At 70.4% G+C, this 57,671-nt stretch carries 44 protein-coding genes and 2 tRNA genes (1 of these 46 running past the window's edge); 22 read left to right on the top strand and 24 right to left on the bottom strand.

The window, feature by feature from the left end; genetic code table 11:
• A partial coding sequence (locus tag ABZ915_RS21260; RefSeq protein ID WP_361805135.1) for a transcriptional regulator occupies nucleotides 1–1,064 on the top strand: 1,064 nt, incomplete at its 5' end.
• Between the two features lie 161 nt (nucleotides 1,065–1,225).
• Here the strand turns inward: ABZ915_RS21260 and ABZ915_RS21265 are convergent.
• The 8 genes from ABZ915_RS21265 to galU all read right to left on the bottom strand — a co-directional run bounded on the left by ABZ915_RS21265 (nucleotide 1,226) and on the right by galU (nucleotide 7,137).
• Complete coding sequence (locus ABZ915_RS21265; protein WP_361806323.1) at nucleotides 1,226–1,390, bottom strand: hypothetical protein; 165 nt, start codon at nucleotides 1,388–1,390, stop codon at nucleotides 1,226–1,228.
• Nucleotides 1,391–1,653: 263 nt separating this feature from the next.
• A tRNA-Ala gene (locus ABZ915_RS21270) sits at nucleotides 1,654–1,727 on the bottom strand.
• Between the two features lie 93 nt (nucleotides 1,728–1,820).
• On the bottom strand, nucleotides 1,821–3,080 hold the full coding sequence (gene glpR / locus ABZ915_RS21275) for a gephyrin-like molybdotransferase receptor GlpR (RefSeq protein WP_361805138.1): 1,260 nt from the start codon (nucleotides 3,078–3,080) through the stop codon (nucleotides 1,821–1,823).
• 158 nt (nucleotides 3,081–3,238) lie between these two features.
• Nucleotides 3,239–3,841 carry a GNAT family protein gene (locus ABZ915_RS21280; RefSeq protein WP_361805141.1) on the bottom strand — a complete coding sequence of 201 codons (603 nt, stop codon included), beginning with the start codon at nucleotides 3,839–3,841 and terminating at the stop codon, nucleotides 3,239–3,241.
• 20 nt (nucleotides 3,842–3,861) lie between these two features.
• Nucleotides 3,862–4,368, bottom strand: coding sequence for a MogA/MoaB family molybdenum cofactor biosynthesis protein (locus tag ABZ915_RS21285; protein WP_361805144.1), 507 nt, complete (start codon nucleotides 4,366–4,368; stop codon nucleotides 3,862–3,864).
• On the bottom strand, nucleotides 4,365–4,844 hold the full coding sequence (moaC, locus tag ABZ915_RS21290; protein ID WP_361805147.1) for a cyclic pyranopterin monophosphate synthase MoaC: 480 nt from the start codon (nucleotides 4,842–4,844) through the stop codon (nucleotides 4,365–4,367). The genes ABZ915_RS21285 and moaC overlap by 4 nt, the downstream gene beginning before the upstream one ends.
• A gap of 62 nt (nucleotides 4,845–4,906) precedes the next feature.
• Nucleotides 4,907–6,229: a gephyrin-like molybdotransferase Glp gene (glp, locus tag ABZ915_RS21295; RefSeq protein ID WP_361805150.1), complete on the bottom strand. Its 1,323-nt coding sequence runs from the start codon at nucleotides 6,227–6,229 to the stop codon at nucleotides 4,907–4,909.
• Nucleotides 6,226–7,137, bottom strand: coding sequence for a UTP--glucose-1-phosphate uridylyltransferase GalU (galU, locus tag ABZ915_RS21300; protein WP_361805153.1), 912 nt, complete (start codon nucleotides 7,135–7,137; stop codon nucleotides 6,226–6,228). Before galU ends, glp begins: the two co-directional genes overlap by 4 nt.
• Nucleotides 7,138–7,270: 133 nt before the next feature.
• On the opposite strand from galU, the gene ABZ915_RS21305 reads away from it, so the two are divergent.
• Nucleotides 7,271–7,867 carry a 5-formyltetrahydrofolate cyclo-ligase gene (locus ABZ915_RS21305; protein WP_361805156.1) on the top strand — a complete coding sequence of 199 codons (597 nt, stop codon included), beginning with the start codon at nucleotides 7,271–7,273 and terminating at the stop codon, nucleotides 7,865–7,867.
• Between the two features lie 66 nt (nucleotides 7,868–7,933).
• On the opposite strand, the gene ABZ915_RS21310 is transcribed toward ABZ915_RS21305, so the two are convergent.
• Nucleotides 7,934–10,732: a penicillin acylase family protein gene (locus ABZ915_RS21310; RefSeq protein WP_361805159.1), complete on the bottom strand. Its 2,799-nt coding sequence runs from the start codon at nucleotides 10,730–10,732 to the stop codon at nucleotides 7,934–7,936.
• Between the two features lie 184 nt (nucleotides 10,733–10,916).
• On the opposite strand from ABZ915_RS21310, the gene ABZ915_RS21315 reads away from it, so the two are divergent.
• From ABZ915_RS21315 to mscL, 6 genes are all read left to right on the top strand, one after another.
• The gene (locus ABZ915_RS21315; protein ID WP_361805162.1) at nucleotides 10,917–12,476 is read left to right on the top strand and encodes a potassium/proton antiporter; all 1,560 of its coding nucleotides are present in this window, start codon (nucleotides 10,917–10,919) and stop codon (nucleotides 12,474–12,476) included.
• 237 nt (nucleotides 12,477–12,713) lie between these two features.
• A complete protein-coding gene (locus ABZ915_RS21320) occupies nucleotides 12,714–13,982 on the top strand; it encodes an MFS transporter (protein ID WP_361805165.1) in 1,269 nt (422 codons plus the stop codon).
• Between the two features lie 67 nt (nucleotides 13,983–14,049).
• Nucleotides 14,050–14,373 carry an FmdB family zinc ribbon protein gene (locus ABZ915_RS21325; protein ID WP_361805168.1) on the top strand — a complete coding sequence of 108 codons (324 nt, stop codon included), beginning with the start codon at nucleotides 14,050–14,052 and terminating at the stop codon, nucleotides 14,371–14,373.
• Nucleotides 14,374–14,449: 76 nt separating this feature from the next.
• Nucleotides 14,450–15,283: an S-methyl-5'-thioadenosine phosphorylase gene (locus tag ABZ915_RS21330; RefSeq protein WP_361805171.1), complete on the top strand. Its 834-nt coding sequence runs from the start codon at nucleotides 14,450–14,452 to the stop codon at nucleotides 15,281–15,283.
• Nucleotides 15,284–15,614: 331 nt separating this feature from the next.
• Entirely contained in the window at nucleotides 15,615–16,097 is a 483-nt protein-coding gene (locus ABZ915_RS21335; RefSeq protein WP_361805173.1) for a hypothetical protein, read from the top strand.
• A gap of 102 nt (nucleotides 16,098–16,199) precedes the next feature.
• Nucleotides 16,200–16,658, top strand: coding sequence for a large conductance mechanosensitive channel protein MscL (gene mscL / locus ABZ915_RS21340; protein WP_361805176.1), 459 nt, complete (start codon nucleotides 16,200–16,202; stop codon nucleotides 16,656–16,658).
• A 33-nt stretch (nucleotides 16,659–16,691) separates the two neighbouring features.
• Here the strand turns inward: mscL and ABZ915_RS21345 are convergent, their stop codons facing one another.
• A complete protein-coding gene (locus tag ABZ915_RS21345; protein WP_361805179.1) occupies nucleotides 16,692–16,868 on the bottom strand; it encodes a hypothetical protein in 177 nt (58 codons plus the stop codon).
• A gap of 53 nt (nucleotides 16,869–16,921) precedes the next feature.
• Here ABZ915_RS21345 and ABZ915_RS21350 point away from each other — a divergent pair, with 53 nt between their 5' ends.
• The 3 genes from ABZ915_RS21350 to ABZ915_RS21360 all read left to right on the top strand — a co-directional run bounded on the left by ABZ915_RS21350 (nucleotide 16,922) and on the right by ABZ915_RS21360 (nucleotide 20,234).
• Entirely contained in the window at nucleotides 16,922–17,968 is a 1,047-nt protein-coding gene (locus ABZ915_RS21350; RefSeq protein WP_361805182.1) for a P1 family peptidase, read from the top strand.
• Between the two features lie 141 nt (nucleotides 17,969–18,109).
• On the top strand, nucleotides 18,110–19,330 hold the full coding sequence (locus ABZ915_RS21355; RefSeq protein ID WP_361805184.1) for an Ig-like domain-containing protein: 1,221 nt from the start codon (nucleotides 18,110–18,112) through the stop codon (nucleotides 19,328–19,330).
• Between the two features lie 157 nt (nucleotides 19,331–19,487).
• Entirely contained in the window at nucleotides 19,488–20,234 is a 747-nt protein-coding gene (locus ABZ915_RS21360) for a DUF6227 family protein (protein ID WP_361805187.1), read from the top strand.
• 25 nt (nucleotides 20,235–20,259) lie between these two features.
• Here ABZ915_RS21360 and ABZ915_RS21365 read toward each other — a convergent pair whose 3' ends face one another.
• The 5 genes from ABZ915_RS21365 to ABZ915_RS21385 form a co-directional block, all read right to left on the bottom strand.
• Entirely contained in the window at nucleotides 20,260–20,529 is a 270-nt protein-coding gene (locus tag ABZ915_RS21365) for a hypothetical protein (RefSeq protein WP_361805190.1), read from the bottom strand.
• A gap of 109 nt (nucleotides 20,530–20,638) precedes the next feature.
• The gene (locus ABZ915_RS21370; RefSeq protein WP_361805192.1) at nucleotides 20,639–22,699 is read right to left on the bottom strand and encodes a fructose-specific PTS transporter subunit EIIC; all 2,061 of its coding nucleotides are present in this window, start codon (nucleotides 22,697–22,699) and stop codon (nucleotides 20,639–20,641) included.
• Between the two features lie 310 nt (nucleotides 22,700–23,009).
• Nucleotides 23,010–23,957 (bottom strand): 1-phosphofructokinase, encoded by a 948-nt coding sequence (pfkB, locus tag ABZ915_RS21375; protein WP_361805194.1) that lies wholly within the window; start codon nucleotides 23,955–23,957, stop codon nucleotides 23,010–23,012.
• Nucleotides 23,954–24,715: a DeoR/GlpR family DNA-binding transcription regulator gene (locus ABZ915_RS21380; RefSeq protein WP_361805197.1), complete on the bottom strand. Its 762-nt coding sequence runs from the start codon at nucleotides 24,713–24,715 to the stop codon at nucleotides 23,954–23,956. Before ABZ915_RS21380 ends, pfkB begins: the two co-directional genes overlap by 4 nt.
• Before the next feature lie 204 nt (nucleotides 24,716–24,919).
• A complete protein-coding gene (locus tag ABZ915_RS21385) occupies nucleotides 24,920–26,434 on the bottom strand; it encodes an MFS transporter (protein WP_361805200.1) in 1,515 nt (504 codons plus the stop codon).
• A 62-nt stretch (nucleotides 26,435–26,496) separates the two neighbouring features.
• On the opposite strand from ABZ915_RS21385, the gene ABZ915_RS21390 reads away from it, so the two are divergent.
• Nucleotides 26,497–27,462, top strand: coding sequence for a YafY family protein (locus ABZ915_RS21390; protein WP_361805203.1), 966 nt, complete (start codon nucleotides 26,497–26,499; stop codon nucleotides 27,460–27,462).
• 71 nt (nucleotides 27,463–27,533) lie between these two features.
• Here the strand turns inward: ABZ915_RS21390 and ABZ915_RS21395 are convergent, their stop codons facing one another.
• On the bottom strand, nucleotides 27,534–28,136 hold the full coding sequence (locus ABZ915_RS21395) for a TetR family transcriptional regulator (RefSeq protein ID WP_361806269.1): 603 nt from the start codon (nucleotides 28,134–28,136) through the stop codon (nucleotides 27,534–27,536).
• Nucleotides 28,137–28,624: 488 nt separating this feature from the next.
• The gene (locus tag ABZ915_RS21400) at nucleotides 28,625–29,623 is read right to left on the bottom strand and encodes a sigma-70 family RNA polymerase sigma factor (RefSeq protein ID WP_361805206.1); all 999 of its coding nucleotides are present in this window, start codon (nucleotides 29,621–29,623) and stop codon (nucleotides 28,625–28,627) included.
• 195 nt (nucleotides 29,624–29,818) lie between these two features.
• On the opposite strand from ABZ915_RS21400, the gene ABZ915_RS21405 reads away from it, so the two are divergent.
• Complete coding sequence (locus tag ABZ915_RS21405; protein ID WP_361805209.1) at nucleotides 29,819–30,355, top strand: N-acetyltransferase family protein; 537 nt, start codon at nucleotides 29,819–29,821, stop codon at nucleotides 30,353–30,355.
• A gap of 80 nt (nucleotides 30,356–30,435) precedes the next feature.
• Here ABZ915_RS21405 and ABZ915_RS21410 read toward each other — a convergent pair whose 3' ends face one another.
• The gene (locus tag ABZ915_RS21410) at nucleotides 30,436–31,227 is read right to left on the bottom strand and encodes a class III extradiol ring-cleavage dioxygenase (RefSeq protein ID WP_361805212.1); all 792 of its coding nucleotides are present in this window, start codon (nucleotides 31,225–31,227) and stop codon (nucleotides 30,436–30,438) included.
• A gap of 100 nt (nucleotides 31,228–31,327) precedes the next feature.
• Between ABZ915_RS21410 and ABZ915_RS21415 the strand changes: the two genes are divergently transcribed.
• Nucleotides 31,328–31,840, top strand: a complete 513-nt coding sequence (locus tag ABZ915_RS21415) for a MarR family transcriptional regulator (RefSeq protein WP_361805215.1) — start codon at nucleotides 31,328–31,330, stop codon at nucleotides 31,838–31,840.
• A gap of 129 nt (nucleotides 31,841–31,969) precedes the next feature.
• Here the strand turns inward: ABZ915_RS21415 and ABZ915_RS21420 are convergent, their stop codons facing one another.
• Nucleotides 31,970–33,496 (bottom strand): MFS transporter, encoded by a 1,527-nt coding sequence (locus ABZ915_RS21420; protein ID WP_361805218.1) that lies wholly within the window; start codon nucleotides 33,494–33,496, stop codon nucleotides 31,970–31,972.
• A 174-nt stretch (nucleotides 33,497–33,670) separates the two neighbouring features.
• Complete coding sequence (locus ABZ915_RS21425) at nucleotides 33,671–34,315, bottom strand: TetR/AcrR family transcriptional regulator (protein ID WP_361805221.1); 645 nt, start codon at nucleotides 34,313–34,315, stop codon at nucleotides 33,671–33,673.
• Nucleotides 34,316–34,609: 294 nt separating this feature from the next.
• On the opposite strand from ABZ915_RS21425, the gene ABZ915_RS21430 reads away from it, so the two are divergent.
• The 4 genes from ABZ915_RS21430 (at nucleotide 34,610) to ABZ915_RS21445 (ending at nucleotide 38,861) form a co-directional block, all read left to right on the top strand.
• Entirely contained in the window at nucleotides 34,610–35,917 is a 1,308-nt protein-coding gene (locus ABZ915_RS21430) for a M6 family metalloprotease domain-containing protein (protein WP_361805224.1), read from the top strand.
• Nucleotides 35,918–36,175: 258 nt separating this feature from the next.
• Nucleotides 36,176–37,837 (top strand): IclR family transcriptional regulator C-terminal domain-containing protein, encoded by a 1,662-nt coding sequence (locus tag ABZ915_RS21435; RefSeq protein ID WP_361805227.1) that lies wholly within the window; start codon nucleotides 36,176–36,178, stop codon nucleotides 37,835–37,837.
• Nucleotides 37,838–37,899: 62 nt separating this feature from the next.
• Nucleotides 37,900–37,975 (top strand) — tRNA-Arg (locus ABZ915_RS21440).
• A gap of 469 nt (nucleotides 37,976–38,444) precedes the next feature.
• On the top strand, nucleotides 38,445–38,861 hold the full coding sequence (locus tag ABZ915_RS21445; RefSeq protein ID WP_359254986.1) for a hypothetical protein: 417 nt from the start codon (nucleotides 38,445–38,447) through the stop codon (nucleotides 38,859–38,861).
• Between the two features lie 420 nt (nucleotides 38,862–39,281).
• Here the strand turns inward: ABZ915_RS21445 and ABZ915_RS21450 are convergent, their stop codons facing one another.
• The 4 genes from ABZ915_RS21450 to ABZ915_RS21465 all read right to left on the bottom strand — a co-directional run bounded on the left by ABZ915_RS21450 (nucleotide 39,282) and on the right by ABZ915_RS21465 (nucleotide 49,098).
• Complete coding sequence (locus ABZ915_RS21450) at nucleotides 39,282–40,796, bottom strand: hypothetical protein (RefSeq protein WP_361805230.1); 1,515 nt, start codon at nucleotides 40,794–40,796, stop codon at nucleotides 39,282–39,284.
• A complete protein-coding gene (locus ABZ915_RS21455) occupies nucleotides 40,793–46,525 on the bottom strand; it encodes a hypothetical protein (protein ID WP_361805233.1) in 5,733 nt (1,910 codons plus the stop codon). The genes ABZ915_RS21450 and ABZ915_RS21455 overlap by 4 nt, the downstream gene beginning before the upstream one ends.
• Before the next feature lie 370 nt (nucleotides 46,526–46,895).
• Complete coding sequence (locus tag ABZ915_RS21460) at nucleotides 46,896–48,179, bottom strand: DNA sulfur modification protein DndB (RefSeq protein WP_361805236.1); 1,284 nt, start codon at nucleotides 48,177–48,179, stop codon at nucleotides 46,896–46,898.
• A gap of 319 nt (nucleotides 48,180–48,498) precedes the next feature.
• On the bottom strand, nucleotides 48,499–49,098 hold the full coding sequence (locus ABZ915_RS21465) for a hypothetical protein (RefSeq protein WP_361805239.1): 600 nt from the start codon (nucleotides 49,096–49,098) through the stop codon (nucleotides 48,499–48,501).
• A 270-nt stretch (nucleotides 49,099–49,368) separates the two neighbouring features.
• Between ABZ915_RS21465 and ABZ915_RS21470 the strand changes: the two genes are divergently transcribed.
• From ABZ915_RS21470 to ABZ915_RS21485, 4 genes are all read left to right on the top strand, one after another.
• A complete protein-coding gene (locus ABZ915_RS21470) occupies nucleotides 49,369–51,567 on the top strand; it encodes an N-6 DNA methylase (protein ID WP_361806272.1) in 2,199 nt (732 codons plus the stop codon).
• A 90-nt stretch (nucleotides 51,568–51,657) separates the two neighbouring features.
• Nucleotides 51,658–53,667 carry a class I SAM-dependent DNA methyltransferase gene (locus ABZ915_RS21475; protein WP_361805242.1) on the top strand — a complete coding sequence of 670 codons (2,010 nt, stop codon included), beginning with the start codon at nucleotides 51,658–51,660 and terminating at the stop codon, nucleotides 53,665–53,667.
• A complete protein-coding gene (locus ABZ915_RS21480; RefSeq protein ID WP_361805245.1) occupies nucleotides 53,664–54,923 on the top strand; it encodes a restriction endonuclease subunit S in 1,260 nt (419 codons plus the stop codon). Before ABZ915_RS21475 ends, ABZ915_RS21480 begins: the two co-directional genes overlap by 4 nt.
• Before the next feature lie 2 nt (nucleotides 54,924–54,925).
• Nucleotides 54,926–57,671, top strand: the 5' portion of a protein-coding gene (locus ABZ915_RS21485; protein ID WP_361805248.1) for a type I restriction endonuclease. Its footprint extends 455 nt past the window's final position; the window shows 2,746 of its 3,201 coding nt (coding positions 1–2,746); its start codon is at nucleotides 54,926–54,928; the stop codon falls past the right edge of the window.

Below are 57,671 nucleotides of genomic sequence, written 5' to 3' on the forward strand. Positions count from 1 at the left end.
GGCTGTGGCTGCTCGCGGTGGCGGCGCGGCAGCGGGTCCGTACGACGGCCGCGGCGGCCGAGGAGCCGGAGGAGCCGGTGGACGAAGCGCCCGCCGCCACCGCCGAGGACGAAGCGGCCGCCCCGGCTCCCCGCCCCTGGTACCGCCGCCGACGGGTGCTGGTGTCCACCGCTGCCGCCTGCGCGCTGGTCGCGACCCTGGGCAGCCTGTCGGCCCTGCCGGCCGATCGCCCCTCGGACGCGTCCGGCTCGCGTACGACCGCTCCCACGAGGCCCCACGGCTCATCGAAGCCGACCCCGTCCACGAGCCCCTCCCTCACCGGCGACGACAACTCGTCCTCACCCAGCCCGAAGAACAAGACCCCTGGCTCGCCCGCCGCGAGCAGGGGCACAGACCCCACCCACGCCGCAAGACCGGCCACCGGCGTGCCCGTCACCTGGAGCGCCGACTCCCAGATCTGGAGCGGGGGCTGCAGCCACGACTACGTCATCGACAAGCCGCCCACGCAGGTCCCCCCGCCCCCGGTGCAGCAGGACGCCGCAGCGTGGGCGGCGACGCAGGGCGCGGTGCACGGGCGGCAGACGATGGTGCAGATCTCGGTACAGGGCCGGTCCTCCACTGCCGTCGTCCTCGAGGCGCTCCGGGTCCGCGTCGTCGGCCGCGGCAACCCGGCCCCCGGCACCGTGTACGAAATGGACCAGGGCTGTGGCGGTGACCTGACACCCCGCAGCTTCACCGTGAACCTCGACGCCGACCGCCCCATCGCCCGCCCGAAGGACGGCGCCGACGCCGCCGACACCGAACACACCATCCCGGCCGTGCACTTCCCGTACCGCGTCTCCGCCGAGGATCCCGAAGTCCTGCTGGTGGACGCGACGACCCAAACCCACGACGCCCGCTGGTACCTGGAGCTCGACTGGTCCTCCCAGGGCCGCACCGGAACGATCCGCATCGACGACCACGGCCGCCCGTTCCACACCACCAGCACCAAGGGAATGCCCCGCTACTGGTACGGCACGAACGACTCCGGCGAACGCCAGTGGGTCCACCCCTACGGCAGCTAGTGCCGCGGCAGGCAACGTTTGCCCGTCAAGGAGCGGCGTCCGGTGCGTGCTCTCGGCGTGCCGGGTGCGAGCCCTCGTACTGGATGTACTTGGGCTTGTGCCCGGTGCGGCGAGAGTGCGTGCCGGGCGTCGCGACGGGGCGAACGTTGCCTGTCGCGGCACTAGTCCTCGGCGGTGTCCGGGGAGGGCGTCGGCAGTCGTCGGCCGCGGGACTCCGCCACCCGCAGTACGTCGGCCAGGCACTCGGACAGCCGGATAGCGGCGTAGCGCACCTCGACGTTCGGCGAGAGCCATCGCAGCAGCCGGAGTGCGGGGAGGGAGTGCATCAGGCCGCCACCCCCAGGATCACGGCGACGACCACGGTCCGGTACCGGATCCGCGGGGCGGCGCATGACCGCGGGCCGTGGCGACCGCGCCGCGCCACCGGCACCAGGCGGCCACTGGGAAGTCTGCTTCGCGGACGCGGCCTCGGCCAAGGGCTGGGAGAGCCTTTCCCAACAGGCCCGGAAACGACAAAGATCCCGACCGATCAAGAAGATCGGCGGGATCTCGTCAACTGCCCCTGAGCCAACTCAAGAACAGCGATGCGTGGACCTGAGGGGATTCGAACCCCTGGCCCCCTCGATGCGAACGAGGTGCGCTACCGGACTGCGCCACAGGCCCTTGCAACGAGTGAAACTTTAGCATCCCCATCGGGGTGCTTGGAAATCCGTTCCCCGACTGGTCAGGGGCGGGCTCCGGCGGATGTGGCGGCGGTCACTCGTTGGCCGCGCGCGGCCGGCCGCCTTCCTCGTACTGGTCGAAGAGGGGGGTGCGGCCACGCTCGCGCGCACGGCGGGCGGAGGCGGCGCGGCGGGCGTCGGTGCGGCCGTCGGCGGCCTGCCTGTCGTCGTCGGCGGACACCGGGTCGCCCGGCTCCGGCTCGTGCGCGGCGGCCTGCGCCTCGTGCTCCGGGGTCACCGGGCCGGACCGCGCCGAGCTCCAGGTGTCGGGCGCCCCCAGGTCCACGTCGGAGGTGGCCCGGGGCGCGACCGGCGCCGTCACGTATGTCGGGAGCGGCACCGGCACCGGGTCCCAGCTGTCCCCGTGCTCGGGCCGGCGCCGGCGCTCGCGCTGCTGGTCGACCCACTCGGCGTGGTCGGTCTGCTCGACGAGGGCGCGGCGGTCCGCGGCGAGCGCGGACATCCCGGGGTCGGTCTCCGACTCGGGGCCCTCGTCCGGTTCGGGGGCGCCCGCACCCCCGCCCAGGGGCGCGCGCCGGCGAGGCTGCTCGCGCAGCCGCTGGGCGGCGACCTCGGCCCGGCGCCGGTCCATCTGGTAGGCGAAGCGGCGGCGTTCCTGGGCGCGCAGGTAGACGATGTACGCGCTGAGCATGACGGCTGGCACACCGGGTGCCCACAGGAACGCCAGCCCCCCGACGGCGGCGACGATCGCGCCGAGGGTGAAGGCCAGGAAGAGCATCACGGTGGTACGCCGACGGCGTGCGAGCACTTTCGAGCGCCGGTCGCGCGCCGCGGCCGACTCGCTGGAGGGCGCCCGCCGCGCGGCCGGTACCCGCTTGGAGGCGGACGCGGACGCGGACACGGGGACGGACGCCGACGCGGACGCGGGGGCCGACTTGGGCGCGGGGATCGACTTGGGCGCGGGGATCGACTTGGGCGCGGGCGCGGCCGTCTGGGCGCGCACCGGTTCCGCACGCTCAACGACCTCCGGCCCGGCCTCCGCCCGCACCTGCCGGCGGGTCGGAGGCATGGCGAAGGCCCGGACGTCCACCGAGTCGGTGACGACGCCCGGAGCGTCGGTGTCCTGCTCCCCCTCCTGGGTGGAGCGCGACCGCAGGTCCCTGGCGTACCGACGCTCCATACCCGCCCGTCCGGACAACAGCCGGATGGCGGTGCTGAAGCGTTCCGTCGGACGAGCCTCGTTCAGCTCGTCCTGCCTACGGAGCCACATCGGCACCAAGTAGGCGGCCCAGGCCCCGACGATGACTGCGTAGATGAGGCCGCTGCTGCTCACTCTCACACCGTAGAGGGGTTTGCATGAGGCCATCCGCCAATTGGGCCGGTGTGTCGCACGATCTGGCTGATATTTCCAGCATTTTTTGCGCTCGATGCGATCAACCGATCAATTTCGAACGCTTATTCGATCAGTTCGCGGACGATTTGCGGCCGTATTCAATTGGAGGCGTTCTGCGAGCGTGCGCGCCGCCAGCGTGCGAGAAGACCTTCCGGTACCTCTTCGGCGGTGAGCGCGAAGACGAGGTGATCGCGCCATGCTCCGTCGATGTGGAGATAACGGGGCCGGAGGCCCTCCTCGCGGAATCCGAGTTTCTCCACGACCCGGCGGCTGGGCCCGTTCTCGGGACGAATGCAGACCTCGATGCGGTGCAGTCCGACCGTGCGGAAACAGTGGTCGACGACGAGCGCCACGGCCGTCGGCATCACCCCGCGCCCGGCCACCGCCTGGTCCACCCAGTAGCCGACGTGCCCCGAGCACATCGAACCCCAGGTGATCCCGGCGACCGTCAGCTGGCCCACCAGCTGCCCCTGGTACTCGATGACGAACGGCAGCATCCGGCCCGCGTTCGCCTCCGACCTGAGGTGGCGGACCATCTGCCGGTAGGTCGGCCGGTGGGCGACCGGACCGGTGGGCGTGGGCGGCGGAATGGTCGCCTCCCAGGGACGCAGCCAGTCCCGGTTGCGCCGGTTCACCTCGCGCCACGCCTTCTGGTCGCGCAGCCGTATCGGCCTCAGGACGATGTCGCCGTCCACCAGCACGGCGGGCCAGGATGGGCTGTTCAGCTCGCACCCCCACTGCCGGCGCCGGGTCTGGGGTGGTCGCCGCCGCGGATCTGGTCGACGGCGTGCGCCAGGAGGGGCTCCAGGACGGCCAGTCCGTCCTTCACCCCGCCCGTGGAACCCGGCAGATTGACGATCAGCGTGCCACCCGCCACTCCCGCCAGACCCCGCGAGAGCGCCGCGGTCGGCACCTTGTCCCGGCCGAACGCCCGGATGGCCTCCGCGATGCCCGGCACCTCGTACTCGATCACCCGGCGGGTCGCCTCGGGCGTGCGGTCGGTGGGCGAGATCCCGGTGCCGCCGGTGGTCACCACGACCTCGTACCCGGCCTCGACGGCGGCGCGCAGGGCCGCCTCCACCGGGTCGCCGTCCGGGACGACCTGCGGCCCGTCGACGGCGAAGCCGAAGCGTTTCAGGCCGTCGGCGACCAGCGGACCGCCCTTGTCCTCGTAGACCCCGGCGGCGGCCCGGTTGGAGGCCGTGACCACGAGAGCCCGGTAGGTCATGCCCGGCTCCAGTCGCCAGACTTGCCGCCCGTCTTCTCCTCCACCCGAACGTCCGTGATGACCGCTCCCTTGTCGACCGCCTTGACCATGTCGATCACGGTGAGCGCGGCGACCGACACCGCGGTGAGGGCCTCCATCTCGACGCCCGTACGGTCCGTCGTCCGCACGGTGGCCTGGATCTCGACGGCGTCGTCCGCGACCGACAAGTCCAGTTTCACACCCGACACCGACAACGGATGGCACAGCGGAATCAGATCCGGGGTGCGCTTGGCCCCCATGATCCCCGCGATGCGCGCGGTGGCGAGGGCGTCTCCCTTGGGAACCCCCTCGCCGCGCAACAGTTCGACCACGCGCGGGGAGACGAGGACGCGGCCGCTGGCACGGGCGGTGCGGGCGGTCACGTCCTTGTCCGACACGTCCACCATGCGGGCCGCGCCCGCGTCGTCGATGTGTGTCAGTCGGTCCTGCGTACTCATGGTGTGCGGTGCTCCCGGTCCCGGCCTGTTGTGCGCGACACGGTACCGCCAACCGGCGCCGCTCAGCCGAGCAGGACCACCTCGATCTCGGTGCCGGGCTCGACGCCCGTCACGTCCTCGGGGACGACGATCAGCGCGTCGGCCTGCGCCAGGGCCGCGACCAGGTGCGATCCGGCGCCGCCCACGGGCGTCACCTCGCCGTCGGCGTACGCCCCGCGCAGGAACTGGCGGCGCCCCTTGGGCGAGCTCAGCGCCTCGTCCGCCTTCAGGACCGCCCTGGTCGTGGGCCGGTGCACGTCCGCCAGGCCCATCAGCGTGCGGATGGCGGGCCGCACGAACAGCTCGAAGGAGACGTACGACGACACCGGGTTGCCCGGCAGGGCCAGCAGGGGGGTGTGGTCGGGGCCGATGGAGCCGAAACCCTGGGGCTTGCCGGGCTGCATGGCGAGCTTGCGGAAGTCCACCCCGCTGCCCGGCTCCTCCGCGTCGCCGACGTGCGACAGCGCCTCCTTGACCACGTCGTACGCCCCGACGCTCACCCCGCCCGTGGTGACCAGCAGGTCGGCGCGGATGAGCTGGTCCTCGATGGTGGTCCGCAGGGTCTCGGCGTCGTCGACGACGGCGCCCACCCGGTAGGCGATGGCGCCCGCGTCCCGGGCGGCCGCGGTGAGGGCGAAGCTGTTGGAGTCGTAGATCTGGCCGCTGCCCAGTTCCTCGCCGGGCTGGACGAGTTCGCTGCCGGTGGACAGCACCACCACGCGCGGGCGCGGGCGCACCCGGACCGTGCCGCGGCCGATCGCGGCGAGCAGCGCGATCTGCGGCGGGCCGAGGACGGTGCCGGCCTCCAGGGCGCGGTCCCCGGCCTGCACGTCGCTGCCCGCGGCCCGCACGTGCGCGCGTGCCTCCGCGGGGCGGTACACGCGCACCTGGCCGGTGGCGCCCTCGGGGGCCAGGCTGCTCGCGCGCATCCCGCCGACCGGGCCCTCGCCGAGCCCGCCGTCGGTCCACTCCACGGGGACGACGGTCTCGGCGCCCGGCGGCAGCGGCGCGCCGGTCATGATGCGGGCGGCCTGCCCCGGACCGACGGGGGTCAGATGGGCCGCGCCCGCCGCGACATCCCCGACGACGTCCAGGACGGCCGGGAACTCCTCGCTCGCGCCCGCCACGTCCGCGACCCGCACCGCGTACCCGTCCATGGAGCTGTTGTCGAACGGCGGCAGCGAGACCGGCACCGTGACGTCGTCGACCAGGACACAGCCCTGGGCGTCGAGCAGTTGCAGCTCGATGGGGTCGAGGGGGCGGACGGTGGTGAGGATGTCCTCCAGGTGTTCCTCGACCGACCAGAGGTGGTCCGGGCCGGCGGGGCTGGTCGCGGCGCTGCTCAACGTTGCTGCATCTCCTCGGCTACGTAACTGCGAAGCCAGGTCCGGAACTCCGGGCCCAGGTCTTCACGTTCGCACGCGAGCCTGACAATGGCACGCAGATAGTCGCCGCGGTCGCCGGTGTCATAGCGGCGGCCCTTGAAGACGACGCCGTGCACCGGGCCGCCGGCCTTCTCGTCCTCGGCCATCTGCTGGAGGGCGTCGGTCAGCTGGATCTCGCCGCCGCGGCCCGGCTCGGTCTTGCGCAGGATCTCGAAGACGTGCGGGTCGAGGACGTAGCGGCCGATGACCGCGTAGTTCGACGGGGCGTCCGCCGCCTCCGGCTTCTCCACCAGGCCGGTCACCTTCACCACGTCGCCGTCCTCGGTGGCCTCGACGGCCGCGCACCCGTAGAGGTGGATCTGCTCGGGCGCGACCTCCATCAGCGCGATCACGCTGCCGCCGTGCAGTTCCTGGACCTCGATCATGCGCTGGAGGAGCGGGTCGCGCGGGTCGATCAGGTCGTCGCCGAGCAGGACGGCGAAGGGCTCGTGCCCGACGTGCGGGGCGGCGCACAGGACCGCGTGGCCCAGGCCCCTGGGGTCGCCCTGGCGCACGTAGTGCATGGTCGCGAGGTCGCTGGACTCCTGGACCTTGGCGAGCCGGCCGGCGTCGCCCTTCTTCTGGAGAGCCGATTCCAGCTCGTAGTTCCGGTCGAAGTGGTCCTCCAGGGGACGCTTGTTGCGTCCGGTGATCATGAGGACGTCGTCGAGCCCCGCCGACACGGCCTCCTCGACCACGTACTGGATCGCGGGCTTGTCCACGACCGGCAGCATCTCCTTGGGAGTGGCTTTGGTGGCCGGCAGGAACCGGGTACCGAGGCCTGCTGCGGGAATGACGGCCTTGCTGATCCTGGGGTGCGACTGAGTCATGCCCGCAACCTTATCCGGTGCCTTTGTGGGGAAACTGTGGCTCAGGTTGGATGTCTCTCATTTGAACCTATTGAGGAAAGTACGGGTACGACCTGTGGACCAGGCAGGACGCGAGGGCGAGCCTGACAAGCGAATGTTGCGGCGGGAGTTCCTCACGGTGAGGGGCAGGTTGACGCCCGGTGACGTGCGGGAGGCGGCCACCGCGCTGGCCGGGCGCGCCCTGGAACTGCCGGAACTGGCCCACGCGCGCACGGTCGCGGCGTACGTCTCCGTGGGGAGTGAGCCCGGCACGCTCGCGCTGCTCGACACGCTGCGCGCGCGGGGCGTGCGCGTGCTGCTGCCCGTGCTCCTGCCGGACAACGACCTGGACTGGGGTGTGTACGCCGGTGAGGGCTCCCTCGCGCGCGTGCAACACGGCGGGAGGATGGCACTGTTGGAGCCCTCCGGCGAGCGGCTCGGCCCGGACGCCGTGACGGCCGCCGACGCCGTCCTGCTGCCCGGCCTGGCGGTGGACACGCGCGGGATGCGGCTGGGGCGCGGCGGAGGGTCGTACGACCGGGTGCTGGCCCGGCTGGAGCGCGCGGGCGCGGATCCCGCGCTGGTGGTGCTGCTCTACGACGCTGAGGTGGTCGGGCGCGTCCCGGAGGAGCCGCACGACCGGCCGGTGCACGCGGTGGTGACGCCGTCGGGCGTACGGCGCTTCCGGGACGCCGAGCGGGGAGCCGGATGAGAAATGGCCCTCCACGCGTGCGTGGAGGGCCATTTCAGCGGCTGGTTCAGCGACCGGTGCCGGTGCTCACGGCTTCAGCACGAGCGTGTCGCTGGTGCTGCCGTCGACCGCCTTGCCGGAGAACGACCAGGGCAGGAGATCGCCCTTGGCCCACTTGCCGGTCTGGTCGGTGTAGTGGGCGCTGAAGGCGTGTCCGGAGGCACCGCTGAGGTTGATCCACTTCGACTTGTCGAGGTCGTCGAGGTTGACGACCATCCGCATCGACGGCACCCAGACCACGCCGTAGCCGCCGGCCGCGTTCCAGCCGGTCGCGTTGACCGTCGCCTCGCCGCCGCTGAGCTTCCAGGGGCCGCGGTTGAGGATGTACTGGAGGATGCCGGGGCCGTCGGTGCCCAGGGTCTGGTTCTTCAGGAACAGGCGGTGCAGCCGGCCCCAGCTCCAGGTGTCGATGTCCTTGCCGAGCTTGGCGGTCAGCTCCCAGCGGGCGTCGACCATGGCGCGCTTGAACAGCTCGTCGCGGTTGTCGGCCTTGTTGCGGTCGCCCACGCCGGCCGGGGTCTTCCACCAGTCGCTGTTCGGCTTGTCCATGAGGGTGCGCACGACCTCGAACCAGCGGTCGCCGCCGTCCGGCTGCGCCTGGTCGGTGTCGCGCTCGCCGCACTCGCGCACCTTGGTGTCGTCGTCCACCGGGCCGGTCGAGTCGATCTTGTCCACCCACAGGCACTGGCCCTTGACCCGCAGTTCCTTGGGCATCTTGTTGCCGAAGGCCAGCTTGAGGATGTTGCGCCAGACCGCGTTGAAGTAGGCGGCCGCCGCCGAGTCGGCGTCCTGGGTGTAGTCCCAGCCCTCCAGCAGCTTCTGGGCGTCGCGGACGTCCTTGTCGTCGAGGTTGATCTTCAGCAGCTTGGGCACCAGCAGCTTGGCGATCTCACTGCTGTTGTCCAGCTGCATCTGGCGCATGTCGTCGGTCGAGATCTTGCCGCCGCCCTTGATCTTCGACTCGATCAGGTCGGTGATCCGCTGGCTGCGGGTGCCGTAGCCCCAGTCCGTGGTGAGCGTGTAGGGGTACTTGTCCTTGTCGACCACTGCCTGGTTGGCGGTGACGATGTAGCCGCGCGAGGGGTTGTACTCGTAGGGCAGCTCGTCCTGCTTGATGTAGCCGGTCCACTGGTACTTGGAGTTCCAGCCCGGCGCCGGGATGGCGCCGTCGTCGCCCTTCGCGCGCGTGGGGATCTTGCCGGGCAGGGTGTAGCCGATGTTGTTCTTGGTGTCGGCGTAGACCAGGTTCTGCGAGGGCACGTCGAACAGCCCGGCCGCCGAGCGGAAGTCGCTCCAGTTCGCCGCCCTGTCCATGGCGAAGACGGCGTCCATGGAGGTGCCCGGCTGAAGGGCGGTCCACTTCAGGGCGATGCCGTAGCCGTCGCCGCGGTCGGGGGCCGCCGTGTTCACTTCGGCCTTCCTGCCGACCTGGACGAGTTCGTCGTCGCGGTCGGAGAGGAGGGGCATCCCGTCGTTGGTCTGCCGGACGACGATCTTCTTCGAGTCGCCGCCGGCGACCTTGATGGTCTCCTCACGGCTCGTGAAGGGCCGGACCTTGCCGTCGTACAGGTAGCCCTCGCCGCTGAGCTTCTCCAGGTAGAGGTCGGTGACGTCGACGCCGGAGTTGGTCATTCCCCATGCGACGTCGGCGTTGTGGCCGATTATCACGCCCGGCATGCCCGCGAAGGTGTAGCCGGTGACGTCGTACTGGCACTTGCTGGAGACGGTCCGGCAGTGCAGGCCCATCTGGTACCAGACGGAGGGCAGCGAGGCCGACAGGTGCGGGTCGTTGGCCAGCAGCGGCTTGCCGCTGATGGTGTACTTCCCGCCGACCACCCAGGAGTTGGAGCCGATGCCCTGGCCGTTCACGCCGACGGCCGCGGGGACGTCGTCGAGGACGTTGTAGAGGCCCCCCAGTTGGCTCGTGACGGCCGAACCGGACGAGGACGAACCGGAGGTCCCGGTGGTGCCGCTCGTGCCCGTCGTACCGCTCGTGCCCGTGGTGCCCGACGTACCGCTCGTGCCCGTCGTACCGGTGCCCTGCTGGAACGTCTTGGTGAGCTCGTTGTACTGGCCCTCCTGGACGATCGCCTTGTTGCGGCTGTACGGGTAGTCCGGGTACAGGTCGGCGATCTGCTGGGGGCCGAGGCGGCTGGTCATCAGGGCGCGGTCGATCTCGTCCTGCATGTTGCCGCGCAGGTCCCAGGCCATCGCCTTCAGCCAGGAGACCGAGTCGACCGGGGTCCACTTCTCCGGCTTGTAGTCGTTGGTGAAGCCCAGGGCCGCGTACTCCAGGGAGATGTCCTTGCCGTCCTTGCCCTGGAGGTAGGCGTTGACCCCCTTGGCGTACGCCTGGAGGTACTTCTTCGTGGCGGCCGACAGCTTGGTGTCGTACTCCTTCTCGGCCACGCGGTCCCAGCCCAGGGTGCGCAGGAACTCGTCGTTCTTGACCTGGCCCTTGCCGAACATCTCCGACAGGCGCCCGGAGGTCATGTGCCGGCGCACGTCCATCTCGTAGAACCGGTCCTGCGCCTGCACGAAGCCCTGCGCCATGAAGAGGTCCTCGTCGGACGAGGCGTAGATCTGCGGGATGCCGTAACCGTCCCGCTTCACGTCGACGGGCCCGGACAGGCCGTCGAGTGTGATGGAACCCTTGGTCTGCGGGAAGGAGGCGCGCACGGTGCTGATGGACCAGTAGGCCCCGTAGGCGATGCCTCCGATGATGGCCAGCACCAGTACGAGCACGATAAGACGGGCTTTGCGCCCCTTCTTCCTGCCGGACTTGCCGGGCTTGTCACCCGTTGAGGCGGTGGTTTTGGGGGGCATCGCTGTCCTTGCTGTCCTAACGCGAGCGGCAGGCGGTACTGGAGTGCTGGAGCAACCATAGGCGCAGGGCCCGGTGCCCCTTGACGCGGTGTCGGGTCCAGGCGCGGACGGACGTTCGATCTTGCCTTGTGGTTCGTCAAGAAATCGTCAAGAGTTAGGTAAGGTAACGAAGTAACCGCAGAAGTTGACCGGAATACTCGCCGGGAAGTCGCCTTCCGGATCAAAAGGGGAGGAACCGCCGCTGTCCGTCCACCACCTCGACCAGCTCCTGCTCGTCTGCTCCGTCGTCCTGCTCGTCGCCGTCGCGGCGGTCCGGATCTCCTCGCGCAGCGGGCTCCCCAGCCTGCTCGTGTATCTGGGGATAGGCGTCCTCATGGGCCAGGACGGCATCGGGAACATCCACTTCGACAACGCCGAACTGACCCAGGTCATCGGCTACGCGGCCCTCGTCGTGATCCTGGCCGAGGGCGGTCTGGGCACCAAGTGGAAGGAGATCCGGCCGGTCCTGCCGGCCGCCTCCACCCTGGCGCTGGCCGGGGTCGCGGTGAGCGTCGGCGTGACCGCCGCGGGCGCCCACTACCTGGTCGGACTGGGGTGGCGGCAGGCACTCATCATCGGGGCGGTGGTGTCCTCCACGGACGCGGCGGCGGTCTTCTCGGTGCTGCGGAGAATCCCGCTGCCCGCGCGCGTGACGGGCACCCTGGAGGCGGAGTCCGGCTTCAACGACGCCCCGGTGGTCATCCTGGTCGTCGCCTTCTCCACGGCCGGCCGGGTCGAGCACTGGTACGTGCTCGTGGGCGAGATACTCCTGGAGCTGGCCATCGGCGCGGCCGTCGGCCTCGCGGTGGGCTGGCTGGGCGCCTGGGGCCTGCGGCACGTGGCGCTGCCCGCCTCCGGCCTCTACCCGATCGCCGTGATGGCGATCGCGGTCACGGCGTACGCCGTCGGCGCCCTGGCCCACGGCAGCGGCTTCCTCGCCGTCTATCTCGCCTCCATGCTGCTGGGCAACGCCCGGCTCCCGCACTGGCCCGCCACGCGCGGCTTCGCCGAAGGGCTCGGCTGGATCGCCCAGATCGGCATGTTCGTCCTGCTCGGCCTGCTCGTCACCCCGCACGAACTGGGCGACGACATCTGGCCCGCCCTGGTCATCGGCCTGGCGCTGACCATGGTGGCGCGCCCGCTGAGCGTGGTGCTCAGCCTGGCGCCGTTCCGGGTACCGTGGCCGGAACAGGCCCTGATGTCGTGGGCCGGGCTGCGCGGCGCGGTGCCCATCATCCTGGCGACGATCCCCATGGTGAACGGCGTCGACGCCAGCCACCGCATCTTCAACATCGTCTTCGTCCTGGTCGTCGTCTACACCCTCGTCCAGGGGCCGACGCTGCCCTGGCTGGCCCGCGCGCTGCGGCTGGGCGACGGCACCGAGGCCGCCGACCTGGGCATCGAGTCGGCCCCCCTGGAGCGGCTGCGCGGCCACCTGCTGTCGGTGGAGGTCCCGGAGGGCTCGCGGATGCACGGCGTCGAGGTGAACGAGCTGCGACTGCCGGCCGGGGCCGCCGTGACCCTCGTCGTCCGCGAGGGAAAATCGTTCGTTCCGCTGCCCACCACGGTGCTACGGCACGGGGACGAACTCCTCGTGGTCGCCACCGACCCGGTCCGGGACGCCGCGGAACGGCGCCTGCGCGCGGTCGGGAGGGGCGGCAAGCTGGCCGGATGGCTGGGGACGAACGAGACAAACCCCAGGTGAACACGGGTCGTCGTGCTCTGCTTCACAGCCGTGCCCGGCTTGATCCCTGTAGAGTGAAGGCTGTAGGATCCTGATCGAACCAACTCTGCCTGACGCAGAGCTGGCGCGACCGTATGGCGGCCGGGTGCTCCCGCAGTGGGTGCCGGTATCTACCGCAGTTCCGCGCAAGAGGACAGCTCTCGGTGCCCCCTGACCTGATGAGGGGACGCGCTACCAGGCGGCAGAAAGGCACGGGCCGTGGAATCCACGGTCACCACCGAGCGCCCCGGATACGGACAGCTGCTGCGCACCCGCGGCGCCTGGACGTTCCTGCTCCCCGGCTTCGCCGCGCGCCAGCCGTTCGCGATGCTCACCATCTCCATCGTGCTGCTCGTGCAGCACACCACCGGCTCCTACGGCGCGGCCGGCGCCGCCGCGGCCGCCACCGGCGTCTCCATGGCACTGTTCGCGCCCTACAGCGGCCGCCTCGCCGACCGCTACGGCCAGCGCGCGGTCCTGGTGCCCGGTGTCCTCGTGCACGCCGTGTCGGGCCTGGCCCTGACGGCACTCGCGCTGGCCCACGCACCGCTGTGGGCGCTGTTCGCGGCGGCCGTGCCGACCGGCGCCTCGGTGCCGCAGATCGGCCCGATGGTGCGCGCCCGCTGGGGCGTGCAGCTCCAGGACTCGCCCCTGATGACCACCGCGGCGGCCTTCGAGTCCGTCACGGACGAGCTGACCTTCGTCGTCGGCCCGCTGCTGGCGACCGCCCTGTGCACCGCCCTGGACCCGGCGGCGGGCCTGGTCACCGAGGCGACGCTGACGCTGGTCGGCGGTCTGCTGTTCGCCGCGCGGAAGAGCACCCAGCCTCCCGTGGGCGCCGACGCCGGGCACGCGCGCGTGAAGCACGCCTCCGCGCTGCGCGTCCCCGGTGTGCGCGTGCTGGCGGTGACCTTCCTCGGCATCGGATCGGTGTTCGGCGGCATGCAGGTCGGACTGGCCGCGTTCACCGAGTCGATCGGCGAGCCCGGCCTGAACGGCGTCCTGTACGGCACCTTCGCCGCGGGCAACATGCTCTCCGGCGTCGTCTGCGGCACCCTCGCCTGGAAGATCGCCCCGCAGCGGCGCCTCGTCCTCGGCTACACGGCCCTCGCGCTGACCGCGTCCGCCCTCTGGACGGCCCACTCCGTGCTCCTCCTCGCCGGGCTCGGCCTCCTGGTCGGCATGTGCATCGCGCCCTCCCTGATCACCGGCTACACCCTGGTCGAGGACCTGGTCCCCGCGGGGGCCCGCACCGAGGCCTTCACCTGGCTGACCGGCGCGGTCGCGCTCGGCCAGGCGGCCGCCGTCACCGTCGCCGGACAGCTGGAGGACCGCCTCTGGGACGGCGCCGGTTTCCTGGTCCCGGCGGCCGGTACGCTGCTGGCCCTGGCGACCCTGGCGGCCCTGCGGTCGCGGCTCGCCGCCCGGCCCCAGACGCGCACAGTCGCACGTGGCGTCGGTCACCGCTTGCCGGTGACGGTGGACTGATCCCCCGGAATACGTCACTATGGATCGTCGTTAGCACTCATCGAGTGAGAGTGCCAGGAGGAAGACAGTGCCCACCTACCAGTACCAGTGCACCGAGTGCGGCGAGGGCCTCGAGGCGGTGCAGAAGTTCACCGACGATGCCCTGACCGAGTGCCCCAACTGCGGTGGCCGCCTGAAGAAGGTGTTCTCGGCGGTCGGCATTGTCTTCAAGGGCTCCGGCTTCTACCGCAACGACAGTCGCGGTTCGTCGTCGAGCAGCAGCCCGGCCTCGAAGTCGTCGAGCTCGTCCTCGTCGAGCACCCCGAGTTCTTCGTCCTCATCGTCGACGTCGTCCTCGTCGAGCGACTCGGGCTCCTCGTCCTCGAGCTCCACCAGCAGCTCCGCCGCCTGACCGATTCCTTACGGGACCCTGCCGTCGTAGGACGGCGGGGTCTTCGGCGTCTGTGGGGACGGCTAGTGTGCTGCTCATGGCGAACGCAGAGATCGGTGTAATCGGCGGCTCCGGCTTCTACTCGTTCATCGAGGACGTGACCGAGATCCAGGTGGACACCCCGTACGGGGCGCCCAGCGACTCCCTCTTCCTCGGCGAGGTCGCCGGCCGTCGGGTCGCCTTCCTGCCCCGGCACGGCCGCGGCCACCATCTGCCGCCGCACCGCATCAACTACCGCGCCAATCTCTGGGCGCTGCGGTCCGTCGGCGTCCGCCAGGTCCTCGGCCCCTGCGCGGTGGGCGGCCTGCGTCCCGAGTACGGGCCCGGCACGCTGCTGGTCCCGGATCAGCTGGTGGACCGTACGAAATCCCGGGCGAACTCCTACTTCGACGGGCTGCCGCTGCCGGACGGCACCATCCCGAACGTCGTGCACGTGTCGCTGGCCGACCCCTACTGCCCCACCGGTCGGGCCGCCGCGCTGAAGGCGGCACGCGGGCGGGACTGGGAGCCCGTGGACGGCGGCACGCTGGCCGTGATCGAGGGCCCGCGCTTCTCGACCCGTGCGGAATCGTTGTGGCACCAGGCGCAGGGCTGGTCGGTGGTCGGCATGACCGGCCATCCCGAGGCCGCGCTCGCCCGTGAGCTCGAGCTCTGCTACACCTCGCTGAACCTGGTCACCGACCTCGACGCGGGCGCGGAGACCGGCGAGGGCGTCTCGCACGAGGAGGTGCTGCGGGTGTTCTCGGCCAACGTGGAGCGGCTGCGCGGCGTGCTGTTCGACGCGGTGGCGGCCCTGCCGGAGACCGCGGGGCGGGACTGCCTGTGCGTGAACGCGCTGGGCGGGATGGACCCGGGGTTCGTGCTGCCGTAGCGACGTGGGTGCCGTGGCGATGTGGGTGCCGTGGCGACGCGGGTGCCGTGGCGACGCGGGCGCCGTAGTGCCGCGGTGGCGGAAGCGCGCGTTCGGGTGGGCGGGTTTTCCACAACCCGCCGGTCGTCCACCGGCCCCGGCGAGCTTCGGCGCGAGGCCTCATCGTGGGATCGCAAGCCGATTCCTCGTCTCCTCGCCGCAGGTGGTGGTCCTCGTGCACATGCCTCCCTCGCCCTCCTTTCCTTCGCCGGCCCTCCCTTCGCCCTCCCTCCCATCGCCGTCGTTCACCTCCCCGCGCCCGCCCGGCACCGACGCCCCCGCCACGTGCGAGGTGCCGCACTTCGCACCGGTACGGGTGCGCGGCGGGCGGTATCAGCTACAGCGCCTGGTGCGGCACCGCAGGCGGGCCCTGGCGGTCGGCCTCGCCGTGACCGCGGCGGCGCTCGTGGCGGCGGGACCGCGCACCGCGCCGGAGCCGGATCGCGGAGGGCGGGCCCGCGGGCATCCGGTGACCGGTCCGGTACGACGGCAGCCCGCGGCCGAGCTGGTGACGGCACCGGTCCGGATCGCCGACGCGGCCACCGTGCGGCTGCTGCGGCCCGGCGACCGGGTCGACGTCATCGCCGCCGAGGACCCGGCCGCGGGCGGCGACGCCCGGGTGGTCGCGCGCGGGGCGCGGGTGACGAAGGTGCCGCGCGCTCTGGACGGCGCCGTCGAGAGCGGGGCGCTGGTGGTGCTGGCGGTGCCGCGGCCCACGGCGGCGCGGCTGGTCGGCGCGAGCGCGACGGCACGGCTGGCGGTGACACTGTGCTGAGCCTCTCACCCGGGCCACCTCGGTGGACAGGGACACCTCGTCGTGCCGTAGGTTGCGGAGCGTTTTGTTCCACACCCTGTGCATACGAAGAGAGGCCCCGAGGTGAGCGAGCAGAAGGAACCGAGCGTCTGGCAAGGCTTCAAGGCCTTCCTGATGCGCGGCAACGTCGTCGATCTGGCGGTCGCGGTGGTCATCGGCGCCGCCTTCACGAACATCGTCAACTCGGTGGTGAAGGGGATCATCAACCCGCTGGTCGGCGCGGTCGGTACGCAGAACCTGGACAACTACAGCTCGTGCCTGAGCTCGTCGTGCAAGGGCACCCACGGCATCCGGCTGATGTGGGGATCCGTCCTGGGCGCCACGCTCACCTTCATGATCACCGGTGCGGTGGTGTACTTCCTGATGGTGCTGCCGATGTCCAGGTACCTGGCCCGGATAGAGGCCCGCAGGAAGGCCCGGGAGGGCACGAAGGAGGTCGTGCCGGTGACCGAGCTGGAGGTGCTCGAGCAGATCCGCGACCTGCTGGCAGCCGAGCGCGCCTCGGGCCCCGGCCAGCGGTAACGGGGCACCCGGCTCCGGGGCGGCGGGGCCGGTTCAGATGTGGTGGGGCGGCTTCTCGTCGAGGAAGCGCTTGAGGTCGCCCGCGCTGTCCGATTCGCCTCGCTCGCCCCATCCGCGGTCGGTGTCGTCCGAGGACTGCTGGTCCAGCGGATCGTCGAAGAACAGCGCGGGCTTCGGCTCGCGGGGCTCGGGGGCGGGGGCGGTGCTCATGCCCTCAAGGGTACGGGCCGCCCCGGGCGTCCCGGTCCGGGCAGACTGCCCGCATGACAGTTGACGCTTTGACGGACGTCATGGGCCTGCGGGTGGGACACGCGACCAGGGTCGGCGACGGCCGGCTCACCGGTACGACGGTCGTGCTCGCGCCCGAGGGCGGGGCGGTCGCCGCGGTCGATGTGCGCGGTGGCGGCCCCGGCACCAAGGAGACCGACGCGCTCGATCCCCGCAACCTGGTGCGGAAGGTGGAGGCCGTCGTGCTGACCGGCGGCAGCGCGTACGGGCTGGACGCGGCGTCGGGGGTGATGGCCTGGCTGGAGGAGCGGCGGCGCGGGGTGCGGGTCGGCGCGGATCCGGCGCACGTCGTACCGGTGGTCCCCGCCGCCTGTGTCTTCGACCTCGGCCGCGGCGGGGACTTCCGGGCCCGGCCGGACGCGGCCACCGGGCGGGCGGCGGTCGAGGCGGCCGCGGCGAGCGCGCCCGGGGCGCCGGTCCCCCAGGGGTGTGTGGGCGCCGGTACGGGTGCCGTGGTGGGTGCGCTCAAGGGCGGGGTCGGCACCGCGAGCACGGTGCTGGACACGGGGATCACGGTGGCCGCGCTGGTGGTGGTCAACGCCGCCGGGTCGGCGGTGGATCCGGAAACGGGGGTGCTGTACGGGGAGTTCTTCGAGGGCCGGGTGGCATACCCGGAGGCACGGGTCCACGAGGCCGCGCTCGGGCGCATCGCCGAGTCCGCGGCACGCAACGCGCTTCCGCCGCTCAACACCACGCTCGCGGTCGTCGCCACCGACGCGGACCTGTCGAAGGCGCGGGCGCAGAAGCTGGCCGGCACCGCCCACGACGGCATCGCCCGTGCCGTCCGTCCGGTCCATCTGCTCAACGACGGTGACACGGTGTTCGCCCTGGCCACGGGCGCCCGCCCGCACGCCGGCCCCGACGAGGACCCGCTCGCGCTGAACGCCGTCCTCGCGGCCGGCGCGGACCTGGTGACCCGCGCGATCGTCCGGGCCGTACGCGCCGCCGAGCCGGTGGCCGGACCGGGCGGGACGTGGCCGTCGTACGAGGAGCTGTACGGGGCCCGCGACGGCAGGACGTAGATCCCCGAACCGCTTCGATTGTCCTGGTTCTGTCACGCGGTGACCTTCACCGGGAACGGAGGGAACCTCAACCACGCCCGGCTGCCTCTCCGTTCACGTACTGAAGCGGATCACGCACGACACACGAACCTGGAGCAGCCCGTGACAACGCCGAACATTTCAGCGCGGCGCGCACTGGTGGCCTGTGCCGCCCTGATGGTCGGCGCCCTCACCCTCACCGCGTGCGGCGGCGACGCCAGCGCCGACAACAACGACGGCAAGGGCGGCAAGGCCTCCTCGAAGACGTCCACCGCGAAGATCGTCATCTCGGCGAAGGACGGCTCGACCAGCGCGTCCATCAACGCCACCGGCGTGAAGGTCAGCGACGGCAGGCTGACCGACGTGAAGATGACCGTGGCGGGGTCGGGACAGGCCGTGCGGGGCTCGATATCCGGCGACGGCAAGAGCTGGAAGCCCGGGGCACAGCTGGAGCGCGGGACGAAGTACCAGATATCGGCGACCGCGAAGGACGGGAACGGACGCACGGCCGCCGCCAACTCCATCTTCACCACGGTCACGACCTCGAACAGCTTCATCGGGACCTACACGCCGGACAACGGCAGCACGGTGGGCGTCGGGATGCCGGTGTCCTTCACCTTCGACAAGGCCATCACCGACAAGAAGGCCGTCAAGTCCCACATCACCGTCTCCTCCAGCAGCGGACAGCAGGTGGTCGGGCACTGGTTCGGCGCGCAGCGGCTCGACTTCCGGCCCCAGGACTACTGGAAGGCCGGTTCCAAGGTCACGATGAAGATCGACCTGGACGGCGTCCAGGGCGCGAGCGGCGTCTACGGCGTGCAGAAGAAGACGGTGACCTTCACCGTCGGGCGTTCGCAGGTCTCGACCGTCGACGCCAACACGGAGACGATGACCGTGGTCCGTGACGGCAAGACCCTGAAGTCGATCCCGATCTCGGCGGGCAGCGCGGAGCACACCACGTACAACGGCCAGATGGTGATCTCCGAGAAGTTCGTGCAGACCCGCATGAACGGCTCGACGGTCGGCTTCGGCGGCGAGTACGACATCCCGGACGTGCCGCACGCGATGCGCCTGACCGAGTCCGGCACCTTCGTCCACGGCAACTACTGGTACAACCAGGGCAACCCGCCCTTCGGCCGTGAGGGCACCAGCCACGGCTGCGTGGGGCTCGCGGACGTGCAGGGCGCCCAGGGCGACACCACCGCCAAGTGGTTCTTCGACAACTCCCTCATCGGCGACGTCGTGGTCGTGAAGAACTCCCCGGACAAGACGGTCGCCCCGGACAACGGGCTCAATGGCTGGAACATGTCCTGGAGCGAGTGGACCGCGGGAAGTGACGCCTGACCGGCGGTTTCTGACGCAAGATCGGGCCGCGCGGGAACATTCCGCGCGGCCCGCGCGTTTTCCCGGCACACGTTTTCTCGGTTCCCGGACATGATGTCCGACCGAGGGGCTACGGTATGCACCCACAAGGTGACATGCAGCAACGCCGGGAGAAGCCTTGAGCGTTCCGTACGAGACAGCAGCGTACGAACCAGCCGAGTCGCCCGAGTCTCCGGAGGAGCACCTCGCGCGACTCCTCGGTCGTGCCCTGAACTCCTTCGAGCTGCCTGACGAGGTCATACGGCAGCTGGACTGCCCGCTGGCGCACGACGGTTCGCTGCACTCCGCCCACCACAGCGCGGGGCTGCACCGCGAGACGTACCGGCACACCTGGCTGCTCGCCGACGGCTCGGCGGTCACGCTGTGGGAGCTGGTGCACAACACCGCGCCCGGCAGCGAGCCGCAGCACGAGGTGTACGTGGACGAGGAGGAGCTGCGCGCCGCCACGGCCCGGCTGCCGCTGCCGGCGGACGCGCCGGACTTTGAACTGCCGGTGCTGACGCAGCTGTCCCCGCTCCCCGAGCCCCGTCATGTGTACGCACCGGACAACTCGGCGGACCACGCGCGCCGGCTGCTGCGCCGCGCGGAGAACCCGGACCGGCCGGACGCCGAGACGGCGGCGCTGGTGGCGACGGCGTTCGCGCACCAGATCACGCAGGCCTTCGGCCGCCCTGGGCGGGCCTGCCGGGGCGCGTTGAGCTTCTCGCTCTACGAGCACGCCTTCCTGCTGCACGACGGCAAGGAGCTCTCCCTCTGGGAGGTCGAGCACACGGCCACGCCCGACGGGCGCCATATGTGCGAGGTGTACGCGTCGGAGGACGCGGCCCGCGACGCCATGGAGCGCCGGGCGGCCCAGCAGGCCTGAGCCGAGCCCGCCGAAGTCCTTCGGCTCAGGGCCGGTCCAACCGCCGTATCAGACCGGCGAAGGCGTCCTTCTCCGCCGGGGTCAGTTCCACGGTCTCCAGTTCGGGGCCGGCCTGTCGCTGGTCCGGGAGGCCGGGAAGGTCCGGGGGAGCGCTCGGTGGCCGGTGGGCGCGCCGTGCGGCGGCCTGGAAGCGGCGGCGCCGCAGGATGCCCGTCACGACGGTCACCCAGGCGGCGGTCACCAGGGCGAGGAGGATCACCGCCACCGGCTGGAGGATCGAGACGTGTGCGGGCATACGCCCCAGTACACACCACGGTCCGGGACTTTGGTCCCGGACCGTGATGTATCTCGCAGGTGCCGTGAACGGCTCACAGCGCCCTAATAGGACAGGGCGTGCCGGCCCGTCAGGCCGCGACCGGCTGCTTCCGCTCCGCCGCCGCGGTGGCCGCACCCGTCGCCGACCCGCTGTCCGCGGCCTCCGAGGCCTGCTTGCGCATCCCCTTGAGGACGACGACCGCCGCCGTGCTCACGCACACGCCGACGGCGATGGCGATCAGGTAGAGGAACGCGTTGCCGATCAGCGGGACCACGAAGATGCCGCCGTGCGGGGCGCGCAGCGTGGCGCCGAAGGTCATCGACAGGGCGCCGGTGACCGCGCCGCCGACCATCGCGGACGGGATGACGCGCAGCGGGTCCGCCGCGGCGAACGGGATCGCGCCCTCCGTGATGAAGGAGGCGCCCAGCACCCAGGCGGCCTTGCCGTTCTCGCGCTCGGTCTGGGTGAAGAGCCTGCCGCGCACGGTCGTGGCCAGGGCCATCGCCAGCGGCGGGACCATACCGGCCGCCATGACGGCCGCCATGACCTTCATCGCGGAGTCACTGGGGCTGGAGACCGCGATACCGGCCGTGGCGAAGGTGTACGCGACCTTGTTGACCGGGCCGCCGAGGTCGAAGCACATCATCAGGCCGAGCAGGGCGCCGAGCAGCAGCGCGTTGGCGCCGGAGAGACCGCCCAGCCAGTCGGTCATGCCCTTCTGCGCGGACGCGATGGGCTTGCCGACGACCACGAACATCAGGAACCCGACGATCGCCGAGGAGATCAGCGGGATCACCACCACCGGCATGATGCCGCGCAGCACCTTCGGGATGTTGATCTTCTGGATCGCCATCACCACGCCACCGGCGAGCAGACCGGCCACCAGACCGCCGAGGAAGCCCGCGTTGATCGTGGAGGCGATCATGCCGCCCACGAAGCCGGGGACCAGGCCGGGCCGGTCCGCCATGCCGTACGCGATGTAGCCCGCCAGGACCGGGACGAGGAAGCCGAAGGCCACCGCGCCGATCTGGAACATCAGGGCCGCCCAGCTGTGCGACTGGGTCCACACGAAGTGGTCCATGACCGAGGGCGCCGACTTGATCTGGTAGCCGCCGATCGCGAAGCCCAGGGCGATCAGCAGACCGCCCGCCGCGACGAACGGCACCATGTAACTGACGCCGGACATCAGCCACTTGCGCAGCTTGGTGCCGTACCCCTCGGTGACGTCACCGGTCCGCTCGACCGGCGTACCGGCCGCCGCGGCCATCGTGACCTCGCCGCGCTCCGCCTTGCCGCGGACCTCGGTGATCAGCTCGCCGGGCCGGTTGATGCCCGCCTTCACGCCGACGTCGACGGTCGGCTTCCCGGCGAAGCGGTCCTTCTCGCGTACCGGCACGTCGTGGGCGAAGATCACGCCGTCCGCCGCCGCGATCACCGCCGGGTCGAGCCGGGTGAATCCGGCCGAGCCCTGCGTCTCGACGACGACCTCGATGCCCGCCTCATGGCCGGCGGTCTCCAGCGACTCGGCCGCCATGTAGGTGTGGGCGATGCCGGTCGGGCAGGAGGTGACGGCGACGACACGGAACGGCCGTTCCGCCGCGGCGGGGGCCGTGCTGACCGCTGCGGCGTCGGCGGAGGCCGCCGCCGACGCCGCAGCGGAGTCTTCGGAACCGGCCGCTCCGGCGGTCTCGGCCGCCTCGGCCGCCGCCTCGTCGCCCCGGATCAGCGCGGCGGCCGCGGTGGCGTCGCCCACCGAACGCAGCGCGGAGGTGAACTCGGCGTTCATCAGCTGCCGGGCCAGCGAGGACAGGATCGTCAGATGGGCGTCGTCGGCACCGGCCGGCGCGGCGATCAGGAAGATCAGGTCGGCGGGGCCGTCGGCCGCGCCGAAGTCGATCCCGGCCGTGCTGCGCCCGAAGGCGAGGGTCGGCTCGGTGACGTGCTCGCTGCGGCAGTGCGGGATGCCGATGCCGCCGTCGAGGCCGGTCGGCATCTGCGCCTCGCGAGCGGCCACGTCCGCGAGGAAGCCCTCGAGGTCGGTCACCCGGCCCAGGGCCACCATGCGCTCGGCGAGGGCGCGCGCCGCCGCTTCTTTCGTGTCGGCGGACAGGTCGAGGTCGACCAGATCCGCGGTGATCATCTCGCTCATCGCGGGCTCCTTCGCACGCGTATCGCCCGGGGAGTGGGGTGCGCGGGGATGGGGACGGGGGTGCTGTGAGAGGTGGCGGTTCCGGGTGCGGAGGCGGGACCGGGGAAGCCCCGCCTCCGCGGGCCGGCGGAGCGGCTCAGGGTGCCCTGCCGGCCGGCGGTCGCGGCGAGTAACGGGAGCCCTCGCCGCTTCATGGGGAACCGTTTCAGCGCGGACGTCGTGCTCAGAGCGGACGTCGTACTCAGAGCGGTCATCGTGTTCGGCGCGTTTGTCGCGTTTGTCGCGCTCGGCGCAGCAGTCGTACGTACGTTCATGACACCGGCTCCGTCAGCTCACGGTCCACCGGGACCTCCCTCGTGACCGTCACCGCCGCCGGGTCCAGGTCGGCCGGGGTCGGCATCACGCTGCCGGGCAGCTGGACGGCAGCCGCGCCGTGCGCGACGGCGGAGGCGAGCGCCTCGGGGCCGCTGCCACCGGCGATCAGGAAACCGGCGAGCGAGGAGTCGCCGGCGCCCACATTGCTGCGTACCGCGTCTACCCGCGCGCTGCCGAACCAGGCACCCGTGCCGTCCACCAGCAGCTGACCGTCGGCGCCCAGGCTCGCGAGCACGGCCTGCGCACCCTTCTCACGCAGTTCCTCGGCCGCCTTCACCGCGTCGCCCACGGTCGCCAGGGGACGCCCGACGGCCTCCGCCAGCTCCTCGGCGTTCGGCTTCACCACGTCCGGGCGTTCCCGCAGGGCCTCCAGGAGCGCGGGCCCGGAGGTGTCCAGGGCGATGCGCTTGCCGGCGGCGTGCGCCCGCGCGACCAGGTCGGCGTACCAGGCCGGGGCGAGGCCGCGCGGCAGGCTGCCGCAGCACGCGATCCAGGCGGCGTCACCGGACTGCGCGCGGACCGTGTCCAGCAGCAGTTCCTGCTCCTCGGCGGACAGCTCCGGACCGGGCGCGTTGATCTTCGTCAGGACCCCGTCCGCCTCGGCGAGCGCGATGTTGGAGCGGGTGGCCCCGGCGACCGGGACCGGCGCGACCTCGATGCCCTGCGCGTCCAGCAGATCCGCGACGAGCGCCCCCGGCGCACCGCCCAGGGGCAGCACTGCGACGGTGCGCTGCCCGGCGGCCGCGACGGCACGCGAGACGTTGACGCCCTTGCCGCCGGGGTCCATGCGTTCACCGGTGGCGCGGATGACCTCTCCGCGGTCCAGCGAGGGGACCTCGTACGTACGGTCGAGGGACGGGTTCGGGGTGACGGTGAGGATCATGCACGCACTACTTCCGTGCCGCCACGCTCGATGGCGACGGCGTCTTCGGGGCTCAGCCCGCTGTCGGTGATCAGCAGGTCCACGTCGCTCAGGTCGCCGAAGCGGGCGAAGTGCTCCTGGCCGTGCTTGGTGGCGTCGGCGAGCAGCACCACCCGGCGGGCGGCGACGAGGGCCGCCCGCTTCACGGCGGCCTCGGCGAGGTCGGGGGTGGTCAGCCCGTGCTCGGCGGAGAAGCCGTTGGCGGCGACGAACAGGACGTCGGCGCGGATCTCGCCGTACGCGCGCAGCGCCCAGGCGTCCACGGCGGCGCGCGTACGGTGCCGTACGCGCCCCCCGACCAGGTGGAGCTGGATGCCCGGGTGGTCGGCCAGGCGGGCCGCGATCGGCAGGGAGTGCGTGACGACGGTGAGCCGCGCCTCCAGGGGGATGGCCGCGGCCAGACCGGCGACCGTCGTGCCGGCGTCGAGGATCATCGTGCCCTCGGTCGGCAGTTCGGCGACGGCCGCCTTGGCGATGCGTTCCTTCTCGTCGGCGGCCGTGCCCTCGCGTTCGGCGAGGTCCGGCTCGAAGTCGAGTCGTCCGGCCGGGATGGCACCGCCGTGCACCCGGCGGAGCAGGCCGGCACGGTCGAGCGCCTTCAGGTCGCGGCGGATCGTCTCCGCCGTCACCTGGAACTCCTCGGCGAGAGAGACCACGTCCACCCGGCCGCCGTCACGGGCGAGGCGGAGGATCTCCTGCTGCCGCTCCGGTGCGTACATGTCCGTTCACCTCCGACTCATGCCCGAACGTGTGGTTTCACCGGCGAGGCTACGCCCGCATTTCCGGAAAGTAAACAGGTTCGGACCTCATTCGGGCATGAACGGACTTCCGGCTCTCCCTCCCCCCGGACGGGTACACCTCCCGGACGGGTACACGAAAGGGCCCGGCGCCTGCGCAGACGCCGGGCCCTTCTTCGGGAGGACTCAGGAGACGAGCTCCCGCTCCTTCTCCTCCACCGGGAGCGGAGACTCCCCGCCCTCCACGTGCTGCGCCGGCCGCTCGGGCAGGGCGAACATCAACAGGAAGATCACGCCCATCACCGCCGCCACCCAGCCCAGCGCGTGCTGGAAGGCGTCCACGAACGCCGGGCCCACCCGCGGCGGGGTCAGGTCGTCGCCGATCGAGCCGAAGAAGACCACCGACACCAGCCCCAGCCCGAGGGCGTTGCCCATCTGCTGCACGGTGTTGATCAGCCCGGACGCCGACCCCGCGTGCTCGCGCGGCACCTCGGAGAGCACCGCGTCCGTCAGCGGCGCCACGATCAGCCCCATGCCGACGCCCATGACCACCAGCGGGAGCGCCATCTGCCAGGAGGCGATGCCCTGGCCGTACCGGTGGGCCTCCCCGATGTAGATCAGGACGCCGAGGCCCATCAGCAACGGGCCGGCCTGGAGCACCTTGCGGCCGAAGCGCGGCACCAGCTTCTGCACGGACATCCCGGCCGCCACGGAGACCGCGATCGAGAAGGGCACCCCGGTCAGCCCGGCCCGCAGCGGGCTCCAGCCCAGGCCGACCTGCATGTACAGCGTCCACACCAGGAAGAACACACCGAGCCCGACGCCGAACACGGTCTGCACCGCGATGCCCGCCGCGAAGCTCTTCACCTTGAACAGCGACAGTTCGACCAGCGGCGAGCCGTCCCGCGCGCTCTTGCGCCGCTCGTACGCCACCAGCGCCGCGAAGACCACGACCGCACCGGCCATCGACACGTACCCCCACAGCGGCCAGCCCAGCTCACGGCCCCGGGTGAGCGGATACAGCAGCATCAGCAGCCCCAGCGTCACCAGCGCGACACCGACCAGGTCCAGCTTCAGCGCCCTGGGGGCCTTCGACTCGGTGATGAAGCGGCGGCCGAGGAGGAAGGCGACGACGCCGACCGGCAGGTTGATCAGGAAGATGGGCCGCCATTCGAGCCCGAACAGGTTCCACTCCGTCAGCAGCGCGCCCAGCAGCGGGCCGGACACCGCGCCCAGGCCGACGATCGCGCCGAAGAGCCCGAAGACCTTGCCCCGCTCGTGCGCCGGGAAGGTGGCGTGCACGATCGACAGCACCTGCGGCACCATCATCGCCGCCATCGCGCCCTGGAGGATGCGGGAGGCGACCAGCATCTCCGGGTTCGCGGCGAAGCCGCACAGCGCCGACGCGAGCGTGAAGCCGCCGATGCCGACGAGGAACAGCCGCTTGCGGCCGTGGATGTCGCCGAGCCGCCCGCCGGTGATCAGGCCCGCGGCGAAGGCGAGGGCGTAACCGGCGGTGATCCACTGGATCTGGCTGAAGGACGCGCCGGCGTCCCGCTGTATGGAGGGGATCGCGATGTTGACGATCGTGACGTCGACCAGGTCCATGAAGGCGGCGGTCATCACGATCGCGAGAGCGAACCAGCGGCGGCGGTCGGCCACCGCCGGCCGGGCGGTGCTGAGGGTCTCGGTGGAGGTCATGCAGAGAAGGTAGTGGCCCAGTAGGTCAGATCATGTCCTACTTCTACGGCATCCTGAGACGCATGACGACGGACACCCCGGCCCGGCTGCTCCAGCTCCTCTCCCTCCTCCAGACGCCCCGCGAATGGCCCGGCGGCGAGCTCGCCGAGCGGCTCGGGGTGTCCCGCCGTACCGTGCGGCGGGACGTCGACCGGCTGCGCGAGCTCGGCTATCCGGTACAGGCGACCATGGGCGCCGACGGCGGCTACCGGCTGGTCGCGGGCAAGGCGATGCCGCCCCTGGTGCTGGACGACGAGGAGGCGGTGGCCATCGCGGTGGGGCTGCGGGCCGGCGCCGGGCACGCGGTCGCGGGCGTGGACGAGGCGTCCGTACGGGCGCTGGCGAAGCTGGAGCAGGTGCTGCCGGCCCGGCTACGCCGGCGCGTCTCCACCCTTCAGGCCGCGACCACCCCGCTGACCAGCGGGGACGGGGCGAGCATCGCGCCCGAGACACTGACCGTGATGGCGTCGACGGTGGCCGGGCGGGAGCGGCTGCGGTTCGCGTACCGGGACAAGGACGGGAGCGAGTCGCGGCGGCTGACCGAGCCGTACCGGCTGGTGTCGACCGGGCGGCGGTGGTACCTCGTGGCGTACGACCTCGACCGGGGCGACTGGCGCACGTTCCGGGTCGACCGGGTGAGCGAGCCGTTCGCGACGGGGGCGCGGTTCGCTCCGCGGGAGCTGCCGACGGGGAGTGCGGCGGAGTATCTGCGGCAGTCGATCCACCGGCGGCAGGACTCGTACGCGTACGAGGTCGTGTTCACCGAGTCGGCCGACCTCGTCGCGTCCCGGGTCCCGGCGTGGGTGGGCCGGCCGGAGCCGCTGGACACCGGGGGCTGCGTGCTGCGGGGCACGTCCGGGGACCCAGTGGAGTGGCTGGCGATGCGGCTGGCGATGGCGGGCTGCGATTTCGAGGTCCGGGAGCCCGCGGAACTCGTGGGGTGCGTACGGGAGTTGGGCGGGAGGTTGAGCCGGGCGGGGGGTGGGTGAGGAGGCGGTTGAGGGGGCGGGGGTTCCGCTTGCCCGCGCCGGTTCCGCTTGCCCGCGCCGGCCGGGTGCCGCTACGGCGCCGACGCCTCCCAGGGAAACCCACGCAACGCCGCGAGATTCCCCAGCGCGAGCGCGGCCGGGCCCTCCGGGCCGGACGGAGCGTTCGAGGTGCAGGCCCACGACTCGACCGCCACCCGCACCGCCGAGCCCGCCACCGCCGCGGTGAACCGCAGGTCGGGGGAGGTGGAGGTGGAGGCGGCAACGTTGTCGGCGCCGGTCCGCCGGGCCGCCAGGATTTCCACCAGCGCCTCTTCCGACTCACGGCACACCTCCGCCCATACCTTCCGCAGCGCCGGGTTCGTCCCGGCGAGGCGGATGAGGGTGCGCACCCACTCCCAGGACGCGGTCGACACCGCCTGGCCGGGGGTGAGGGTCTGACGGACCGCGTGCTCCAGGGCCTCGGGGACGGACAGGGCCGCGGGGGCCTCGCGGACCGCCTCCGTCCAGCGCCGGGCGCCCGCCGCGTAGAGGGGGGCGACCGCCTCCTCCTTGGTGGCGAAGTAGCGGTAGAAGGTGCGCGGAGCGCATCCGGCGGCCTGGGCGATGTCCTCCGCGCGAGTGGCTTTCAGGCCGCGGCTGACGAACAGATCGGCCGCCGCCCGTGCGATCTCCATCCGGGTCTCGGCCTTGCGCCGTTCCGTCAGCGATCCGGAGGCCGTGGAGGGATCAGAAGGATCAGTGGGACTCACGGCGGCAGGTTATGCCTATGTGGCAGAATCTGCCATCCGGCGGGCCACCCCGTGGTTCAGGTACGGGGTGACCCGCCGCTCGGGCGTGTCCGCGCAGCAGAGGAGCCGAGCTCCGGCACCCGGGGGGACAGGCGCCGAAGCCCGGCTCGGGGAAGGTCCCGGCGCCGGGGGGGGATGTGCGTCGGGACGTGGCTCAGGGTGAGAGAACATCTCGCGTCACGTCGTACGTCACGTCATGCGTCACGTCTCTCTGGAGGGCGGCGGACGTGCGGTTCCGGGCCCCGGACTCCTGGGCCCTGAGGTGTTGTTCCCAGGGCCCCGAGAGTTGAAGCGGCGCTCCAGCGCCATGTTTGCGCGGTCTTCCGCCACCCGGCGTACGCGGTAGCCGGGCGGCCGGCACACCCCGGCCGGCGTTACGCCGCCGCGTCGAAGCCGGTGCTGCGGGCCAGCTTCTTCAGCTCCAGCAGCGCGTGCTTCTCGATCTGGCGGATGCGTTCGCGGGTCAGACCGTGCTCCTTGCCGACCTCCGTCAGCGTGCGCTCCCGGCCGTCCTCGATGCCGTACCGCATCTTGATGATGGAGGCCGTGCGCTGGTCGAGGCGGCCGATCAGGTCGTCCAGCTCCTCGCTGCGCAGCAGCGTCAGCACCGACTGCTCGGGCGACACGGCGGAGGTGTCCTCCAGCAGGTCGCCGAACTGGGTCTCGCCCTCGTCGTCCACCGACATGTTCAGCGACACCGGGTCACGGGCCCAGTCGAGCACGTCGATGACGCGCTCCGGCGTGGAGCCGAGCTCGGCCGCGATCTCCGCGGGCTCCGGCTCGCGCCCGTTCTCCCGGTTGAACTCGCGCTGCACACGGCGTATGCGGCCGAGCTCCTCCACGAGGTGGACGGGCAGCCGGATGGTGCGGGACTGGTCGGCTATCGAGCGGGTGATCGCCTGCCGGATCCACCAGGTGGCGTAGGTCGAGAACTTGAAGCCCTTGCGGTAGTCGAACTTCTCCACCGCGCGCACCAGGCCGGCATTGCCCTCCTGGATCAGGTCGAGCAGGGGCAGACCGCTACGGGGGTAGCGACGGGCGACGGCGACGACCAGGCGCAGGTTGGAACGGATGAACACGTCCTTGGCCCGCTCCCCCTCGGCGACCAGGGCCTCGAGCTCCTCACGGGTGGCGCTCGCCTTGGACTCCTCGTACCCGTCGAGGATCTGCCGTGCGAACACGCCCGCCTCTATGGTCTGGGACAGGTCGACTTCCTTGGCGGCGTCGAGCAGTGGGGTCCGCGCGATCTCGTCGAGGTACATGCCGACCAGGTCGCGATCGGCGATCTCGCCGCCATGGGCGCGAACACTGCTTGCCGCGTCGGCCGTCTCGCCGGTGGCGGACTTACGACGGGCGACGGCACGGGTTGCCATGCGTGCTCCCTTGCGATGGTGGGCTGGCGGGTGGTCCAAACGGACGCTCGGCACTCCGCGAGATGAACGGTTGGGACTCTGCTCGAGTGCCCGGCTTCCGAAGGAAACAACGACTGGAATCAGGACAGAATTCCCAACCCACCCCTCCTTTCTTCTGATCATGCAGTACCCTGTCCGGCCACGTAGGGAGGCGTGATGTTGACAGAGAGTACAGAGGTGCAGGTCAGGCCGGGAGTCGAGGGTGACCTCGAAGCCCTCACGGACATCTACAACCACTATGTACGTGAGACGCCCATCACATTCGACACCGAGGTCTTCACGCCGGAGGAGCGACGCCCTTGGCTGCTCTCCCATCCGGAAGACGGCCCGTACCGTCTGATGGTTGCCGTGGCCGCGGAGTCACAGGAGATTCTGGGCTACGCCACATCCAGTCCTCACCGGGCGAAACCCGCGTACGGCACGACCGTGGAGACGACCGTCTACCTCGCCCCGCACTCCCCCAGAGGGGGCACCCCCAGCCGCCGCGGCATCGGCACCCTGCTGTACAAGGCCCTCTTCGAGGCCCTGTCCGGGGAGGACCTGCACCGCGCCTACGCGGGCGTCGCCCAGCCCAACGAGGCGTCCACGCGGCTGCACGAGCGTTTCGGCTTCCGGTACGTCGGCACGTACCGGGAGGTGGGCCGCAAGTTCGGCCGGTACTGGGACGTCGCCTGGTACGAGAAGGAGCTCTAGCCCGCGCCCCGCCCGCTCAGCCGAACCGCACGACTCAGCCGAACTGCACCGATCACCTCAGCCGAACCGCACCGATCACCTCAGCCGAACTGCACCGACCGCTTCGCCATCCCGAGCCAGAAGCCGTCGATCACGGACTTCTGCGCGTCCAGCTCGCCGCCGGCCTCCGCCGCGCCCATGGTGACGAAGAGCGGGGCGAAGTGCTCGGTGCGGGGATGGGCGTAGCGGCCCGCGGGGGCCTTGTCGAGGAAGTCCAGCAGGGCGTCCCAGTCGCGGGTCTCCAGCGCGCGCCGGCCCCAGTCGTCGAACTCGGAGGACCAGCTGGGCACGCCGTTGCCCGCGTACCGCAGCGCGGCCAGGTTGTGGGTGAAGAAGCCGGAGCCGACGATCAGTACGCCCTCGTCGCGCAGCGGGGCGAGCCGGCGGCCGATCTCCATCAGCCGCACCGGGTCGAGGGTCGGCATGGAGACCTGGAGGACCGGGATGTCGGCGGCGGGGAACATCTCCACCAGCGGTACGTACGCGCCGTGGTCGAGGCCGCGGTCCGGGATGTCCTGCACGGGCGTGCCGGGGGCGCGCAGAAGCTTACGTACCGACTCGGCGAGCTCCGGTGCGCCGGGGGCCTCGTAGCGCACCTGGTAGTAGTGCTCGGGGAAGCCCCAGAAGTCGTAGACGAGCGGGACGGTCGTCGTCGCGCCGAGGGCGAGCGGGGCCTCCTCCCAGTGGGCGGAGACCATGAGGATCGCCTTGGGGCGGGGCAGGCCGGCGGCCCAGGCGGCGAGCTGACCTGGCCAGACGGGGTCGTCGGCGAGGGGCGGGGCGCCATGGCTCAGATAGAGGGTGGGCATGCGCTCCTGGGTGGCGGCGGACATGACGGCGACTCCCTCATTGCTTTAAGTCTCAAGCTCTACCTCTCACAGAGTACGTCTCACTTGTTTAAGATTCAAGGAGAAGGCCCGTACAGTGGGATACATGACTACGGCACCCGATTCCGCCGCCGAAGAGCACCGCTGGCTCACTGACGAGGAACAGCGCGTCTGGCGCTCGTACCTGCACGCCTCCACGCTGCTGGAGGACCACCTCGACCGTCAGCTCCAGCGCGACGCGGGCATGCCGCACGTCTACTACGGCCTGCTGGTCGGGCTCGCGGAGGCCCCGCACCGCCGACTCCGGATGACCGAGCTGGCCATGAAGGCCAAGATCACCCGCTCCCGTCTCTCGCACGCCATCGCGCGCCTGGAGAAGAACGGCTGGGTACGCCGCGAGGACTGCCCCTCCGACAAGCGCGGCCAGTTCGCGGTGCTGACCGACGAGGGCCGCGAGGTGCTGCGGCGCACCGCGCCGGGCCACGTGGCCGCCGTACGCCAGGCGCTGTTCGAGCGGCTGACCCCCGAGCAGCAGAAGACCCTCGGCGAGATCATGGAGATCGTCGCCGAGGGTCTTCAGCCGAACGAAGCGGGTGCCGACCTGCCGTGGCTCCGCTGAGGGAGCCACCCTTCCTTCAGCGGGCCGGGGCCTCTCCGGCGGATCATGCCGCAGACGCGGGGCTCGGCACGCCCACCAGAACCGATGAGGCACCGCCCATTTCCTGCGCCCTGATCCGCCGGACAGGCCCTAGTGAGCGATCACCGGGACGGCCACCTCGTCCTCGGCACCCTCACCGGAGGCGACCGGACCGGCGCCCTGGTGGCCGGCGTTGACGAGGGTGACCACGATGACCGCGGCGAGCACCAGCATGCCGACGGCGAACCAGATCGCGTTGGTGTAGCCGTGCACCATGCCCTGCATCTGGACCAGCTGCTGCTGCGGCTTGGAGGTGGCCGTGGCGATGTGGTCCTTGATGTACGAGGTCGTCGCGGAGGCGGCGATCGTGTTCAGCAGGGCGGTGCCGATCGCGCCGCCCACCTGCTGCGAGGTGTTGACCATCGCGGAGGCGACACCGGCGTCCCGGGGCTCGACACCCAGGGTGGCCAGGGACATGGCCGGCATGAACGCCGTACCCATGCCGAGGCCGAGCAGCAGCATCGACGGCAGGACGGTCGACGCGTACGACGAGCCGATCTCCAGCCGCGTCAGCAGCAGCATGCCGGAGGCGGCGACCAGGAAGCCGGGGCCCATCAGCATCCGGGCCGGGACCCGGGTCATCAGGCGCGTACCGATCTGGGTCGAGCCGACCATCATGCCCGCGATCATGGGCAGGAAGGCGAAGCCGGTCTTGATCGGCGAGTAGCCCTTGATGACCTGGAGGTAGTAGGTCAGGAAGAGGAACGTGCCGAACATCGCGATGATGGCGATGCCGAGGGAGAGGTAGATGCCGCCGCGGTTGCGGTCGGTGACCACGCGCAGGGGCAGCAGCGGGCTCTTGACCTTGGACTCGGTGACGACGAAGGCGATCAGCAGGACGGCCGACGCGACGAACAGGGAGACGGTGGTGGTGTCGCCCCAGCCGTCGGACTCGGCGCGGGTGAAGCCGTAGACGAGCGAGACCAGGCCGAGGGTGGACAGGAGCACGCCCGGGATGTCGAGCGGGTTGCGGTTGCGGCCGCCCTCCGGCTCACGGATGACGAAGTACGCACCCAGCGCGGCGACCACGGCGAACGGGATGTTGACGAAGAACGTCCAGCGCCAGTCCAGGTACTCGGTCAGCACGCCGCCGAGGATGAAGCCGACGGCGCCGCCGCCACCGGCGATCGCGCCGTAGATGCCGAACGCCTTGGCCCGCTCCTTGGCGTCCGTGAACATCACGGCGAGCAGCGAGAGCGCGGCCGGGGCGAGCAGCGCGCCGAAGACACCCTGGAGGGCGCGGGCGCCGAACATCATCGCGCCGGTGGTCGCCGCACCGCCGAGCGCGGAGGCGGCGGCGAAGCCGGTCAGGCCTATGACGAAGGCCCGCTTGCGGCCCCACAGGTCGGCGATCCGGCCGCCGAAGAGGAGCAGACCGCCGAAGGCGAGGGCGTACGCCGTCACGACCCACTGGCGGTTGCCGTCGGAGATGCCCAGGTCCTGCTGGGCGGAGGGCAGGGCGATGTTCACGATGGTCGCGTCGAGGACGACCATCAGCTGGGCGAGCGCGATGAAGACCAGCGCTTTCCAGCGGTTGGCGTCGGCGGTGCCGACGGTGGCCGGAGGTGTTTCGGACATGGAGGTACCCACTTCGGGACTTCGTGACGGAGAAATCGGTGAAAAGGCGTGAAGGTGTGGCCGGCTCGCCCAGGTGAGCGGCGGCCGGAGGCTCGCGGTTCTGAGAGTGTCGTTGGATGGACCGGTGTGGGGCCCGGAACTAATCGGTCAGCTCGGTCTGCTCGGTCAGCTCGGTCAGCTCTGCCGGAAGTCCTCCATGGTCGCGGCCGTGCCCGGCAGCACGGAGCGGGCCGGGGCCCGCAGTCCGTCCAGGAACAGCTGCAGATGGCGATGGACGAAGCGGTCGATGCTGAGGCAGCCCGTGCCGGCCGGCGGCCGGCTGAGCTGGGACACGGCGAGCAGCAGGTCCCCTGCGCCGACGTCGGGGCGGAGCTGGCCGGCCGTCTTGGCGCGGTCCATGACCTCCTCGACGATCTGCTCGACCCTCTGGCGGGCCGCTTCGAGGTCGGGATGGTTCTGGTCGAACGTGGTGGAGACCATCGGGCACAGCGCGCTGATCCGCTCGTCGGCGGCGGTGTGCGTGAAGCGTGCCAGCGCCTCGAAGGCGTCCCCGGTCTCCGCGAGCGCCTCCTCGGCCGCCCGCACCGTACGGTCGATGACGGAGCAGACGACCTCACGGACGAGGGCGTCGCGGTCCGGGAAGTTGCGGTACACCGTGGCGTTGCCGACACCGGCCCGGCGGGCGATCTCGTCGAGCGGCACATCGGGGCCGAACTCGACGAACATCTCCCGGGCGGCGGCGACGATCCGCTCCCGGTTGCGCAGGGCGTCGGCGCGGGGCCGGGGCGTCCTGGCTCGCACGGGGGTCGCGGTGGGCACGGCGTACTCCTGAGCTCATTCGGATGGACGATCCGGGGAACGAGTCCCCGTTTCGCTCGGACACATGGCTAAACGGGGAAGAGGTCCCCGGTTATTTCGCGACCGCGGAGAAATTTCCCGTGACCTGGGTCACACCTCCCTTCCGTGTGACCTCCGGGCGCCATCCATGCCCCCTACCCGCGGGAAACCCACGATCGGACTCCTCCAGCGCGCGCCCCCGGCCCCGTCGACACAGGGTGACCACAAGGGTGCAGTCGGCGACCGGCGGCTGCCGTGGAGCGGAAGGTCCCCTGCATGCAGCCGCAGTCGTCCAGCGGCCGGCGTGCGCCGGGCGCACACCGGATACGCCCGCGCCGTGTGGCCGCCCTCGCGTCCGTGACCGCGCTGACCCTCGCGATCAGCACCACGGCCGGCCCGGGGCACCTCACGGCGGGATCCGCCACCGCCGGTGCGGGCCCGATAGCCCTGGCCCGCTCGCCCGCCCTCGCCCCCTGCATGATCAGCGGCGGCTACGACGTCCAGATGACCGAGGGCATCCCCACCCCCGCCGGCTACTCCCACTCCACCGGCACCGTCCACGCCCTGACCCTGATGGTCGACTTCTCCGACGCACCCGGCCAGGGCAACGCCCTCGACCGCTTCCACGAGTTCTTCCCGAAGACCCAGGAGTGGTTCCGCACCGCCTCCTACGGCCGTCTCGACTACCGCCCCGAGACCCCGGTCACCGACTGGCTGCGCATGCCGAAGCCGTTCAAGGACTACGGCATAGAACGCGGCGCCCCCTTCGACCCCGGCTACCGCCGACTGGTCCAGGACATCGTGGCCGCCGCCGACCCCACCGTGGACTTCCGCTCGTACGACCTGCTGAACGTGCTCGTCACCCCGAACGCGGGCCCCTCCGCCCTGGACACCGTGCTGTCGGTGACGTTCGCCGGCAACGCGGAGGCGCCGGTCGCCGACGGCATACCGATCGCCAACGCCTCCTTCGTCTACTCCCGCCAGGACGACGGCTCCGGCTCCTACCCCCTCACCGGCTACCGCGTACTCCCGCACGAGAACGGCCACGTCTTCGGCCTGCCCGACCTCTACACCCAGGAAGGCGCCGGCACGGTCGGCCACTGGGACATCATGAGCGAGGACTGGGGCGCCGACAACGACCTGCTCGGCTGGCACAAGTGGAAGCTGGGCTGGCTGGACGCCTCACAGATCAGCTGCGCGGCCGCCCGCGGCACCACCGAGTACGAACTGACCCCGCTGTACCGGGCCGGCGGCCGCAAACTCGTCGTCCTCCCGGTCGACGGCCACACCGACTACGCCCTGGAACTGCGCACCCGGGGCGGCAACGACGAGACCGTGTGCCACCCCGGCGTCCTCATCTACAAGGTCGACGCGAACGTCGACACCGGCCAGGGCCCCATCAAGGTCTACGACGCCCACCCGCACTCCGGCGGCTGCACCAGCAGCCCCAACGTCCACACCGAACTCTCGGACGCGACGTTCGGCCCCGGACAGACCTTCAAGGACCCGCTGCGGGGGATCACCGTGGAGGTGACGGGGAAGGACGCGGACGGGAACTACCGGGTGCGGGTGACGCGGAGCTAGTGCCGCGGCAGGCAACGTTTGCCCGTCAAGGAGCGGCGTCCGGTGCGTGCTCTCGGCGTGCCGGGTGCGAGCCCTCGTACTGGATGTACTTGGGCTTGTGCCCGGTGCGGCGAGAGTGCGTGCCGGGCGTCGCGACGGGGCGAACGTTGCCTGTCGCGGCACTAGCCGTGCTGTGCCGTCCCGGCGCCGGCCGGGCGGGGCGGGCTTACCGTAGGCGTGCCGAGACCGCCGTCCCGTCGTACCGGAGAGCCGCAGCCGATGCCCGCGACCAAGACCCCACTGGACGCCGACGCCGACACCGACGCCCCAGGGGACCCCGCCGTGCCGCCGGCCGAGGCGGGGACACCGCCGGCCGAGGCGGTGACGCCGCTGATCCGCGGGATCGCCGTACTGCGGCGGCTCACCGAGGCGGGCGGCACCCTCAGCCCGAGCGCGCTGGAACGCGCCACCGGCCTCGCCCGTTCCACGGTGGACCGGATCACGACGACCCTCCAACACATGGGATACGTCCGCCTCGACGGCCGGGACGTCGTGCTGGCACCCCCCGTCATGGCCCTGGGCAACGCCTACCTCGCCGCCCTCCGCCTGCCCGCCCTGCTGGACGCCCGCGCCGACGAACTGGCCGACGAACTCGACGAGTCCGTGTCCCTGGCGGTCGCCGACCGCGACGGCATCCGCTTCATCCACCAGGCCACCCGCCGCCGCGCGATGTCCCTCAGCTTCCGCATCGGCGACCTCCTCCCCGCCGAACGCACCGCCCCCGGCCCGCTGTTCGCCACCGACTGGACGGAGCCGGACTGGACCCACTGGCGAGCACGCCGGGCGGCGGACCCGGAGGACGGGGAATTCCCGGCGGTACCACGCAGGCACCGAACGACCACACCGGAGTCCGAGGACTTCGTACGCCGCTCCGCCCTGGCCGGAACCGACGGCTACGCCCTGGACGACCAGCTGATCGAACCGGGCCTGGTGGCCGTCTCCGTACCGGTACGGGACCCGGCGACGGGCCGCGTCGTGTGCGCGGCGAACGTGGTGAGCCACACCAGCCGCCACACGGCCGCCGATCTGCGCGACACACTCCTCCCCCGCCTGCGCGAGGCGGTGACGGCGATGGAAAGGGACCTGAGCGAGGCCCCGCGGCTGATCCCCGGCCCACCCCCCTCCGACCTGGCCACCTGGACGACAGCGTCGAAGCACGAACTGGGCCGCGACTTCATCGAGTCCCTGGCCCGCGGCCTCACGGTCCTGACCGTCTTCGGCGAGGGCCGCGCCGCCCTGACCCTCACAGAGGTGGCGAAGGCGACCGGCCTGGCCCGCGCGACGGCCCGACGAGCGCTGATCACCTACGCCCACCTCGGCCTGGTGACCCCGACTCCGGACGCCCACACCTTCACCCTCACCCCCCGAGTCCTCTCCCTGGGCTTCCCACCCCTCTCCCGCACCACCCTCCCCCACCTGGCGGAACCCCACCTGCGCGCCCTGGCGGACGGGGTGGAGGAGTGGGCGGGCTTGGCGGTACTGGCAGAACCATCAACCCCGTCAGAACCGGAATCGCCGGCCCCAATGATCCAACTGACGGCGAGAGCCACGACCCCCCGCGTCCTCTCCCCCGACATCACGGTGGGCGCCCGCCTCCCGGCCCGCTCGACCTCCCTGGGCCGCGCACTCCTCTCCGAGGTCACACCCCAGGGCTACGCCCTGGCCGACGAGGAACTCGAATCAGGCCTCCGCTCCATCGCGGTACCCCTCCACGACCGCACGGGCCGCGTCATCGCCGCCATCAACCTCTCCACCCACGCGGCCCGCCGCACCCTCGCCGACTGCGTCACCGACCTCCTCCCCGCCCTCACCACCACAGCCACCCACATCGAATCCGACCTCCACACCGCATCCCGCTTCACCCCCATCCCCCCGACCTGACCCCCCACCCCCACCCCCGAGATCCGGTACGCTGACGCCTGTGGCCCACACAGCCACGATCCGCCTTCGTAGCTCAGGGGATAGAGCACCGCTCTCCTAAAGCGGGTGTCGCAGGTTCGAATCCTGCCGGGGGCACCATGCCTGACCAGGCACGATGTACCGGAGAAGCCCCTCGGAAGTGACCTCCGAGGGGCTTTTTGGTCTCACATGGGAACGAATGGGAACGCGCCGTCAGGCAGCGTCCTTCGTGGGACCTGGGCGCCCCCGACTTTCCCCCTTTCGCACGGCCGCAACTGACATGGTCTCGTTCACGTCGGCGCCCTCGATGCCGGCCCATGACACCCCCTCCACCCGCTTGCCGCGCTGTTCCAGGCCAAGTTCTTCGTCCTTCTACACCCTGGGAAGCGCCCGAGGCCGAGATCACCCTTCAGGGTCAGGGCCAGCCAGTGCGCGCCCACGCCGAGCCGCAGGCCTGGGTCGAGCCCACCACTCCCCTCCCACACGCACGCCACCGCCGAGTGCAACACCAGGCTCGCTCAGCCAAACTTTACGCCTGGAAGACTGGCGGCAATAAAGTTCAACGCGGAGGTGTTGCATGCCCAAACCCATGAGGACCATCGAGGTCGACGATGAGGTGTTCGCCTACTTGCAGCGTCACAGTGAACCGCTCGTTGATACCCCGAATGACGTCCTGCGTCGTGAACTCCTGAAGGGCGAGAAGCCGCCCGCAGACAAGACGGGCGGCCGCAAGACCGGTGCCCTGATGTCCGTCATCGAAGCCGGCCTGGCCGCAGCCGGGGACAAGGTCCGCCACCACCAGTCGAGACTCAAGCGGACCCACGATGCCACCATCACTGCTGACGGCTGGATCGAAATCCCCGATGGCCGGGTATTCCCCCAACCTTCCCCCGCGCTGAAGGCGCAGACCGGGAGCGACATCAACGGGTGGGGCCAGTACACGCACGTCCCCAGCGGACGCCGCCTGCAGGAATTGCGCGAAGAGGCCGCGAAGCGCCAGGCGTGAAGTTCGCCAGAAACTAGGGCCAGGTCCGCTCGGGCGAGCCTGTCAGGCTCGCCCGAGCGGACCCACGCCGACGCGTGCACTGTGGGGTACGCGCCCCGCTCCTCTACCTGCCAAACTGCGGTCACCGGATTCGGCGAGCGCCTTGACTGGCACGGCGCCGAACCGCTGGCGACGGCAAGGTCCACGCGCTCTACCAGCCATGGAGTAGGAGGACATCGGGCAGAGCCATCCGTCACCGGCCTCGCCGGTCCTCCCATCGAGCCATCCAATGAGGGGTCACACCGCGGATGCTCAGCTCGAGGTGCGCCTCCGATGGGTGGCAGTCGACACTTCGTTCGGTGAGGTTTTCCCTCCCGCCGATGAGACACCCTGTCAACTCGCTGACTCGGACTTGGCGACGGCTTATGGGGACGCGAGACGTCAGCAGCGGGAGAGCGCTTCCAGCAGGTCCCGGAGCAGAGCATCGTCCAGAGGTGTGCGGTGGGCAAGCTTGTTGCGTGCCCATCGGAGCGTGCGCAGTTGGCGGAACTGAACCTCGGTGAGGTCGATGTCCCGGTGCACCGCCGCGTCGTAGAGCTCGCCGAGTTCCATGGACGCGAGGTCTGCCGCCGAACCGTTGGCGCCACGCAGGGACTGCCGGACGTACGTGTCGACGAGTCGTGCGATGCCGCGTACCGCAATGCGTGGGAGTAGCTCGATGAAGCCGAGGCGGACGTCGTCGATCAATGGCAGCAGCACGCGGTTCTGGGCCTGCCACACCAACTTGTCGAGTTCCGAGCCGCCGTGTGTCGCCACACCGGAGCGGGGGCTGCGGCGAATCTGCCCCTCCCAACTGTCGACCAGCCCGGCCGACCATGCCTCGCGCAGCCCTTGCTCGGGGAGCTGCGCGTATGCCGCGCCGGACGTCGCGCGGCCGTAGGCGCCGTGCGCCGTGGGGTCGGTGCAGCACTTACGCAGAGCGGAAACAAGGTCCTTGATCTCGCCATTCCAGGTGTCGGCCAGCTTCACGGCGAGCTCCAAATCGGGGCCGGCTGCTTGGACGACCGTCTCGCAGCGCAGGGCGTGCCGGATGAGCTTTCCGGGCGTCATGCGGTCGTGGGCATGCCCGACGCCCGCATGAGGAATGGCATCGGCCACCACCGTGGCCGTGTCGAGGTGGCTCCAGACGCCCCACCACCAGTGTGGTCTCGACACCGTTCCGTCGAGGAGCGCCACGGTGTCCTCCTCCAGGTCCTGTAGGCGAGAGGCCACGAGGAGCCGCGGCCGATCGCCCGGTTTGAGGCCGGCCTCCTTCACAGCAGCCTGGAAGCGACGTATCAGTCGGGAGACGGCGAGCGGGTCCGCCTCGGCCCACGCGCGGACGACGAGCACGGGCGCACGGCGGTCCGGGTCGGTGACCAGCTCCGAGACCAGGTCTCCGTGCAGATTGAGACTGTCGGCAAGGCGCACGGCGATGTCGGTGACCGGGCTGTCGGAGGGCCTGGCAGCGGCGGCTGCACCGAGGGGCCGAGCCTCGGACGGGCCGGAGCTGCCGACCCGTCCGGAGAGGCCGAACGGGTCCCAGTCGCCGAAGCCGTCGTCAATGTCGAAGCCGCCCTCGGAGCTCCGAGCGACAGGCACCCCCTCGGTGCCGAGTCCCCCCTCGGTGCCGAGTGCATCCCACAGGTACCGCGCGTCCGGCGTGGCCGTCCTCAGCGTCGGACGCGGGTGCGTCTCCTTGCGCGGTATGTCCACGACGTCGTCAAGGCGGTGGATCACCGCCTCCAGGGCGCGGTCCGCGCGGTCCGACTCCACCTCGTTGTCCGGGAACAGCCAGACGCAGGTGAGCCCGGCGCGCAGGTCGGCGAGGACCCGCGCACAGTGGCGTCGCGCACCCGGCAAGTGCAGGACGGCCTCTGGAGACAGGATGCCGACCGGTCCGATGAGCTCGGTCACATCGACCCGTCCTGCAGCCCCGCCACGGTCCGGAGGGCGCGGAAGGTGACGCTGTCGACGGTGAGGCTCTCGCCATCGTCGTCGAGGATCCCAAGCGCCTCCAGATCCGCCAGCAGTGCCTCAGCCTCGTCCAGGTCGTCATCGAGCACGACGGCGAGATCCTGGGGAACGGCATGGGCCTTGCCCTGGCGGTGCTCCTCCAGGCTGAACATGTCGGCCCAGGCGGCCATCTGCCGCACATGGCGTTCCGAGAGTCCGACCCGTCGCAGGTGGTCGGAGGCGGGACCAGGGTCGTCCATGCGGCCACGCATCGCCTCGAAGAGATTCTCCCGGGGGGCGCCGTGGATGTACTGGGCGATGGTCTGCTCGACGATGGCGGGCCAGCCCCCGGTTGCTTCAATGAGGTTGCGCCGCTCCTGGGCCGAGACGAACGGCTGCTCCGGCCACGCGCGGAGACTGGTGGTGTTCCAGCGCCGGGGCTGTACTCGGAACACCTCCGGGAGATCAAGACCGGACGCGGTCAGTGGGTCGACGACGGCCAGCGTGCGCCGCCGCGGAATCTCCTTGCCGTCCTCCTCCGATGCCGAGGCGTACTTGGCGAGTCGTTCGACCGCGTCCCGGACGTCCGCCGAGGGAACTCCACGCAGGTCAAGGAAGAGCAGGTGCGGCGTGTGCTCCCGGGCCCACTTGGTGACGGTCTGTGCCGGTTCCGCCGTCGGCACCGACACGAACTGGCGGCCCTCTCCGGCGTGCTGCTTCGCGGCTTTGTCCAGGACTCCGGCGCCGAGTGCCTCCGTAGCCGTGATCATCGTGATGCGCCGGGAGAGCGCGTCGTACCACTGCTCGTCCGTCAGCGGGCTCATGCGCATGACCTGACGGCGGTCGACGCCGATGGACCGGCGGGCCACGCGCGGGTTGTAGTCGTACTTCTGTGTGAACTCGCTGGTGCGTAGTTCCGCGTCGAGTTCGTCGCGGGTGCCGAGCATGTTGACGATGTTCGGGCTGCGCATGACGAAGCTGTTACTCCGTCCCTGGAGCGGGAGGACAAGGCCGAGGCCCTCCATCTCCATCAGGTCGGTGCGGACCTCGTCCACGCCGTTCTGCTCCGGGAAGCCGTCCGGCCATACGCCGTGCGCCTGTTCCTGCAACTCCTGGGGCGTGTAGCCGCGGGCGTAGCCGTCCGTGAGGCTTCGCAGGGCCAGGATCAGGGTCAGAACACGGTACCGGTCTTCCAGGTCGATGGTCAGCCGAAGCCGGTCGCGGATCTTGTCCCGGATGCCTCCGGAAGCGACGACCTTCTGCACGTCGGCAGCGGTGATCCGGGGACGCCCGCCGTCCTGGGACAGGGCGCGGCTCTGCATCTCCTCGACCAGCCCCTCGCAGACGATCTGTACGAGGTTGGCCTGGTTGTTGGTCAGGGCCAGGATGCGCCAGACAAGGTCGGGGTTCTCGAAGAACAGCCCGACCGCGACCAGCGGTTCGACGACCAGGTCAACCGCAGCCTTCGGGCGCAGCGGGCCGACCAGGACCGGCTCACCGCCGTGCCCGGTGATGGAGTTGGTGAGCCGGTTGTACCGCTGCACCTGATGCAGACCCGCGAACACGATCTTGAAGCGGCGTTCGGTGTCTGCCATCAACTGCATCAGGCTGGCGAGGGTCCGGAAGGTGGACTGCGCTCCGGCCGTATCGACGGGCCGGGCGTCGGCATTGAGGAAGGCGTCCGCCTCGTCGGCGAGGAAGAGAATGCGCCGCTCCGAGCTCTCGTCCAGCCATTGCCGGATCCGAGCGGCGACGGCGGCCGGGACCACGTTCCCCGACGTGCTGTTGTCGAGCACCCCCACAAGCTTCAGCTGCTCGGCCAGCACGCTCCAGATTTCGTTCGGGAGCCGGCTGAGCCCGATCTCGGCGATGCGAAGGTCCGTGTAGACCGCGACCTGGTTGCCTCCGTGCCCCGCCTGGAAGCTGTCCGCCACCTGCCGGAGCAGTGAGGACTTGCCCAGCTGCCGCCCGCCGTAGAGGAAGAGACCGCCCTCTCGAGCCATGATCGCGCTTTTCTCGTCGTCGCGGCCCTTGAAGACCTCGGCGGAGACTTGCCCGGCCTGGAAAGGCTCATACGGTCGGTACGCCGCCCACGGCAGCGTCACCCGCTGCACCGCGCGGAAGGAACGGGCCTCGCCCGCGGCGATCCAGCCGAAGACGGCCGGGTCGACGACGATCGCCTGCTGCGGCTTCTGGTACGAGGCCTGCGCGAGGCGTCGCCGTCCGCCGATGCCGAGCGGTTGCAGGTAGAGGATGATGTTGGCGCCGAGTGCGGCCTCCGGCAGGTGACGCAGCAGGGCGTCCGGACCGAGCTCCTCGTTCGCGACGACGAGGACTCGGTAGAGGCCACCGGCGCGGGAACCGAGCCGCGACACGTAACCGGGGACATTGTCGCTGATCTCGGCGGTGATCGACAGCGTCATCACCTGCCAGTCCTTCCGGTCCTGGTCCCCGAGCCGGACCGGCCCCCTGATGCTCAGGCCGAGCATGCGCAGCACGCTGGGGACGTGCTTCTGGAAGGAGTTGCGGCGCTCGTTCGGTCGCCCGAGCGAGTCCCAAGCTTCCAGGGCCACCGTGGCCGCGTCGGTCTTGGCCTGCCGGGAGCGCCCGCGGGCGTAGTGGTCGAACCACCAGCGCGCGCTGACTCCCGTGCTGCTGGCCTTGGGGGCGTCCGGGTGCCGCACGCCCTCCAAGAAGGAGGCCATCTCCGCGCCGGTCTCAGCGGCCTGTTCCGGAATGCTCTCGCCCTTGCGGGCGAAGGAGAGCAACTCCTCGGCAGTGGCGACGTCTCCCCGGTCTATGAGGCCGGTGATCCGGGCGACGTCCGCCTCTCCCAGGTTCAGGCCGGCCAGTTGCTCGCGCAGTTGGTCGGTCTTCTCCGACACCCTGGTGCTCAGCTGGGTGACCACGTCCCGCACCTGCTCCAGCCGCCGACGGAACCACAGGGGGTTATCCGAGTTCTCGAGATCAAGGAGCTGGGCCGCCAAGTGGCTCTCCTGCTCGGGGGTGAGCAGGTTCTGCAGGCGTACCTGGGCGAAGAGGTCAGCGGCCTCACGCAAGGCCGCGCCGGCCTTCACACGCCACTCGGCCTTGGCGTCACCGAGCCGACGCCGCAGCGCTTCCCCCTGGCCTGCTTCCGGCGTGGAAACCGCGTGGAGTCGGCCCGTCTCCACGAGTTCGACGAGCCGTTCGGCGAGGTGCAGGTCACCGCGGCCGATGTGGACGGCGAACGCCGTCCCCGGGTCGGCCGGATCCGTGAGCTCCAGCAGGGCGTCCAGCGTGCCTGCCGCGGACAGGTCTGGAACGTCCTGGCCTGCGGCCGTCGTGATCCAGGTCAGGCCCGGAAGGACGAGCAGCGAGTCGGTACTGGGCAACCCGCTTACGGTCCCCGGCGGGACCGGGGATGGCCCGGCATTGATCCAGTTGATCAGCAACCGCACCGCTTCGCCGCCAGGGCCGGGCAACGGTGCCGCCTGCAGTGCCGCCTGGACCGCAGCCACCAACTCACCACGAAGACGCCGACTGTCACCGCGCGGCGGCATCTCAGCGACCTGCACCGCCTCACGCAGAAGCATCGTCACCTCTCCGATGCGCCCGCGCAGTTGATCCAGAGCCGTAGCAATGATCTTGGTCTTTCGCTGGTTGGGGGAACTGACCCGGCGTGTCGTGTCCCTGATGATCCGGTCGACGGAGTCGTCTTCCCCGTAGGTGTTCTCAAGATCCTTGCGTAGTTGTTCAGGGGTTGCCCCGCCTACCGACCATGCCGTGATCAGGTTGAGTGTGCGCCCGAGTTCCGCGTCGTCCTTGAGCAGGGTCTGAAGCACCCGCGAGGCGAGCTGGTAGGCGATCTTGCTGGTCGGCAGACGGCGCTTGAGGGCCTCCGCCCGGTCACCCAGATCCACAGGATCGACGGTGTCGTCCTGCTTGAGGTTGAACTCCTCGCCCGGCTGGACCGACACCCCCCTGCGGACCTCCTGGGCCAGCATCCGGAACAGCTCGTTCCAGACCTCGGGCAGGCCGGGCAGCTGGGCGAAGTCGTTGACGATCGGCAGCGCCCAGCCCGCCTGCAGGCCGCTGCGTACGGCGGCGGCCAGGGCAACGAGGTATCCGTCCCGGTCCTCCGCGGTCGACAGCGGGCCGCGCTCCTCCTCGACGTTGAGCTGCAGGGTCATCGCCGCCTGCTGACCGGGTGCCAGCCCGAATGCCGACGCAGCGAAGGCGAGGGAGTGACACCGCTCCTCCCGTTCCCCGGCCGCCCGGCTCAGCCAGTAGGCCTCCGCCAGCCTGCCCTCGGCGATCAACGTCTCCGTCGGGGAGGGGTGATCGCCTGTCCGCGTCCAGATGCCGGTCGTCCCGGCGGTCGCGGTCGGCCCGCCGGGGTCGGCGGCCTCCCGTTCGTCCTCGTCCGGCGTCTTCCGCGAGCCGGCAGGCGGCAGGGTTGCCTGCGGTGCCGCCGACTGCCACCGCGCGGTGCGCGGTTGCGGGAGGGCGGCGATCTGTCCGAGACGTTCTTCCGGCCTGTCCATCGTCCGCGCGGCCGCTGCCGTAGAAGAGGCTGCCGCGAGCGGCACCTCCTGACGTTCGGTTACCCGGGCGTCTGTCGCGGGCTCCGTCTCCTCGCCGTCCGAACCCGCCCCTTCGGAAACCGGTGCCTCGGCACCCATGCCCGGCTCGAGCGGCCGGGCGGCGGACTCTCGCTGTGGTGCTTTCTCCTCGACCGCGGCGGGGATGGGGTGCGCGCCCGCCTCCGCGAGCGGCTCTTCGCCCGGCGTGCTCTCCGCCGACCCGCCCGTCGTGTCGAATGCAGGGGACGTCTCCCCGGTAGCTGGGGCTGCCGACCGGGGCTCGGACGGAACCCCGTCGATCGACCGAAGCTCTTCAAGCCGGGTGTCGAGGGCGCCGATCGCCGCCTGCAGCCCGCTGAGCACGCCCGGATTGCTCGTCCCGGCAAGCATCGTGACGAGCCGCGCCCGGTCGGCCGCGGCTGCTTCGATCTCCGCACGGATCTTCGCGGCGCGAACGTCCGCCAGAATCCGGTCGAGATCGTCATGAGTCTGCTCGTCCGTCCAGCGGGTGTCGCCGTCGAGGCCGAGAACCAACTCGGCTGTCTCGGCTCGTCGACCGAACCAGGCGTCCAGAGCAGCGGACACCTGAGCGTCCCTCGCGCCCAGGCCCCTGCGGATGTCCGTCGCAAGGCTCTCCAGCCGACCCGCCAGTACCTCACCCTGCCTGCGCAGTCGATGCGCGGCGGCTACGAGTTGTTCGGCGAGGTCGTCGGGCACCGGGTGCTCCTTGTCGGCGAGTTGGGATTGTGTGCTGTGCTGGATCTCTTGCGAGGTCGGGACCGTGCCGGCCGGCCGTGTCCCCGCCCTGGCGTGGCGCCGACGGGGCTTCGGCGGCTCGGGCCACGGTGCCGGGGTCGCAGCGGCTTCCCAGAGGGCGTCCCAGTGCTCCAGGACGCCCTGACGTTCGGGCGGGTTCTCGTCGGTGAGCGCGTACCAGTGGAGGGTCAGACATGCGAGTGACGGCGGCAGAGTCGCGAACGTCGACTTCAGGCCCTCGGCATCCACCTGGGGCAGGCCCCGTCCGGCGAAACCGCGTTGACGGGCCATCTTGTCGGCCACCTCGTGTCCGACCTCGGCGATATGCAGGAGCAGGTTAGCGGGAGCCTTGGCAACCCAAGAACGCATACCTGAGGCGGTCGCGCGAGCCTGCTGTGTCGGTTCGCCCTCATATCGGAACGGGTGACCATGGACGACCGCGAGGAAGGCCAGCAGGTGCTGCAGGGATTCTGACGGTTGGTTGGAAAGCCAACGGCGCAGTTCGTGAGCTGGCGACACATGCCGTATCTTCACACCTTCTCCACTCTCCCCGCCAGCCGCATGCGCGATCGAATCGGCAGCTCAACGATGTTTCCAGGGCCTGTGAACAAAGAGATTGACGAGGGCGGGCGCGTCTGACGCCCGCCGAGCCCGGTCGTGTGGGCCGGGGTGCCGTCACTGAGTCGCGACGGCCCCTGGAATCCGCCGGATGCGGAGACACTTTGCCGTTGCCGGTGGGTCAGAGGGCGGCCGGGGCCTTCTTGTACCAGTCCGTGATCACCTTGGTGAGGTGCACGACGTTCTGCTGCCGCATGATCGGGGCGGCGGCGTTCGGCTCGAAGTCCTCGTTCGCGGCCGTGGTACGCCAGATGCTGTCCTCGGCGACCGGGGCGGCCATGTGCCGGTCGAGCCGCTTGAAGAACTCCTGGATGTCACCGTCTTCGGCCCCGTCCTCCCGAAGGTTGCGGTAGACGCCGCCCAGGACGCGGAGCATGCCCACCGAGCCCAGAAGGGAGGACTCGCGCAGCCTCATGGCCTTGGTGGGGGGCGCCGGCGGCTCGTTCTTCTTCTTCTCGGAGAGCGAGGGGTCGTAGTTGTCCACGTCCTCCTCGGTGATCTCCGCGAGAGCGGTGAAAGCGATGGAGATGACGTCCAGGAAGCCGCGGACGCTCTCGATGACCTCGTTGTCGGTCAGCGACTCGACCTTCTTGCTGACGCGGCCGCCGGGACCGGCGATGACGGCCCGCGTGATGTCGGCGACGTGCTTGGCGCCCATCAGGTTGCGGTTGGTCAGGGTCATCCGGTCCCGCTCGATGTCGATCTTGCCCAGGAACAAGGGGTGGGTGACGATGTCGCTGAGCGTGCGGTTGGCGATGCGCGAGGTGTCGAAGCGGGCCCGGACGGCACCGGAAATGCCCTTGGCGTTGTCGGCGACGTCGACGAACATCTGCTGGCCTTTCACGCCGTCAGGCTCCACGTAGATGTCGATCCCGACGAACTCGTCCTTGAGCCGCTGCATACGAGCGATCAGAGCCTCACGGTCCTGCTGCAGCTTCGCCTTCTTGGCCTCGTTGGCGCGGAGGATCTCCCGGTCGATGCGGGAGACCTCGTCCGTGATGCGCTTCTTCTCCAGGTGGACGCCGAGGATGCGGTGCTGGCCGTCGATCGTGATCAGGCGTCCGATACCGCCGATGGACCACGGGACGGTGAGGTAGCCGACCGAACCGTCTTCGCTGATCGGCTCAAAGCGGCAGCTGCCGGTGTCGCGAATGAGGAGGGCCGGAGCCACCCAGCCGGGATTGTCGGCGAGGTACTGGCCGAAGCCCTTGGCGTGGGCGATGTCCACCTTGCGGTTGTCCGGGTCCGGCTTGGCCGGGTCCGGGATGGTCAGGATGACCGAGAGATCGGCGAGCGGGATGCGCGTCGTGTAGACGGTCCGGCCGCCCTGGCTGGTGCGGATCGCCAGGTAAGTGGACTCCTCACGCACCAGGGAGAGGCGCGAGGAGTCGACGGTGATGGTCATGGATGACTTCCTTCCGAAGAGGTAGCCCTCGGGGGCAGCGGGAATGAGGCGGGCGGCGGGTGACGCCCACCGGGTGGGGCATGCAGGTCGGGCGCCGGGGGCGTCAGACGGGTGGACCAGCCGTGGACGGTGAGAAACCGATCGCGGGGGCGGCGCGTTCGCCGGGTGCGGTGTGACAGGAGACGAGGCGGTTGGCCGGAGCGGCCCTCCGTAGGGCCTTCTGGCCTCATGCCGCCTTCGGCGGACCGGGGGCGGTGGTACCGGGACAGAGGAACTGCCGACAGGCGCGTTCGGGGCGGCGCGAGCTCCGACTATGACATCAGTAGTTGCCGTTGCTCAGGACGTCGCCGTCAGCGTTGTAGACGGTGACAAGGCCGTTCTTGCTGGCCTTCCCCCGGCCGGCCTGGAAGTCGGCGAAGGCCGAGGCGAGCAGCTTGGCGTTGCCGGCGTCCGCGCTGACCAGGTCCCCGGTGTAGTCCGTGTAGATGTCGGCCGTGTCCAGGATGTCGTTGTTCTTGTCGGCGCCCTGGACCTTGGTGACGTGTACCGCGGCCTCCCGCGTCTTCGCGGACTCGTGCTTCTTCACATACGCCTTGAAGGCGTCGACGGTGGACTGCTGGGGCGCGGCGGTCTTGGAGGAACCGGTGGTCTTGGCGGAGCCGTTGGTCTTGGAGGAGTGACCGCCCTTGGAGGAGCCCGTCGCCGCGGCGGAGGACGCGGCACCGGCCGAGGAGTCGCCCGAGCCGGACCCCGCCACGGACGCGATACCGCCGATCACGATCACGGCCAGGACGCCGAGGCAGCCCAGCTTGGCCTTGGACCGCTTCTTCGGCGGCACGGGAGGCTGCGGGTAGCCCGGCTGTTGCGGGAATCCGGGCTGGTGCGCGTATCCCGGCTGCTGCGGGGGCTGGGTGGTCATCTGGGTTCCTCCTGCTGCGATGCGCGATGTGCGGTGGCCATGAGTGGAGAGATCCGATGCGCGGCGCGGACTCAACAGAGCGCCTCAGGCCGCCGCTTGCACTCGGAAGCGAGACTAGATAAGCACGTGACTGAAAGCACCGTCAAACGATTTCTCAGACTTGACGGCCGCTGTAGTGTGTTAACCGTCTCCTATCCGACTGGCCCGAGAGGTGCGGAACCCCACGCCATGCCCCAGCAGCCACCAGCCCAGCCGGCGCCCTCCGCGCATGTGACGGCCGCCGAGATCTCCCGCATCGCCGGGGTCACGCGCGCCACCGTCAGCAACTGGCGCCGCCGCCACGACGACTTCCCGGCCCCCAGCGCGGGCACGGAGACCAGCCCGCTCTACGACCTGCCGGCCGTCCAGGCCTGGCTGCGAGCACGTGGGCACACCACCACCGCCTCGCCGACCGAGGAACTGCGTACGGCGCTACGGCTACTGGGACCCGGCTCGGGGGTGGCCGCACGACTGTTCCCGCTGGTGGCTGCCGCGTCCCGCCGCACGCCGCAGGAGCTGGCCGAAATCGCCGCCCTGTCCGACGACCAGCTGATCGCCCGAGCGGAGAAGTCCGCGGGCGAACTCCCGGTCGCCGTGCCCGACGCCGAGCCGTTCCGCTACGGTCCGGACGACGCGGGCGTGCTCCGTGCCCTGCTGGGTTGCGTCCGTGAGGCGGGGGCACAGGCCGCCATCGACGTCCTCGCCGAACGCGAACTGGACGAGAGCGCCGCCAGCGGCGTTTACCAGACCCCGGAGGGCCTGGCCCTGCTCATGGCACGGCTCCTGCCCGCGGGCACGCCCCGCGTCCTCGACCCCGCCTGCGGCAGCGGCACGCTCCTCGCCGCCGCCGCCCGGCAGGGCGCACAGGAGCTGTACGGGCAGGACTCGCTCGCCGTCCAGGGCCGGCGCACCGCGGTCCGACTGCTGCTCGCCGCACCCGAGGCCGAGACGGCGATCCGCGTCGGCGACAGCCTGCGCGCCGACGCCTTCCCCGACATCACCGTGGACGCCGTCCTGTGCAACCCGCCGTTCGCCGACCGCGACTGGGGTCACGACGAGCTGGCCTACGACCCGAGGTGGGCGTACGGACTCCCACCGCGCTTCGAATCCGAACTGGCCTGGGTACAGCACGCCCTCGCGCACCTGGAGCCCGGCGGTCACGCGGTCATGCTGCTGCCGCCCGCGCTCGCCTTCCGCTCCTCCGGCCGCCGCATCCGCGCGGAACTCATCCGCAGCGGTGCCCTGCGCGCCGTCGTCTCACTTCCGGCGCGTGCCGCGTATCCGCTCCACATCGGCCTGCAGATCTGGGTGTTCCAACGCCCCGAGCCGGGCGGCACGGACCGTACGACGGTGCTTTTCGTCGACGGGGAGGGTGATCAGCGTGACGGCGCTGCGGGCACGCCGTCCGCCAGCGATACGGCCACGCCCGGCGCCGGCACCCGCGGCGGCTCACGCCCCCGCCGATCCGGCTCTTCCTCTTCCGCCGCATCCTCTGCCTCCGCCTCCTCCTTCGACTGGGCGGGGCTGACCGACCGGGTCCTCGGCCAGTGGGCCGCGTTCACCACCGCCCCCGACACCTACGCCGACGAGCCCGGCGTCGCCCGCGCGGTGCCGCTCGTCGACCTCCTCGACGACGTCGTCGACGTCACCCCGGCCCGCCACGTGCGGGCGACCGCGGCCGACATCGACCCCGCCGCCCTGTCCCGCCGCGTCCACGACCTGCACGAGCAACTGGCCGAGCAGGTCGCCGCTCTGGTGGCCGCCTCCGCGTCCGGCGGGTGGCAGCCGTCCGGGGCCTCGGCCCGCGAGTGGCGTACGGCGACCGTCTCCGACCTGGCGCGCGGCGGGGCCCTGACCGTGCTGCGGGCGGCGGCGTCCGGCACACGGGGCTCCAAGGGCGGCGCCGCCCCCACCGTGGACCGGCCGGTCCTCACCGCCTCGGACATCTCCGCCGGTAGGCCCCCGTCCACCAGGGCCGTCGACCTCAACGCGGACGCCGCGCAAGCCGTCGCCGTCGGAGACGTCCTCGTACGCTCCATCGCGAGCGGCGGCGACGCGGCCGCGATGACCCGAGTCGCAGACGAACAGGACGCCAGAGCCCTGCTCGGTCCGCACATCCACCTCCTGCGCCCCGACCCGGCCCGCCTCGACCCGTGGTTCCTGGCCGGGTTCCTCGGCGCCGAGGACAACATCGCCTCCGCGTCCACCGGCTCCACCCTCGTGCACGTCACACCGGGCCGGCTGCGCGTACCGCTGCTGCCCCTGGAGGAGCAGCGGCGCTACGGGGAGGCCTTCCGCCGCGTCTACGAACTGCGCGCGGTCGTCCGCCGAACAGCCGACCTCGCCGCCGACACCGCAGCCACGCTCACCACCGGCCTCACCGCCGGCGTACTCCTGCCACCGGACAGCCCGGACAGCCGTTCCGCCTGAAACGCCCCACGCGTCCCCCCGCACACGACCACACTGGATCCCTGCCGTCCCCCGCCCGGACGGCGCTCTTCGGAAGGAAGCCAGGACCTCTTGAACAGCAGCAAGCACACGGAGTTGGCGAACCACGCCTGGTCCGTCGCCGATCTCCTGCGCGGTGACTACCGACAGTCCGACTACGGCAAGGTCATCCTGCCGTTCATCGTGCTGCGCCGCCTGGAGTGCGTCCTGGAGCCGACGCGCGAGAAGGTCGTCGAGACCGTCGCCAGGTTCGCGGGCCAGGACCTCGACACCGACCACTTCCTGCGCAAGGCCTCGGGCCACTCCTTCTACAACAAGAGCGACCTCACGCTGCGGAAGATCGCGGCCGACCCGCAGAACGCGGCGAAGAACCTGCAGATCTACGTCGGCGCCTTCTCCGACAACGCCCGCGAGGTCCTCGACAAGTACGAGTTCAACCAGCAGGTCAGGAAACTCGACGGCGCGAACCTGCTCTACCAGGTCATTGGCCGGTTCACCGACCTCGACCTGCACCCCGATGTCGTGCCCAACCACAACATGGGCTACATCTTCGAGGAGTTGATCCGCCGCTTCGCCGAGCAGTCGAACGAGACCGCGGGTGAGCACTTCACCCCGCGCGAGGTCATCAAGCTGATGGTCAACCTGCTGGTGGCGCCCGACGCGGACGCCCTCAGCCTGCCGGGTGTCGTCCGCACGGTCATGGACCCGGCCTGCGGCACGGGCGGCATGCTCAGCGCCGCCGACGACCGCATCAAGGCCCTCAACCCGGACGCGACGGTCGAGGTGTACGGGCAGGAGCTCAACCCCGAGTCCTGGGCGATCTGCCGGTCCGACCTCATGATCAAGGGCCAGGACCCGGAGAACATCCGCTTCGGCAACTCCTTCTCCGACGACGGCCACGCCCGCCGCAAGTTCGACTACATCCTCGCCAACCCGCCGTTCGGCGTGGAGTGGAAGAAGGTCAAGGAGGAGGTCGAGTACGAGCACAAGTCGCTCGGCGACGCCGGCCGCTTCGGCGCGGGCCTGCCGCGCATCAACGACGGCTCGCTGCTCTTCCTCCAGCACATGATCTCGAAGATGAAGCCGGTGGACGTCAACGGCGGGGGCGGCTCCCGCATCGCCATCGTCTTCAACGGCTCCCCGCTGTTCACGGGCGCGGCCGAGTCCGGCGAGTCCAACATCCGCCGCTGGATCCTGGAGAACGACTGGCTGGAGGCGATCGTCGCCCTCCCTGACCAGCTCTTCTACAACACCGGCATCTCCACGTACTTCTGGATCCTCACCAACCGCAAGGACGCCGACCACAAGGGCAAGGTCGTCCTGCTGGACGCGCGTGACCAGTGGCAGAAGATGCGCAAGTCGCTCGGCGACAAGCGCAAGGAACTCGGCGACGGGACGAACGGCCGCCCCGACCACATCGGTGACATCACCCGGCTGTACGCGGAGGCGCTGCAGGTCGCGGGCGATCCGGAGCACGCTCTGCACGGCAAGGTCAAGGTCTTCTGGAACGAGGACTTCGGCTACCAGCGCATCACCGTGGAGCGGCCGTTGAAGCTCCGCTTCGAGGTCACGGAGGAGACCTTGGCCGCGCTGGCGGAGGCCAAGCCGGTGGCCAAGCTGGAGCGGAGCGAGGAGTTCGTGGCGGCGGTGCGTACGCTGCTCGGCTCGTCCTGGACGACGAAGTCCGACGCTTTCGTCGCGCTCAAGGACGCGGTGGTCGCGGCCGGCCTGACCTGGCCGTCGGGCGCACCGTTCGCGAAGGCGGTACGGGAGACGATCGGCGTCCGTGACCCCGAGGGCGAGGTCCAGAAGGTCAAGGGCGCGCCGGAGCCGGACACGGACCTGCGGGACTACGAGAACGTTCCGCTGGGCGAGGACGTGGAGGACTACCTCAAGGGCGAGGTGCTGCCGCACGTGCCGGACGCGTGGATCGACCATGCGAAGACGAAGATCGGCTACGAGATCCCGTTCACGCGGCACTTCTACGTGTACAAGCCGCCGAGGCCGCTGGCGGAGATCGACGCGGAGTTGAAGTCGCTGGAGGCGGAGATTCAGGCGCTGCTGGGGGAGGTGACGGAGTGACGACCAGCAGACTTCCGTACGGAGGATCACCGCCGGACTCGTGGGCGGTAGTCCCGCTCAAATACCTCGCGACGCTCACGAACGGCTATGTCTTCAACTCTGCCGATTGGGTCGACGCCGGCACTCCGATCATCCGAATCGAGAACCTCAACGGTTCGCGGAAATTCAACCACTCCGGTTCGATACTGCCCGGTCGATACCGCGTGAAATCCGGTGACCTGCTCTTCTCGTGGTCCGGGAATCCGGGAACGTCGTTCGGCCCGTACCTCTGGAGCGACCCCGGCGATTACTATCTGAATCAGCACATCTTCAAGATGGGCGTTTCTGGTTGCGATGCCCGGTGGCTCTACTGGTCCTTGAAGGCTGCAACGCACTGGATTGAACGGGAACTCACGAGCGGCATGATCGGAATGGTTCATGTTACCAAGGAGGAACTGGCGGCCGTCCCGATCCCGGTTCCGCCCATCGAACTGCAGCGCCGCATTGCCGACTTCCTCGACGCCGAGACTGCCCGCATCGACAACCTATCGGGGCTGGGGGAACGGCAGGTCAACCTGCTTCGTGAGCGCTCGGAGGCAGAAGTGGTCCAATTCTTCGGGCCGGGAGATGGTCGCCGCGAGTACAGGTTCCGTCACCTCATGGAGTCGAATCCATGCTACGGCGTACTGGTTCCGAAGTTCGCAGACGTCGGCGTTCCTTTGATTCGCGTGAGCGATCTCGGGAGGCTTGATCATGATCTTGAGAGACTACCCAAGATCGAAGAGGAACAGGCCAAAGAGTACAAACGCACATGCATCTCCCCTGGGGACCTGTTGATCACAGTTGTGGGGGCAACGATTGGACGGTGCGATGTAGCACCTCCCGAAACCGCTGGCTTCAATGTGAGCCGCGCGCTGGCCCGGGTCCAATTGATGGCTGGGATTGAGCCTCAGATGATCGCTTCTTGGGTGCGCGGGCGAGACTTCCGAATCCAGGCGGAACTTGCCACCAGTGGTGCAGCTGCTCAGCCCGCATTGAACATGTCTGATATCACGCACTTCACGGTTTGGCTTCCTGAAACTCATTCCGGGCGGCTAGACCTTTCCCGTCGCGTGAGCACACATGAGGACGAAATCCGAAGGCTCTTGTCCGCCATTAAACGAAAGCAAGCCCTTATCGCCGAACGCCGCCAGTCCCTCATCACCGCAGCCGTAACCGGCCAGTTCGACGTATCCACCGCCAGCGGACGCAACGTAACGGACGGAGTCACCGCGTAGCCATGAGCCCGATCCACACGGAGTCCGCCTTCGGTGACGCCATCGTCGCCGCCATGGTCGAGCGCGGCTGGCGCGAGGCGCGGCCGCAGGACTACCGGGCCGATCTCGGCCTGGACACCAATGAGTTGTTCACCTTCATCGGGGCGACCCAGCCCGACGAGTGGAGCGAGCTGCTCACCGTCTACGGTGGCGACCCGAACGAGGCGCAGCGCGGGTTCGCCGGCCGCCTGGACCAGGCCATCGCCACCAACGGGCTCCTCGATGTCCTCCGCAACGGCGTCAAGGACCGGGGTGTCCTGCTCCGCGTCGCGTACTTCAAGCCGAACCTCGTCGCCCACGACTCCGTGCTGGACGGCTACCGGGCCAACCGCCTCACCGTCGTCCGCGAACTCGAGTACGCGACAAAGCAGGCCGACTGGGGCAACCGGCTCGACCTCGCCCTCTTCCTCAACGGAATCCCGGTTGCCACGGCCGAGTTGAAGAACCCGCTGACCAAGCAAGGTGTGGAGCAGGCCAAGGAGCAGTACCGCACCGACCGGGACCCCACCGAGCTGATCTTCACGCGTCGCGTCGTCGCGAACTTCGCCGTCGACCCGGATCTGGTCTTCGTCGCCACCCAGCTCAAGGGCAAGAACACCCGCTTCCTGCCCTTCAACACCGGCTCCAACGGACCGGGAGAGCCGGGCGGCGCAGGCAACCCGGCCCCGACCGCCTACGGCACGTACGCGACCTCCTACCTCTGGGAGCAGGTCTGGCAGCCGGACAACTGGCTGGACCTGCTCCAGCGGTTCGTGCACCTGCACAAGAGCAAGACGCCCGGCGGCGGCACGACGAAGACGATGGTCTTCCCCCGGTTCCAGCAGTGGGACGCGGTCAAGAAACTCACCGCGCACGCTGCAACGCACGGCGCGGGCCACGACTATCTGGTCATGGCCTCGGCCGGCTCGGGCAAGTCGAACACCATCGGCTGGCTCGCCCACCGCCTCAGCGACCTGCACACCCCCACCGACCTGCGCGAACTCGACCCCGAGGCCATCGCCAAGGGCCTCAAGCCGGGCGTGCCGGTCTTCGACAAGGTCATCGTCATCACCGACCGCCGCAACCTGGACGCCCAACTCCGCGAAACGGTCGGCAATTTCGAGCAGACCGCGGGCCTCGTCGTGAAGATCGACGAGAAACACGGAGCGAAGGGCGAACAGCTCGCCAAGGCCCTCTCTCGCGACACCGGGAAGATCGTCACCGTCACCCTGCACTCCTTCCCGGCACTGCTCGACTATCTCCAGCGCAACCCCACCGAGATCCAGGGCAGCCACTTCGCGATCATCGTGGACGAGGCGCACTCCTCGCAGTCCGGCGACGCCGCCACCGCCGTACGGTCGGCCCTGCGCGACCTCGGCCTGGACTCCGACTCGGACGACGCGGGCGCGACCACAGTCAAAGCCCCGGCCGCCGCCAGCCTCGACGAGCAGCTCAAGAAGAGGGCCGAGCAGCGCTCCCGCGCCGCGAACCTCTCCTACTTCGCGTTCACCGCCACGCCGAAGGCCAAGACCCTCGAACTCTTCGGCACGCTCCAGGACATCGACGGCAAGGCGACCTACCGGCCCTTCCACACGTACTCGATGCGGCAGGCGATCGAGGAGGGCTTCATCCTCGACCCGCTGCGCAACTACGTCACGTACAACACGTACTGGAAGCTGGTGAACCAGAACCCCGACGAGCGGGAGGTCGACCCGTCGAAGGCGAACGGCCTGCTCGCCCGGTACGCGCTGACCCATGAATCGACGGTCGCCCAGCACGCCCAGGTGATCGTGGAGCACTTCGTGGCGCACAGCCGGGGCCGTCTCGGCGGGCGGGCCAAGTCCATGGTGGTGACCGCCTCGCGGCAGTCCGCCGTGCAGATGGCGCGCGCGATCAAGAGCTACATCAAGGACCGGGACTACGACACCAAGTACCCCGACCTGGGTGTCCTCGTCGCCTTCTCCGGCTCGCTCACCGTCGACGGTGAGGAGACCACCGAGCCGAAGGAGAACGGCGGACTGTCCGAGAGCGCGCTGCCGAAGGCGTTCGCGTACACGCGTGCCGACGACAAGGCCGCCCGAGCCGGCGGTGCGGGCCAGCGCGAGTACAGGATCCTGGTCGTGGCCGAGAAGTACCAGACCGGGTTCGACCAGCCGCTGCTGACGACGATGTACGTCAACAAGTCGCTGACCGGCATCTCCGCCGTCCAGACCCTGTCCCGGCTGAACCGGACCGCCGAGCGCAAGACCCAGGCGGACCTGGCGGTCCTGGACTTCGTCAACGACGCGAACGACATACAGGACGCCTTCCGCCCGTACTTCGAGGAGGCGAACACCCTCCCCTCCGACCCCAACCTGCTCTACACCGCGCAGAGCCGGGTCATGCAGGCCGGGATTCTGTCCGGGCAGGAGATGGACGAGTTCGCCGCCGCGTACTTCGCCGCCAAGGAGAAGGCGGCGGGCTCGCAGTCCAAGTGGGAGAAGCTGCACGCCGAGCTGTACCGGCTGCTCTCCCCCGCCGTCGCCCGCTTCACGCCCCTGCTGGAGAGCGAGGACGAGGACGACCAGGAGACGGCGGAGGGCTTCCGCGCCGACCTCAACGACTACGTCAGGAAGTACGGCTTCCTCGCGCAGATCGTCCCCTACCGGGACGCCGAGCTGGAGCGGCTGCACCTCTACGGTCGCTATCTCCTCAACCGGCTGCCGCGCCGCGCGGATGGGGGCGTGGACA

The organism is Streptomyces sp. NPDC046915 (assembly GCF_040644935.1).
In the GTDB taxonomy this organism is placed as follows: Bacteria; Actinomycetota; Actinomycetes; order Streptomycetales; family Streptomycetaceae; genus Streptomyces.

Coding starts and splice junctions, on each gene's coding strand:
- ABZ915_RS21265 (WP_361806323.1), bottom strand. CDS start 1,390: ATGCACTCCCTCCCCGCACTCCGGCTGCTGCGATGGCTCTCGCCGAAC.
- ABZ915_RS21285 (WP_361805144.1), bottom strand. CDS start 4,368: ATGACCTACCGGGCTCTCGTGGTCACGGCCTCCAACCGGGCCGCCGCC.
- moaC (WP_361805147.1), bottom strand. CDS start 4,844: ATGAGTACGCAGGACCGACTGACACACATCGACGACGCGGGCGCGGCC.
- galU (WP_361805153.1), bottom strand. CDS start 7,137: ATGACTCAGTCGCACCCCAGGATCAGCAAGGCCGTCATTCCCGCAGCA.
- ABZ915_RS21305 (WP_361805156.1), top strand. CDS start 7,271: ATGTTGCGGCGGGAGTTCCTCACGGTGAGGGGCAGGTTGACGCCCGGT.
- ABZ915_RS21310 (WP_361805159.1), bottom strand. CDS start 10,732: ATGCCCCCCAAAACCACCGCCTCAACGGGTGACAAGCCCGGCAAGTCC.
- ABZ915_RS21330 (WP_361805171.1), top strand. CDS start 14,450: ATGGCGAACGCAGAGATCGGTGTAATCGGCGGCTCCGGCTTCTACTCG.
- ABZ915_RS21345 (WP_361805179.1), bottom strand. CDS start 16,868: ATGAGCACCGCCCCCGCCCCCGAGCCCCGCGAGCCGAAGCCCGCGCTG.
- ABZ915_RS21350 (WP_361805182.1), top strand. CDS start 16,922: ATGACAGTTGACGCTTTGACGGACGTCATGGGCCTGCGGGTGGGACAC.
- ABZ915_RS21365 (WP_361805190.1), bottom strand. CDS start 20,529: ATGCCCGCACACGTCTCGATCCTCCAGCCGGTGGCGGTGATCCTCCTC.
- ABZ915_RS21370 (WP_361805192.1), bottom strand. CDS start 22,699: ATGAGCGAGATGATCACCGCGGATCTGGTCGACCTCGACCTGTCCGCC.
- pfkB (WP_361805194.1), bottom strand. CDS start 23,957: ATGATCCTCACCGTCACCCCGAACCCGTCCCTCGACCGTACGTACGAG.
- ABZ915_RS21380 (WP_361805197.1), bottom strand. CDS start 24,715: ATGTACGCACCGGAGCGGCAGCAGGAGATCCTCCGCCTCGCCCGTGAC.
- ABZ915_RS21385 (WP_361805200.1), bottom strand. CDS start 26,434: ATGACCTCCACCGAGACCCTCAGCACCGCCCGGCCGGCGGTGGCCGAC.
- ABZ915_RS21390 (WP_361805203.1), top strand. CDS start 26,497: ATGACGACGGACACCCCGGCCCGGCTGCTCCAGCTCCTCTCCCTCCTC.
- ABZ915_RS21395 (WP_361806269.1), bottom strand. CDS start 28,136: ATGGAGATCGCACGGGCGGCGGCCGATCTGTTCGTCAGCCGCGGCCTG.
- ABZ915_RS21400 (WP_361805206.1), bottom strand. CDS start 29,623: ATGGCAACCCGTGCCGTCGCCCGTCGTAAGTCCGCCACCGGCGAGACG.
- ABZ915_RS21405 (WP_361805209.1), top strand. CDS start 29,819: ATGTTGACAGAGAGTACAGAGGTGCAGGTCAGGCCGGGAGTCGAGGGT.
- ABZ915_RS21410 (WP_361805212.1), bottom strand. CDS start 31,227: ATGTCCGCCGCCACCCAGGAGCGCATGCCCACCCTCTATCTGAGCCAT.
- ABZ915_RS21415 (WP_361805215.1), top strand. CDS start 31,328: ATGACTACGGCACCCGATTCCGCCGCCGAAGAGCACCGCTGGCTCACT.
- ABZ915_RS21420 (WP_361805218.1), bottom strand. CDS start 33,496: ATGTCCGAAACACCTCCGGCCACCGTCGGCACCGCCGACGCCAACCGC.
- ABZ915_RS21430 (WP_361805224.1), top strand. CDS start 34,610: ATGCAGCCGCAGTCGTCCAGCGGCCGGCGTGCGCCGGGCGCACACCGG.
- ABZ915_RS21435 (WP_361805227.1), top strand. CDS start 36,176: ATGCCCGCGACCAAGACCCCACTGGACGCCGACGCCGACACCGACGCC.
- ABZ915_RS21445 (WP_359254986.1), top strand. CDS start 38,445: ATGAGGACCATCGAGGTCGACGATGAGGTGTTCGCCTACTTGCAGCGT.
- ABZ915_RS21455 (WP_361805233.1), bottom strand. CDS start 46,525: ATGCGTTCTTGGGTTGCCAAGGCTCCCGCTAACCTGCTCCTGCATATC.
- ABZ915_RS21460 (WP_361805236.1), bottom strand. CDS start 48,179: ATGACCATCACCGTCGACTCCTCGCGCCTCTCCCTGGTGCGTGAGGAG.
- ABZ915_RS21465 (WP_361805239.1), bottom strand. CDS start 49,098: ATGACCACCCAGCCCCCGCAGCAGCCGGGATACGCGCACCAGCCCGGA.